This window comes from Thiorhodococcus minor (genome assembly GCF_010820565.1).
GTDB lineage: Bacteria > Pseudomonadota > Gammaproteobacteria > Chromatiales > Chromatiaceae > Thiorhodococcus > Thiorhodococcus minor.
The window spans coordinates 1-57,671 of sequence record NZ_JAAIJQ010000032.1; the positions used below are offsets into that span (position 1 = coordinate 1).

The 57,671-nt window shown below is 65.1% G+C and carries 37 protein-coding genes (1 of these 37 running past the window's edge); 12 read left to right on the plus strand and 25 right to left on the minus strand.

Features of this window, described 5'->3' with window-relative positions:
- Positions 1 to 1,219 (minus strand): helix-turn-helix domain-containing protein (locus G3446_RS12240; RefSeq protein ID WP_164453119.1); only part of this gene is annotated, 1,219 nt, incomplete at its 3' end.
- 76 nt (positions 1,220 to 1,295) lie between these two features.
- Here G3446_RS12240 and G3446_RS28685 point away from each other — a divergent pair.
- Together G3446_RS28685 and G3446_RS12250 are read left to right on the plus strand one after the other, a co-directional pair.
- The gene (locus tag G3446_RS28685; RefSeq protein WP_280818814.1) at positions 1,296 to 1,688 is read left to right on the plus strand and encodes a transposase; all 393 of its coding nucleotides are present in this window, start codon (positions 1,296 to 1,298) and stop codon (positions 1,686 to 1,688) included.
- Positions 1,689 to 1,833: 145 nt separating this feature from the next.
- Complete coding sequence (locus tag G3446_RS12250) at positions 1,834 to 2,106, plus strand: hypothetical protein (protein WP_164453118.1); 273 nt, start codon at positions 1,834 to 1,836, stop codon at positions 2,104 to 2,106.
- A 31-nt stretch (positions 2,107 to 2,137) separates the two neighbouring features.
- Here the strand turns inward: G3446_RS12250 and G3446_RS12255 are convergent, their stop codons facing one another.
- The 13 genes from G3446_RS12255 to G3446_RS12315 form a co-directional block, all read right to left on the minus strand.
- Positions 2,138 to 3,799 carry a methyl-accepting chemotaxis protein gene (locus G3446_RS12255; protein WP_164453120.1) on the minus strand — a complete coding sequence of 554 codons (1,662 nt, stop codon included), beginning with the start codon at positions 3,797 to 3,799 and terminating at the stop codon, positions 2,138 to 2,140.
- Between the two features lie 206 nt (positions 3,800 to 4,005).
- Positions 4,006 to 5,265, minus strand: a complete 1,260-nt coding sequence (locus tag G3446_RS12260) for a hemolysin family protein (RefSeq protein WP_164453121.1) — start codon at positions 5,263 to 5,265, stop codon at positions 4,006 to 4,008.
- Positions 5,265 to 6,692, minus strand: a complete 1,428-nt coding sequence (locus G3446_RS12265; protein ID WP_164453122.1) for a hemolysin family protein — start codon at positions 6,690 to 6,692, stop codon at positions 5,265 to 5,267. Before G3446_RS12265 ends, G3446_RS12260 begins: the two co-directional genes overlap by 1 nt.
- A 232-nt stretch (positions 6,693 to 6,924) precedes the next feature.
- The gene (locus G3446_RS12270) at positions 6,925 to 8,091 is read right to left on the minus strand and encodes a hypothetical protein (RefSeq protein WP_164453123.1); all 1,167 of its coding nucleotides are present in this window, start codon (positions 8,089 to 8,091) and stop codon (positions 6,925 to 6,927) included.
- A gap of 507 nt (positions 8,092 to 8,598) precedes the next feature.
- Complete coding sequence (locus G3446_RS12275; RefSeq protein WP_164453124.1) at positions 8,599 to 9,222, minus strand: serine/threonine protein phosphatase; 624 nt, start codon at positions 9,220 to 9,222, stop codon at positions 8,599 to 8,601.
- Positions 9,223 to 9,472: 250 nt separating this feature from the next.
- Positions 9,473 to 10,738 (minus strand): inorganic phosphate transporter, encoded by a 1,266-nt coding sequence (locus G3446_RS12280; RefSeq protein ID WP_164453125.1) that lies wholly within the window; start codon positions 10,736 to 10,738, stop codon positions 9,473 to 9,475.
- Positions 10,739 to 10,873: 135 nt separating this feature from the next.
- Positions 10,874 to 11,554: a TIGR00153 family protein gene (locus G3446_RS12285; protein ID WP_164453126.1), complete on the minus strand. Its 681-nt coding sequence runs from the start codon at positions 11,552 to 11,554 to the stop codon at positions 10,874 to 10,876.
- A 747-nt stretch (positions 11,555 to 12,301) separates the two neighbouring features.
- The gene (locus G3446_RS12290; RefSeq protein WP_164453127.1) at positions 12,302 to 12,943 is read right to left on the minus strand and encodes a tetratricopeptide repeat protein; all 642 of its coding nucleotides are present in this window, start codon (positions 12,941 to 12,943) and stop codon (positions 12,302 to 12,304) included.
- Between the two features lie 104 nt (positions 12,944 to 13,047).
- Positions 13,048 to 13,338 (minus strand): hypothetical protein, encoded by a 291-nt coding sequence (locus tag G3446_RS12295; RefSeq protein ID WP_164453128.1) that lies wholly within the window; start codon positions 13,336 to 13,338, stop codon positions 13,048 to 13,050.
- A 114-nt stretch (positions 13,339 to 13,452) separates the two neighbouring features.
- Positions 13,453 to 15,183, minus strand: coding sequence for a nickel-dependent hydrogenase large subunit (locus tag G3446_RS12300; RefSeq protein WP_164453129.1), 1,731 nt, complete (start codon positions 15,181 to 15,183; stop codon positions 13,453 to 13,455).
- On the minus strand, positions 15,180 to 16,583 hold the full coding sequence (locus G3446_RS12305) for a (Fe-S)-binding protein (RefSeq protein WP_164453130.1): 1,404 nt from the start codon (positions 16,581 to 16,583) through the stop codon (positions 15,180 to 15,182). The genes G3446_RS12300 and G3446_RS12305 overlap by 4 nt, the downstream gene beginning before the upstream one ends.
- Positions 16,580 to 17,230, minus strand: coding sequence for a respiratory nitrate reductase subunit gamma (locus tag G3446_RS12310; RefSeq protein WP_164453131.1), 651 nt, complete (start codon positions 17,228 to 17,230; stop codon positions 16,580 to 16,582). Before G3446_RS12310 ends, G3446_RS12305 begins: the two co-directional genes overlap by 4 nt.
- Positions 17,231 to 17,290: 60 nt before the next feature.
- Positions 17,291 to 18,352 carry a hydrogenase small subunit gene (locus tag G3446_RS12315; RefSeq protein ID WP_164453132.1) on the minus strand — a complete coding sequence of 354 codons (1,062 nt, stop codon included), beginning with the start codon at positions 18,350 to 18,352 and terminating at the stop codon, positions 17,291 to 17,293.
- Between the two features lie 971 nt (positions 18,353 to 19,323).
- Between G3446_RS12315 and G3446_RS12320 the strand changes: the two genes are divergently transcribed.
- The 5 genes from G3446_RS12320 (at position 19,324) to purB (ending at position 28,258) form a co-directional block, all read left to right on the plus strand.
- On the plus strand, positions 19,324 to 21,276 hold the full coding sequence (locus G3446_RS12320) for a tetratricopeptide repeat protein (RefSeq protein WP_164453133.1): 1,953 nt from the start codon (positions 19,324 to 19,326) through the stop codon (positions 21,274 to 21,276).
- A gap of 490 nt (positions 21,277 to 21,766) precedes the next feature.
- Positions 21,767 to 22,882: a tRNA 2-thiouridine(34) synthase MnmA gene (gene mnmA, locus G3446_RS12325; protein ID WP_164453134.1), complete on the plus strand. Its 1,116-nt coding sequence runs from the start codon at positions 21,767 to 21,769 to the stop codon at positions 22,880 to 22,882.
- A 116-nt stretch (positions 22,883 to 22,998) separates the two neighbouring features.
- Positions 22,999 to 23,625, plus strand: a complete 627-nt coding sequence (gene hflD, locus G3446_RS12330; RefSeq protein WP_164453135.1) for a high frequency lysogenization protein HflD — start codon at positions 22,999 to 23,001, stop codon at positions 23,623 to 23,625.
- A gap of 176 nt (positions 23,626 to 23,801) precedes the next feature.
- Positions 23,802 to 26,465: an aconitate hydratase AcnA gene (acnA, locus tag G3446_RS12335; RefSeq protein ID WP_164453136.1), complete on the plus strand. Its 2,664-nt coding sequence runs from the start codon at positions 23,802 to 23,804 to the stop codon at positions 26,463 to 26,465.
- Between the two features lie 425 nt (positions 26,466 to 26,890).
- The gene (gene purB, locus G3446_RS12340; RefSeq protein WP_164453137.1) at positions 26,891 to 28,258 is read left to right on the plus strand and encodes an adenylosuccinate lyase; all 1,368 of its coding nucleotides are present in this window, start codon (positions 26,891 to 26,893) and stop codon (positions 28,256 to 28,258) included.
- Between the two features lie 522 nt (positions 28,259 to 28,780).
- Here the strand turns inward: purB and G3446_RS12345 are convergent.
- Positions 28,781 to 29,350, minus strand: a complete 570-nt coding sequence (locus G3446_RS12345; RefSeq protein WP_164453138.1) for an OmpA family protein — start codon at positions 29,348 to 29,350, stop codon at positions 28,781 to 28,783.
- A gap of 513 nt (positions 29,351 to 29,863) precedes the next feature.
- Here G3446_RS12345 and G3446_RS12350 point away from each other — a divergent pair.
- Both G3446_RS12350 and G3446_RS12355 read left to right on the plus strand, forming a co-directional pair.
- On the plus strand, positions 29,864 to 30,382 hold the full coding sequence (locus tag G3446_RS12350; RefSeq protein WP_164453139.1) for a DUF7931 domain-containing protein: 519 nt from the start codon (positions 29,864 to 29,866) through the stop codon (positions 30,380 to 30,382).
- A gap of 103 nt (positions 30,383 to 30,485) precedes the next feature.
- A complete protein-coding gene (locus G3446_RS12355) occupies positions 30,486 to 31,583 on the plus strand; it encodes an esterase/lipase family protein (RefSeq protein WP_164453140.1) in 1,098 nt (365 codons plus the stop codon).
- Here G3446_RS12355 and G3446_RS12360 read toward each other — a convergent pair.
- Both G3446_RS12360 and G3446_RS12365 read right to left on the minus strand, forming a co-directional pair.
- Positions 31,569 to 33,098: a bifunctional metallophosphatase/5'-nucleotidase gene (locus G3446_RS12360; protein WP_164453141.1), complete on the minus strand. Its 1,530-nt coding sequence runs from the start codon at positions 33,096 to 33,098 to the stop codon at positions 31,569 to 31,571. The two genes, G3446_RS12355 and G3446_RS12360, sit on opposite strands and share 15 nt — an antisense overlap.
- Before the next feature lie 203 nt (positions 33,099 to 33,301).
- The gene (locus G3446_RS12365) at positions 33,302 to 34,630 is read right to left on the minus strand and encodes a hypothetical protein (RefSeq protein WP_164453142.1); all 1,329 of its coding nucleotides are present in this window, start codon (positions 34,628 to 34,630) and stop codon (positions 33,302 to 33,304) included.
- A gap of 520 nt (positions 34,631 to 35,150) precedes the next feature.
- Here G3446_RS12365 and ppsA point away from each other — a divergent pair.
- A complete protein-coding gene (ppsA, locus tag G3446_RS12370; RefSeq protein ID WP_164453143.1) occupies positions 35,151 to 37,526 on the plus strand; it encodes a phosphoenolpyruvate synthase in 2,376 nt (791 codons plus the stop codon).
- 78 nt (positions 37,527 to 37,604) lie between these two features.
- Here the strand turns inward: ppsA and G3446_RS12375 are convergent, their stop codons facing one another.
- From G3446_RS12375 to G3446_RS12390, 4 genes are all read right to left on the minus strand, one after another.
- Positions 37,605 to 38,819 (minus strand): AI-2E family transporter, encoded by a 1,215-nt coding sequence (locus G3446_RS12375; RefSeq protein ID WP_164453144.1) that lies wholly within the window; start codon positions 38,817 to 38,819, stop codon positions 37,605 to 37,607.
- Positions 38,820 to 39,200: 381 nt separating this feature from the next.
- Positions 39,201 to 40,601: an NAD(P)(+) transhydrogenase (Re/Si-specific) subunit beta gene (locus G3446_RS12380; protein WP_164453145.1), complete on the minus strand. Its 1,401-nt coding sequence runs from the start codon at positions 40,599 to 40,601 to the stop codon at positions 39,201 to 39,203.
- A gap of 12 nt (positions 40,602 to 40,613) precedes the next feature.
- Entirely contained in the window at positions 40,614 to 40,910 is a 297-nt protein-coding gene (locus tag G3446_RS12385; RefSeq protein WP_164453146.1) for a proton-translocating transhydrogenase family protein, read from the minus strand.
- 96 nt (positions 40,911 to 41,006) lie between these two features.
- The gene (locus tag G3446_RS12390) at positions 41,007 to 42,104 is read right to left on the minus strand and encodes a Re/Si-specific NAD(P)(+) transhydrogenase subunit alpha (RefSeq protein ID WP_164453147.1); all 1,098 of its coding nucleotides are present in this window, start codon (positions 42,102 to 42,104) and stop codon (positions 41,007 to 41,009) included.
- Positions 42,105 to 43,153: 1,049 nt separating this feature from the next.
- Here G3446_RS12390 and G3446_RS12395 point away from each other — a divergent pair.
- Both G3446_RS12395 and G3446_RS12400 read left to right on the plus strand, forming a co-directional pair.
- Positions 43,154 to 48,739, plus strand: a complete 5,586-nt coding sequence (locus G3446_RS12395) for a PAS domain S-box protein (protein ID WP_164453148.1) — start codon at positions 43,154 to 43,156, stop codon at positions 48,737 to 48,739.
- A 4-nt stretch (positions 48,740 to 48,743) separates the two neighbouring features.
- Entirely contained in the window at positions 48,744 to 49,946 is a 1,203-nt protein-coding gene (locus tag G3446_RS12400) for a hybrid sensor histidine kinase/response regulator (protein ID WP_164453149.1), read from the plus strand.
- A 276-nt stretch (positions 49,947 to 50,222) separates the two neighbouring features.
- Here G3446_RS12400 and G3446_RS12405 read toward each other — a convergent pair whose 3' ends face one another.
- From G3446_RS12405 to G3446_RS12420, 4 genes are all read right to left on the minus strand, one after another.
- Positions 50,223 to 51,929: a tetratricopeptide repeat protein gene (locus G3446_RS12405; protein WP_164453150.1), complete on the minus strand. Its 1,707-nt coding sequence runs from the start codon at positions 51,927 to 51,929 to the stop codon at positions 50,223 to 50,225.
- Positions 51,930 to 52,253: 324 nt separating this feature from the next.
- Positions 52,254 to 54,104, minus strand: a complete 1,851-nt coding sequence (locus G3446_RS12410; RefSeq protein WP_164453151.1) for a CRTAC1 family protein — start codon at positions 54,102 to 54,104, stop codon at positions 52,254 to 52,256.
- On the minus strand, positions 54,101 to 56,917 hold the full coding sequence (locus G3446_RS12415) for a tetratricopeptide repeat protein (RefSeq protein WP_164453152.1): 2,817 nt from the start codon (positions 56,915 to 56,917) through the stop codon (positions 54,101 to 54,103). The genes G3446_RS12410 and G3446_RS12415 overlap by 4 nt, the downstream gene beginning before the upstream one ends.
- Positions 56,918 to 57,140: 223 nt before the next feature.
- Positions 57,141 to 57,671: the final stretch of an InlB B-repeat-containing protein gene (locus G3446_RS12420; RefSeq protein ID WP_164453153.1), read on the minus strand. The gene runs 9,018 nt beyond the window's last position; the window shows 531 of its 9,549 coding nt (coding positions 9,019–9,549); its start codon lies off the right edge, out of view — the gene reads right to left on this strand; it ends in the stop codon at positions 57,141 to 57,143.

Here is a 57,671-nt window from a genome sequence, read left to right on the forward strand (position 1 = left end):
GGTCGAAGACCAGGGTCAGCCTGCGTTGCGGACCGATCTGCCGGCGTGCTTCGGGGATGACGTCCTGATCGATCAGCGACAGGAGATGCTGGTTGATCGGGCTGGTGACGAAGAACAAGGGCTCGGCCGCGCCGTTGTGGACCCAGGTGTCGGTCGCGGCAGGCTGACACTGTCGGCGTTTTTGCACGAACGTCTTCGGCAGGCGGTGCTTGCGCCCGGTATAGGTGCTCACATGACCGTCGATGTAGAGCAGGCCCAGCTCGTCGGGCTCGCCCTGCGCCCAACGCTCGGTTAACGCCGCGGCCAGCTTCGCCGCCTGTTGCTGCTCCCCGAGCTCGGCGAGCTTGCGGCGCAACGTTTTCACCTCCGGCACGCGATCCAGTCCCAACAGGATGCCCAGCTCGCCGGGCTGATGCGCGCTCAAGCCCTCGATGGTCTTGATCCGCAACAAGGCCATCATGACCAGGCACAGCAAGATCGCGTGCAGGCCATAGAAGCCGGCCTTCAGCGGTTGGTAGACGCGCTCGGCGCTGCTCAGCAGGCCCTCGCCGATGAGCGCCGGCAAGGCCAACAGGACACCCGCGTTCGCCACCCCTTCGACGGGCTCGAAGTGCGGTGCCGCCTCGCTCAGCTCGCCCCGGCAGGCGAGCAGGCGCTCGTCGAGGCGCTTGAGCGCGCTACCGGCGCCGCGCGCCTGTGCAGCGTCGCGTTCGGCCCGCTCCCCGGGCGAGAGCGCTGCGCGGCGTTGGCGCGGCGGCGGGCTGCGGCGCAGACGACCGGTCTTGAGCGCATGGCGAATCGCCGTTTCGCTCACGCCCACCGCACGCGCCGCTGCCGATTGCGAGCCGCCTTGATCCAGACACGCCTGCGCGAGCGCAAGCACGTCGTCGGTGAGCTTATGCGCCCGCCGCGGTGCACCGTGACCGCGCCCGTCGCGGATGGCTTCCAGACCGCCTTCCCGATAAAGCTTTTGATTGCGAAACAGGGTCGAGCGGTGAACGCCCAACACGTCCGCCAGATCCTCGCCCTTGGCGAGACCCTGCGCCATCACGACCGCGCCGATGAAGCGCTTGGCCGCCGCATCGCCGTGCGCGCAGCTCATCAGCGGGCCGGAGGCATTCATGAAGATGAGCGCTTCGGGCGTCTCTACGACCGCCAGCCGCGGACCCAAGGTGATCGCCTCTTCGGGCAGCAGGGGAAGCTCGACGGTGCCTGGCATGGCGGTTTGACAGTCTCGTATTTATTTATCGATTCAAGCCAGGATTATAGCACCATTTCAGCGAGTTAATGGGCGTATGTCAGGAGTTCTGCAGTGGCACCTGGTCATGGACAACCTCAACATCCATTGCTCCGAGGCGGTCGTCCGCCTCATCGCCGACGCCATCGGCTTCGAGGGCGATCTCGGCGTGAAGGGGCACGCAGGCATCCTCAAGTCCATGGCCACGCGCACCGCCTTCCTGAGTGATCCGGGCCATCGCATCGTCTTTCATTTCACGCCCAAGCACGCCTCTTGGCTCAACCAGATCGAGATGTGGTTCTCGATCCTGGCGCGCAAAGTCCTGCGGCGCGGCAACTTCACCTCCGTGGCCAATCTCGAGAAGCGCATCAGCGACTTCATCGACCTCTTCAATCGCACCCTCGCCAAGCCTTTTCGCTGGACCTATCAGGGCAAACCGCTCGCAGCATGAATCAACAAACGGTCTCAGGACTTCCACTCTGTTGCACTAGCCGCCATGTTGGGCTTCGTACCTCAGCCCAACCTACGCAGAATTTCTTCACAGTCTCGAGAGCGAAGTCCACCGAATTCCGCACAATGACCCAGGAGTGGAGATCATGACTCAGTTTCCGGAGAAGCTCCGTCTGCGCGAGATGGCGGAGGAAGACATCTATTTCGCCAAGCGCGACGTCGAGCTGATCGAGGCACTGCACAAGAAGCGGCTCGGCAAGCTGGCGAAGTGCGCGGATGGCGAGAAGAAGGCTGCCAAGGCCTTCGAGCAACGCTTCGAAGACCTCACTCAGAGGCACAAAGACAAGCCGCACAAACTGCTGCGCGCCTATCGCGCTCTGTTGGACGAGATCAAGAAGGCCTGCGAAGAGCGGTCCTGAGGGACCCGCCTCAACCCCTTCGCACCTGGAATCACTGGTCCTCGATCACCTCGAGCAGGGTCCCAATGTCCGTGCCGGCGGCTGCCAAGGTGACACCGTCTTCCGCGCATGCCCGCGACGGGTCCGCCTGGATGCGCTCGCCGATCTCGCGCACGCGCTCGGCATCCCGCTGGATCTTTCCCTTGATGCCATTGAGCTGCTGAAGCTTGGACATGGCCGCGAGACGCAGCTCCTCGGTCGCCTCGTCGCGCTCGTCCTGCGCACTGCTCGCGCTCAGGTCGCGCAGCGCGATGGCCTCTTGCATCGAGCTGCGCCACCAATGGAAAAAGGTCGCCTTGTGGTCGGCCATGGTGTTGAGGGAGATGGCCATGGCGTTGATCTCGTCGCGCCCCTTGGGGTCCGTCTCGATGCGCTCGGTCGGATTCTCATGCGTCAGCCGATCCAGGAGCCCGGCCATTTCCCGCACCGGCCGAACGATCCGTCTGGTGATGAGAAACGCCAGCAAGGCGCCGAGGACCAGCGCGCCGGCCGCCACGCTGAGACTGAGACGCGCCTTCTCCACCGAGGTGGCGTCGATCTGGGCGCTCATCTCCTGCATCTGTGTCCTGGCCTGACGCAGGTTCTCCTGCGCCAAGCGCGTGATGCTTGCGACGGCCTCGTCGATCTGCTGCATGAGCTGCGCGATGCGGGCATCCTGATCCACGAGGGCGTGAAAATCGCGCTCATAGCCGGCAAGCAGCGCATCGAGACGCGCCTTCTCGTCATCCGCAATCCGCGAGGCACGCACCTGATCGCGGATTCCCGCCGCGATGCTGTCCACCATCCCGATGTACTCGGCATCCCGACGCAGCAGGTAGTCTTTCTCGCGCCTGCGCAGCTGCAGGATCTGCACCTTCATGTCCGGGATATAGTGGGCCTCCAGGATCGCCTCGATGCGGTGCGCCGCATCGCGAAAGGGCCCCTTGCCACCGTCGATGTCGCGGTTGTCGAGCACCACGCTAGCGTAGGCATCCAGCTCCTTGCGGTAGGTCGCGATCTCGGCATCGAGCTGGTGCTTGACCGGGCGCGTCAGCTCGGAGGCCGCAACGGCGGACCGCAGCGCTTCGATCAGCTGGTGGACCTGATCCTGATAGGCGGGGTCACGGCGCAGCCCCAGGTCCTTCTCACGACGTCTGATCTGCAGCAGGAGCAGATAGGGCCGATCGACATCATAGTGGCCCGCTAGGTCCTCGAGCTCGTGCACGGCATCGCGGAAGGCGCCTTGAAGTCCGGAGTCCTCGTCCAGTCCCCGGATGCGCCAGGCCTCGACGATGGCGTCGAAGCGACCGAGGAAGCTCTGGGCTTGCGCGCGCAGTGCGTCCGCGGTGCCGCGCACATCCGCGTCCAGCGCCGCGAGCCGATCGATCTCCGCGTCGAGCTGCCCCACCTCTTCGCGGACCTGATCGGCCAGCTCCAGATCCCGGCTCATCAAAAAGCGCTCCTCCGCGCTTCGAGCCCCCAGCAGGCGCCGCTCGATCTCGAACGCATGGAGCTGACGCGCCCCATAGACGCTGTGGAGCTGGCCGTAGTCCTTCAGAACCCGGCTGAGAGTGAGGTCGTAGTGCCAAATAACGCCTAGCAGGATCAGGCCGACCAAGCCGAAGCCCAAGCCGATCTTCTCGCCGATGGTCAGTCGCGTTGCCAGCTTGCTCAAGCCCCCTCCCCCGCGGTTGTGGCCGCGCGTCCTCAGTGAAAAGTCTGCAGAGACCGCATGCTCGACTCGCGCGCTCGAGCGATCTCCAAGAGCGTCGTTACCAAGCCGAACGGGCCGTTGGCCTCCATGCCAACAGATGTCGGCCTGGAGGCCGACCTTCCCAGCACGCGCAGCATGCGCACGCTGGGCCTGGATTCAGCGGCGTCTCAAGTCTGCTCCGCCCGGACCCGCAGCACCGTCTTGTCGCTCGCCCGCTCGACGATGAATCTGTAGCCCTCCTCCTCGATCTCGTCCCCATCTTTGGCGAGCCGCCGCAGGCGCGCCGTCACGAAGCCCCCGATGGTATGCGCCTCGGTCAAGGGCAGCTTGATGTGGAGGACGTCGTTGATCTCGGAGAGCGGCGTGCGACCTGCCGTGCGGAAGGCGGTCGCCCCGGTGCTCTCGATGAAATAGTGCCGCTTGGGACGATACTCATCGAAATCGTAGCCGACATCGATGTCGCCGACGACCTCCTCGAAGACGTCTTCCATGGTGATGATGCCGACGCCCGAGCCGAACTCGTCGACCACGATCGCCATGTGATCCTCACGCTCTTGCAGCAGCGGCAGGATCTGATCGATGGTCTGATTGGGGCTGAGATAGAGCGGCGGATGGATGAAGTCCGTGATGGGTCGCTCATCGATGCCCTCGTCGAGAAGGTCCCAGGTGCTGAGGGTCAGCACGCCCTTGAGATTGGTGATGTTGCCGCGGTACACCGGAAGCCGATTGTAGCCATGCTTCATGACCAGCATGACCGCATCCGCCGTACTGCGCATCTCATTGATGCCAACCACCTCAGGCAAGGGAATCATCGCCTGGCCGACAGTGGTGTCGGCGAAGCGGATGATGCGCCGGATGCTTTGTCGGTCGACGGTGCCGATGCTGCCGGTGGGCTCGCCGTCATCCAAGAGCGCGCGCAGCTCCTCGCGTGTGATGAAGAGGGTTTGGCGGGTCGAGGCGCCACCGACCAGCCGCGTCGCGAAACGCGCGACCCGGCTGAAGATGAAGATCACCGGATAGAAGGCATAGGAGAAGAAGCGCAGCAGACCGCTGACCTTGGGCGCGATGGTATCCGCCTTCTGCTGGAAGACGCTCTTGGGCACCACCTCGCCGAAGATCAGTAGGAAGGGCGTGAGAATGAGCACCGAGATGAGATCGCCCGACTCACCAAACACCTGAATGCAGATCAAGGCGCCCAGGGTCGAGATGATGACGGTCGCGAGGTTGGTTCCCACCAGGGTGGTGCCGAGGACCACGTCCGGCTTGCGGAACATCTTGAGCAGCAGCGCCGCGCGCCGATCGCCTTGCTTGGCATGGTGGCGCAGCTTGAGCTTGTCCGAGTTGACGATGGCGATCTCGGAGCCGGAGAAGAAGCCCTTCAGCAGCAGGAAGAGCAGCATGACAAGCAAGGCGACCGGCCATTCCATCAGGCGTTCTCCCGTTCTGTTGAGGGCTCGGCGGTGGGGCTCGGCTCGGGCCCCGGCTCAGGTGTCTCGATCGCGGCCGCGTCGCTCGCGGCCTCCGCGACCGCTTCCACCTTAGCGTCCAGGCCCGGCTCGACCTCGCTGTCCGTCTCTTTGTTGTCGGAGCGGCTCACCCGCACGCGACTGATGCGCAGACCGTCGATGCCCAGCACCTGGAAACTGTACCCCTCGAAATCGACCGATTCCCCAACCTCCGGCAGCCGCCCGAACAGGCGGAAGACCAGCCCACCAAGCGTTGTCATCACCGGGTCGTCGAGATCGATGTTGGTCACGGTGTAGAAGTCCAGCAGGCGCATCCAGCCGGGCACGATGTGGGCATCGCCGTCCCGCTCGCACTCGTCGCGACCGCGGACATTGGTCGTCAGCTCCCCGAAGATGAATGAGAGCACGTCCTTCATGGTCACGATACCCAGCACCTCGCCGAACTCGCCGAGCACGATGCAAGCGCGGGTCTTGTGCTCCTGAAAGAAGTGGAAGAGCTCGTCGACCTTGACCGTCGGCGGCAGGAAGTGTGCGGGCCTGAGAATGGCCTGCAGCGACAGCTCCTCCAGGTCAGCGCCGCCGCGCACCAGGCGCAGCACGTCCTCGGAGTGCACGAAGCCCACGACGTTGTCCCAATGGCCGGAATAGACAGGGACGCGCGGGTGCTGATAGGCGCGGAAGCGACGGATCAAGTCCGGCAGCGGCTGGTCGGCGTCGAGCAGGCACAGCCGCGGGCCGGGCGTCATGATGTGCAGGATGTCGGTCTCGGCGGCCTCGAGCAGGTTGTCGATCAGGACACGCTCGGTCGCATCGATGATGCCGGTCTCCTCGCCCTCCTCGAGCAGACTCTTGAGCTCGTCGGCACGCAGCAGGTTCTCGCGCGCGACCGCTTCGCCGACCAATAGCGTCGTCACCCGGTCCGCGACCTGGCGGACCGCCTCGCGCAAGGGACTCACCAGAACGATCCAGCGCGGCAGGATGCGCGCGCTCACATGCCGAGCGAACCCGAGCGGATGATTGACCGCAATCGTCTTGGGCGTGACCTCGCCCACCAGCAGCAGCAAGGGCACCATGACCAGGATATTGAGCCAGCCGGCATCCTGGCCGAAGAGGATGAGCAAGATGGCGGTCATGTTGGCGCTGGAGGCAATGTTGACCAGCTCATTGCCGCACAGGATGGAGATGATGAGCCGGCGCGGCTCATCGAGCATGGCGTGGATACCCTCGGAGTGCGGGTCGCGGCGATAGCGCATCTGCTGGAGATCGATGCGGCTCAAGGAGAAGAGCGCCGTCTCGGAGCCGGAAAAGACCGCGGAAGATCCCAAGAGGATCACCTGCAGAATCCCGCGCAGGATCAGCTCGAGGCTCCAGCTCTCCATCTCCGGCATGGTTGCGAATCTCTCTGCTCAAACTGAGGGGGACACGGCGCTTGTCCGAATTGGCTGGGCACTCGCTCAGGGCAGCGGCCGGAGTGCCTGGGGCTCCGCCCGGGCGCCGTCCGGTGCTGCCGGTGCCTGCTGCTGCGTGGATGCTAGACCCGAGCGGCCTGAGCCACAAGCTGCGGTCTTCAGCCAGGCACGACCGGCCGGCCCAGCCGCAGCCGACTAGCCGCGATCAGGGTCATGCGGCGGCTTCGGTGGAGTCGAGCACGTCGATCACTGTCCGCAGCACCAGGGTCGCCGTCTTGTCCTGATCATCGTTGAGCAGGATGGGTGCCCCGAGCCGGTCGGCCTCATCGAGGAGATGGCCTTGCAGATGCCAGATGCGTCGGAAGTTGTCGGGATCCGTGCGTGTGTCGCGCTCAGGAGCGATGCGCTGGCGACCGCGCAAGCGCGCCCGCAGCTGCTCCGGCTTGAGGACGCCGAGCATGATGGAGACCAGGACCGCGTCGCCACGCGCGGCGATCCGCTCAGCCAGCCCAGGATGCACATGCACGCCCTCCAGAATCAGCGAGACACGCTCGCGGATGGCGCGGGTGATCACCGCTTCGCAGGGCACTGCCAGCAGCTCGAGCTGACGCTGATAGCCGGCAACGACGGCGGCGAGCGGGTCCCGCTCCCCGTCGCGCGGCGGCTCGACCAGGTCGCCGGCATCGAACGAAGAGCGATGCAGGATCGGCAGCAGGCGCTCGGGGATCAGCATGCGCATGACCTCGCGCAGCATGTCCGTCGACTGCGTCCGCACGATTCCCAGACGGTGGGCCAGCTCGGTCGCGATGGTGCTCTTGCCGCTGCCTCCGGCCCCACCGATCAGCAGAATGAGCGGCCGCCCGCTCTGGATGAAATCCATCCAAATCCGGTAGCGCTCGGCAGCGCGGCGCCCGAAATGGATATCCAGGCAGTGCTGCGAGCGCGCACGCAGCTCATCGGAGGCGATCTCGCGCTGCTGGCGTGAGCTGATGTCGCTCAGGATCATGCCGCTCGCGTGTGCCGCCTCCTCCTCGGTCAGACCGCAAGCCGCCAGGCAGCGCACATGCTCGGTCCGTGAGAAAGGCAAGAGGTCGCCGTTGGAGTGACGCACCAGCAGGCCGGTGTCGGGCGCGCGCCTGGATGCGTAGTGCTCGGCGATCTCCGCGGACTTGCTGCGCCGCAGGCTGTCGCGCACCAAGACGAAGAGCGCATCATTGGTGACACTGCCGCTGTCATCGACCTGCTGGCGGATCTCGGAGGCGAGCTGGTAGGCCTCATCGAAGCCAAGGCCGGCCTCGGTCAAGGAGCGTGTGAGAATTCCGCGCAGGAAAGGAACCGGATTCTCGCCGGCCGCATCGGTCACGAAGATCTTTGCCATGGGAAGGGCTCGGTTCTGCTGGGGCACTGGACCCAGGATGTGCGAGGAGACCGTGAAGCAACTCCCCGCAGGTTGGGCCGAAGTACGAAGCCCAATACAGCGGCTGACCTAAGGCCCCGGTTGTTGGGCCTCCTAAGTCGGCCCGACCTACGGCAGGGCACCATCTTCATGGTGCGCTCGGAATACTCTCACAGTCTCGAGCGGCCTCTCTCGACGAAGGAGATGAGGCTCGGTTCTGCTGCGCAGCCCTGGGCGCAGGGGTGCGCCAGTCCATCGGTCCGGATCGCGCGTCAAAGTATAGGCCGCCGCGGGACGCGGAATCGATGCGGAAGCCAGCGGGCTTAAGGCGATTGCCGGAAATTCTTATACCAGGTGGCGCCGGATTGAGGTCCGCCTTCAAAGAGCGCCGACAGGAGCATAGCTGGGCTATATGACTGGCGGGGCGACACAGAAGTCGGGCGTCAAGACAAGCCAGATGGTATGGGAATTGACAGAAATCGCCTGAGCTCAGTGCCCCACGAACCCCCAGGGTATCCAATCCTGGGTCTCGCGTCGGATATAGACGCGCAGACCGTTCTGATGGAAGTGCTGGGCCGTGAGCGCGAACAGGCTGAGCTGTTGACGGATCTGGTCTTCGTCGAGCTCTGTGTCGACCGGATGCGTCCCACGGCGCGCGCGCGCGCGCCGCCACTCGAAGATCCGCTCGGCCGTCGGCAAGAGAAACTCGAAGCTATAGCGTGAGCGCCAATCCACGGACCAAAAATACCGTTTGTACGGCGGATAGCGAACGCGGTCCAGGTCGAGACGCTGATGCCGCCAATCGTCGCACCACGCCGGCTCGAAGAGCGTCAGCCCATCGCGATGGCCAACGAACGGCAGACCGAGATGGATCTCGCGCGGACGCAGGGTCAGTGACTGTGCCTTCCACCAGCCCCTGAGCGTCACATCGATGTAGCCTTCCTCCGGCCAGCCGTGCAGGCGATTGATGAGCGTCGTCTTTCCCGAGCCAGGCGGCCCGGTGACCAGCAGGCGCCCGAGCTTGACCCAGGCGGGAAAGCGGACCCCACGATAGGTCTGCAGATCGCGGATCGGCTCGAGCGGCAGGGACAGCGCACCGAAGACCTGGCTCATAGCCGCATCCCCGCGCAGGATTCCGGGCAGGCAGCGTTTGCTTCAAGCCGGATCCTCGCCGGGCGCGCTGAGAGACCGGCCTCACCGCCCCCGCTAGCCCCACCCCAGGCGCCTAGACGCAACGCCGGCAAGAACATCGCCCACGCGCGGCCAGGCCACCTTAGTAGGACGAAATCTCCATCCATCCCCCAGGCCTCTTCAGAGTGCTCGCAAGGCGCCCGAGACCATCGGGCGCCGAGATGGCCTGAAATCAGGTGAACATGCCCTTGAACAAGAAGAAGAAGAGCGCCGCCAGGATGGCGCCAGCCGGGAGCGTGATCACCCAGGAGACCATGATGTTGAGGATCACCCGCATGTCCAGCGCCCCGATACCGCGCGCCAGGCCGACCCCCATGACGGCCCCGACGGCGATCTGGGTCGTCGAGACCGGCAGCCCGGTCTTGGACGCCAGAACGACGGTTGTCGCGGCGGCCAGGGTGGCGCAGTAGCCGCGCGTGGGCGTCAGCTCCGTGATCTTGGTTCCGATGGTCTGCATCACACGGTAGCCCATGGTCGCCAGACCGACGACGATACCCAGGCCGCCCAGCGCCAGAATCCACAGCGGCAGGCCGGCCTTCTGACCGACCTCGCCCGCGCTTTGCACGGCGGATACGACGGCCGCAAGCGGGCCGACGGCATTGGCCACATCATTGGAGCCATGGGCGAAGGCCATGGCGCAGGCGGTGAAGATCATCATGGGCACGAAGACCTTCTCGACGCTCGCATAGTGAAAGCTGCGGTCGGCCTTCTCGTCGATCTTGACGCGGTCGATGAGGATCTTGCCGATGGCGGCAACCACCAGCCCGATCACGGTCGCCGCAATCAGGCTCTGGCCCATGCTGAGATCCAGCTTCAGGTGCTTCAATCCCTTGAACAGCGTCACCAGGCTGACGATCCAGCCGACCAAAAAGACATAGACCGGCCCCCACGCCTTGGCGCGGGCGAAGGGCTGGTCCGTGTTGAGGATGAGCTTGCGGATGCTGAGCATCAGCAGCAGCGCAATGGCTCCACCGATGATGGGCGAGACGAACCAGCTCGCGACGATGGTGCCCACCTTCTCCCAATGCACGGCCTCGATCCCGATCCCGGCGACCGCGAAGCCGATGATGGCACCGACGATGGAATGCGTGGTCGATACCGGCCAGCCCCGGCTGGAGGCGATCATCAGCCAGATGCCGCTGGCCAGCAAGGCCGCCAGCATGCCGAAGACCAGAAGCTCCGGGCTGCCGGCCACGCTGTCGGCGTCGATGATGCCCTTACGGATGGTGCTGGTGACATTGCCGCCGGCGATGAAGGCCCCGGCGAACTCGAAGATCGCCGCGATGATGATGGCCTGCTTGACCGTCACGGCACCGGAGCCGACCGAGGTCCCCATGGCATTGGCCACGTCGTTGGCGCCGATGCCGAAGCTCATGTAGACGCCGAAGATGATCGCCAAGACCAGGAAGACAGTGCCCCATTCGGAGATGATCTCCATCGTGATCCTCCAACTCTGTACTTATTCTTACGGGTTTAGGACGCGCGCGAGATCGTCGGCCGGATGCAGGCAAGGCACCCGGACGCCGGCCGGAACGGCTTGCTGAAGCTCGTGCGGGAAATGAGTCGACAAGGCTCAGCGCGCAATCAGCAGCCTGAGCAGATTGCCAACCTTCTCGGAGTGATCCGCGAGGTCGCCGATCCACTGGATCAGCTGGTACCAAAACACCACCGACACCGGGCTAAGCTTGTCTTCCTGCGCGAACAACGCTTGCGCCAGCGACATACCTAGTTTGTCGGTCTCGTCCTCGATTCGATTGAGCTCGTTGACCATTTGCTCGACGCGGTCGGCATCGCGCCCGCGAAAGCCGGTCTCGAGCAGCTCGTCCAGACCATTGATGACCTCGTTCGCCTTAGCGCAGCTGTCGACACAGCGCTGCACCAGCGCCCGGAGGTTATCGACCATGTCGTCGGGGACGACCATCTTGCGCTCCATGAGCAGACCGGCAATGTCCTGCGCCGTATCCGCGATGGAGTCCTGCACGTCGAGCAGCTCGAGGACATCACGCCGGTCGACCGGCATGAAGAGGCTCTGAGGGAGGCGGATCCGCATCTCGTTCTTGATATCGTCCGCGGCCTGCTCGCGCTCGAAGATGACACCCGACACGCGCTCCAGCTCGGCGCAGTCACCGCCGATCAAGGCCTCGAAGAGCGCCGGCACCTCTCTGACGCACTCGGTCACGACGCCCATGTGCCCCTGAAGCGGCTTGAACGGCGAGCGACCGAACATGGAGGTCAGCGTATTAGCGGCTTTCATTGAAAATCCTCCTCAGGAAGACCTGATTGTTTTTGCAAAGCATAGTCCGGACAGATAGATCGCTGGGTCAGTACGAGCGCGCGGACAGAGAGACGCATCGGCTTTGCCGAGCGAGAGCGCGCCTCGCTCGCCAAAGAGGCTCACCGCCAATCCGTGGCGCGCCCGTCGCATGGCGCGCCCGTCGCCGTCGCGCCCGTCGCGAAGGGCTCGATTCCCGGTCTTGCGACACGGCACATCCCTGGTACCTCGAGTAAACCTGAAAAGAGCTGTTGAACCGCAAAGCGCGCTAAGAGCGCAAAGGATTTCAATGCTTTGCGGAGTGGAGTGGAGCTTACTCACCCAATGGGTGACATGGATGCATTGAGCAACCCTTTGTTTTACTTAGCGTCCTTTGCGCCTTTGCGGTTCGAATTGCCGAATCTAGGGTAAAGGCTCGAGAGGTCCCGAGCGGCTTGGAGTAAGGAGCTTAGCGCGCCGGTGCGAGATAGCAACAGGGAATGTTACGGATTTGTTACCAGCGCGGAGGGACTGACAAGGACGTCAAGGCAAGGCGACCGGCGGGGCACTTTGGCTCAGCCGCAGGAGCGGAGGCAGGGGTCATCCCACCGAAAGCGGCGCTCGTAGAAGATTGGGTCGAAACAAGAGGGCCAGGGCTCAAGGCCCAGAGTAGCCTCCCTCAGCGCTCGGGGTAAACCGACCGCCGGCTCGCAAGCGGCGCAACGACCCGCCGCCTGGAGCTTGGAGGCATCAGCTCACCGCGCTCGCACCGAGATCGAAGGCTTCTTCCGTCTGCACCAGCTCGTAGAGGATGGCCGCTTGGCGGCAGCCACGAACGGCCAGTAGACGCTGCTCCGCATGGTCGCGGGCACGCTCGGGCACATTGATCTCTAGGTAGATCCGCGCCAGATGCAGATGCGGCTCCGAGGCCAGATCTGGATCCGTATCTGGCCGGGCGGCGTCCAGGGCGCAATGGAAGAAGTCGATCGCCGCCAGCACGTCCTTGCGGTGATACCACTTGATGATGCCGAGCCGCGTATAAGGCTCGGTCAGGTCGGCGTCAGACTCCTTGGCAAGCGCCTCAACCAGGTGCTCGAGACAGTTCTCGGCGGCGCCGAAATCGCGCAGCTCGTAGTAGATTCCGCAGAGAAAGCGGCCGAGGAAAGGAGACTTGGGGTGCAGACGGAGTCCGCGTCTGACCACCTGCAGGGCCGCCCTCGCCTTCTGCTGGGCACGCGCGATCTGACCAGCCTCGCGGTAGGCACGGGCCCGGGTCAGCAGATCGTGCGCCTCCTCGGCGACGGCGAGATGAATGTCTCCCCCTTCGAAATCCTGGAGTCTCGGCAGATCGCGGCTGCCGAGACCTTGGGGGCTCAGGCCGAGCATGCCCATGGCAGAATCCTCCGAATTGCAGGCTGGATCTAGGCCCGCGCGCTCAGGCGCGGGCGGTGCCACCGGAGCCGGCTCGCTCACGAGGGAGCCGGCTCATGCTGCCGTCAAGAGATATGCACGTTGCGCCGTCGCGTCGGCGGATCCGTGACATCGCACCGCGGCGCGCGCTCGAAGATCTCGACGAAGGATTCGAGGTCCTGTGCGACGGCGTCGATCAGCCCCATCGGCCCCGCCTGATTCACGGTCGCCTGGCGCCAGGCGCCCTCCTTGACATCGACAGCGCCCAGAAGCCCCCGACGCTGGCCCTGGTAGTCCGGGTCTCTCTCCTTGCACTTCTTCTCCCGCAGCTCATGCTCCTTGATGTGTCGCTCCGCCAATTGCTCGTAGCTGATCATTTCCCTCATCCTCCGACGGTTTGGGTCAGGACTGCGTTTCAATGAGAACGCTGGCCGGGCTCCATCTGCCCCCAGCAGGCTCGGCAGACAGCAACCGAGCATCGACGCAAAGGCTCACCGCACTCGGACTCGCAGCACCTCCTCGCCCTCCGGGTCGACTAGATGCACCGCACAGGCGATGCAGGGATCGAAACTATGCACCGTGCGCAGGATCTCGATCGGCTGCTCGGGATCGGCCAGCGCATGGCCCTGAAGCGCTGCTTCATAGGGGCCGATCTGACCCGCACCGTCGCGGGGACCGGCATTCCAGGTGCTGGGCACCACGGCCTGGTAGTTGGCGATCTTGCCGTCCTCGATCACGATCCAATGACCCAGCGCGCCGCGCGGGGCCTCCATGTAGCCCACGCCCTGCGCGGACTTGGGCCAGGTCTTCGGATCCCAGAGCGCCTCGTTGAAGGTGCGCAGGTCTCCGGCCCGGATGTTGGTCATGAGCTGATTGAGCCAGCCGTCGAGGGCCTCGACCATGTACTGCGTCTCTAGCGTGCGCGCGGCCGTGCGGCCCATGGTCGAGTAGAGCGCCTCCATCGGCAGATCGAGCTGCCGGAGCGCGCTGTCGGTCAGCTCCTGCATGCGTGCGTCGCCGGTGGCATGGAGCATCAAGACGCGCGCGAGCGGCCCCACCTCGACCGGCTTGCCGCGCCAGCGTGGCGACTTGAGCCAGGAATATTGGCTGTCCACGTCCAGTTGCTCGTAAGGCGGCTCTGGTCCCGTGTAGGCAAACTCCGTCTCGCCTTGGTAGGGATGCAGCCCCTCGCCCTTGCCCGCCGCATAGTCGTACCAGGAGCTTGCCACGAACTCTTGAATCTCATCCTCCGCATGCAGGTCGAGCTCCTGGATCTGGGACAGGTCCCGATTCAGGATGACCCCGCCCGGCACCAGATAGGAGCTGCGGTCGCCGAAGCCCTTGGCGGGGAAGTCTCCGTAGCACATGAAATTGCCGACGCCCTCCCCCTGCTTGAACCAGTCCTTGTAGAAACCGGCGATGGCCAGGGTATCCGGGACATAGACCTGCTCGACGAAGTCATGCATCTGGGCCAGGATGTTGCGGACCCGCTCCAGACCGGCGACGTCCACCGCCGTCCCCGCCTGACTGCCGGAGTCGATGCTGATGGCACAGGGCATTCCCCCGACGACCAGGTTGGGATGCGGGTTCTTGCCGCCGAAGATGGCGTGGAGCTGCGCGACGTCGCGCTGCCAGGCCAGTGCCTCCAAGTAATGGGCGACCGCCATGAGGTTCGCCTCCGGCGGCAGCTTGTAGGCCGGATGGCCCCAGTAGCCGTTGGCGAAGATGCCGAGCTGTCCGGCCTCCACGAACCCCTTGAGCTTTTTCTGCACGTCGGAGAAGTAGCCTGGCGAGGACTTGGCGTAGCCGCTGATCGACTGCGCCAGCTCGGAGGTCGCCTTGGGATCCGCGCTCAAGGCGGAGACCACGTCCACCCAGTCGAGCGCATGCAGATGATAGAAGTGCATCACATGGTCATGGACGTACTGAGCGCCGACCATGAGGTTGCGGATCAGCTCGGCATTCTGCGGGATGGGATAGTCCAGCGCGTCCTCCACCGCGCGCACGCCCGCCAGGCCGTGCACCAGGGTGCAGACGCCGCAGATGCGCTGGACGAAGGCCCAGGCGTCGCGCGGATCGCGCCCGCGCACGATGTTCTCGATGCCCCGGACCATGGTGCCGGACGAGTAGGCCTGTTGAATGGCCCCATCCTCCATCTGCGCCTCGATCCTGAGATGCCCCTCGATCCGTGTGATGGGGTCGACGACGACACGGGTGCTCATGCAGCAGCTCCTTGGATCGGCGTCACCGATCCGACACGATCACCCTCGACCAAATGGTCCGCGACCAGCTCCACCAGGCTCTCGACGCGCTTGTCCCAGTGATTCTTGAAACGCCCGGACTCGAAGTTCAGCCGGCAGCTCGCGCAGCTCACCACCACGGCGTCGGCGCCCGTCGCATTGACCTGTTGCATCTTGATCTTGAAGGATTCGTCGCGCAGCCGGGTCGCACTCTCCAGCAGGAAGATGCCGGCGCCGCCGCCACAGCACCAGTTGTATTCCTTGTTGGCCGGCATCTCGACCAGATCGGCGCTCATCGCCTTGAGCAAGGCCCGCGGCTCCTCGAAGGCGCCGCCGCGCCGCCCGGTCTTGCAGGGATCGTGGTAGGTGATGCGGCCCTTGAGCTGTCTCAGGCGCAGCTTGCCTGCCCGCGCCTGGCGGCCCAAGTACTCGGACATGTACATCATCTCGAAGGGCAGCTCGCCGCCCTTGAGCATGGGATTCCAGCGCAGCGCCGGGTAGGCATGGCCGCATTCCGCGATAACCAGCGTCTTGGCGCCGATGCGCTCGGCGGTCTGGACGATGGGATGGACCAGCTTCGCCCACAGCCGCATGTCGCCGGACAGGAGCCCGAAGTTGGCGCTCTCGAAGGCGCTGCTGCACACCGTCCAGTCGACGCCCATGTGATTCATCACCTTGGCGGTCGCGAGCAGGCCATTGCCGTTGCCGACCAGGTCGACGGCGGAGCTCAGCACCATGACCTCGGCCTTCGGCTTGTCCAGCGGGATCTCGATCCCAGCCTTGGCGCGGATGGTGTCGATCATTTTGTGCAGCGCGTCCGCCGAGGCACCGAACACCGTCCCCTGGTGCTTCTGCTCCATGCGCATCACCGCAAGCTCGGCTGGAACCAGCTCCGCGGCGACCAAGGCGCTGCGTTGATGGTGGACCAGCGTCGCGGTATCTATCCCCATCGGGCAGACCATGGCACAGCGCCCGCACTCCGAGCAGGAGTCGTAGACCAGCTCCTGCAGGTCTTCGAGATCCTTGAGCTTCACTGGGCTAGTCACCAGCCGGTACCACCAGCGGAAAGGCCCTAGCTCGCGCTGATAGACCTTGCGATAGAGGCTCATCTTGCGCATGGGCGCGTACTTGGTCTCGCCGGTGGCCTGGAAGTAGTGACAGGCATTGGTGCATTGCCCGCAGCGGATGCAGCTCTCCAGCCACACGGCCTCGTCGGCGTTGGTCTCGGCGATCAAGGTGTCGATGGCGCGCTGCACCCGGACCTCATCGGACAGCCTGGGCTCCGGGGCCATCTCCCGAAGCTGCTTGATCTGCCCCGCAAAGCCTTGGAAGACCTGCTCGAACGCCGGAAAAACGGGGACGTCTGCTGCAACAGTGCTCATATCCGAACTCCCTTGTGTGCGTAGGCGACACCACTCTGTGCCCGCGAGAAAACGAACCAGAAGGCATGCATGAGCTTGCCGAAGGGGAACCACGCGAAGAGCAATGCCGCGCTCAAGATGTGGATGGCCAGCATGGTCTCGTAGCGCGGCCCGAGGTGCGCGAAGGCCATGAGCCCGGTCACCAGGGGGGCGGCGACGACCACCCAAGAGAAGTAATCTCCCCAGCTCGAGCAATAGACCTGTGGTCTGGAGACGCGGCGCATGATGAGCGCGAGCAGCGAGGCCAGGGCGATGACGCCCAAGGCAACACCAGCGGCGTTCGGAAGTCCCGGCCAGGACGCGCCGGTCAGGCCGGTGATGAACTCGATGTGCGGCACGATACCAATCACCACGATCAGGGTGGCGATGTGGAAGACATAGGCCATGGCCGTTTGGTAGCGGGTCGTCGTGGTGAACTCCCCGCTCGGCCAGGAGCGGCTGAACACGGTTCGATAACCTTTGAAGTTACCGAAGGCGTCCCGCGGCCGAGACAGATCGGCCCCGCGGGTCAGGACGAGCACCCCGAGCAGACGCCAGATGGTCCCGACGATCAGGATGATGAGCGACCAGTGAATCGCCGGCCCTCGCGCAAAGTCTAAGAGCGTCATTTGGTTCCGATCCTCCGAGCTTGGTCTCGCTGAGCGGACGGTTGCCCCCGAGAGAGAACCTCAGTCCTCCGGGAGCTCCGCCTCTGTCTTGTGCTTCTTCTTACGGGACAGCACGGCCGCCCCAGCCCCGGCGGCAGCGCCAACACTGGCAGCAACGGCGATCTTGGGTCCCGCCCCAAACTGACCCATGGGCACCGAGTCATAGATGCCGCCCTTGTCCCAGAAATTCGGCTCCGAGCAGCCGATACAGCCGTGGCCGGACTGAATGGGAAAGCTCACGCCCTGATTCCACTTGACGTGGGCACAGGCGTTGTAGGTCTCCGGGGCCTTGCACCCCAGCTTGTAGAGGCACCAGCCCTTGCGCGCGCCCTCGTCGTCGAAGGTCTCCGCAAAGAGCCCGCGGTCGTAGAAGGGTCTGCGGTAGCAGCGGTCGTGGATGTTCTCGCCAAAGAACGACAAAGGCCGACCGAGGTGATCGAGCTCCGGCAAGGCGCCCATCGTCAGGTAGTGCGCAACCACGCCGGTGATGGCCAAGGGCAGCGGCGGGCAGCCGGGGATGTTGACGATCGGCTTGTCCGTGATCAGCTCTTCGACGGAGACGGCCTGGGTGGGGTTGGGCTCCGCCTTGGGCAGCCCACCGTAGGCCGCGCAGGTGCCGACAGCCAGGATGGCGGCGGCGCCGGCCGCCGTTTCCAGCAGCAGATCCAGGTTGCTGATCCCGGCGATGGTCGAGTAGGCCTTGACCGTGGGGATGGAGCCGTCGACCAGCAGTAGATACTCGCCGCTGTGCTCATGCATCGCCTCCTCGCGCGCCCGCTCCGCCGCGTGGCCGGACGCGGCCTGCAAGGTGTGGTGGTAGTCGAGCGAGATGAAATCGAAGATCAAGGCTTCGATCGACGGGGCGTGTGAGCGCAGCAGCGCCTCCGTGCAGCCCGTACACTCTTGAAAGGACATCCAGATCACGGACGGGCGACTCGTCTGCTCCAGCGCCCTGGCCATGGCGGGCGCCATCCCGGCGGGAATCGCCATCATGGACGCGGTCGCCGAGCAGAACTGCAGAAAGGCGCGCCGACTGATGCCCTGGCTGCGCAAGAGCGCTCCCAGGGTTGGTTCCTTAGCCATCACATCCTCCTTCGTCTTTCGATTCGATTCGCGCCGCATCCACGCCAGAGCTTCTAGTGACGGCCTGGTCAGAATGGATCACCGCGCAATGGATCACCGAATTACTGCCACTTTTCTATTCCACCAAGAACTAATGAAACCTACCTTCGCAGGACGAATCAATGCGCATCCCGTATTACGCGAGAGCCATATGGTGCACACAGAGTCTAGACAGCCAACGGCATCTATGTCACTTGATCTGGATCAAGAATCGAGCGATGGGCAGGCGTTTCAACTAAATCGCTTGAAGAAGTAAAAACATTGAAATACCTATAAAAGTATTCGACCAATAAAGCGTATAAGCAAATACAAAAATAAGAAGCTTATAAGATTCTCTTCTTGATGAAGACGCACGAGACGCAGCAAGAATCCGTCATTCCGGCGGAATACTTCACGGAGAGCCGATGACGGAAATGGAACAGCGAAGAGAGATCGCACGCGCTTTCGCAAGTCTTCTCCTTTGCAGCTCATCATCGACAGCCATCGAGCTTCCAACGGATGGGATTCGGCAGGCCGCAGATGGGAAACCAGGCGCCCTTTTGCGGGCAATCAAAGCGCGAGCAGAATGGCAGCGTATTCTTGAGGGGGTAGCGACCTCGGGAGCGCGCCAGCCTCGCACCCAGACGAGCCCTGGGTGCCGACGAGGCGGCGCACCCCCGAAGGCGAGTCGGGCGCTGCCGCCCGAGCCCCTGATCGCACCTCCCCCAAGAGGCACTCAATCTTCACGCATTGTCGATGCGCTCGCCCGGGCAACCACACTTTGCGTGCTCGCCACAGAGAGCGGCTTGACGCGCCCGAGGTGTCCGTTGTAAGTCGACCGGGCAGGGAGGCAAACAGCGGGGACATGACAGCGGCGCTGCCAAGCTGGCAAATTAGGGAGAGCACGACCGATACGGGAGCCACCGGATGACCAGTCAGACCAGTAGGACCAAATGAGCAAGAAGACCAAGAAGCCGAAGACGAGCACCACCAAAGGCCCGGAGTCCGCGCAGCTCCGGGCGATCGACCGTCTGATGGAAAGCGCCAAGCTCGCCCAGGCGGAGGCCAAGCTGAAACCGCTCGTGAAGCAGTTCCCCAAGCATGGCGGACTGCAACAGCGACGGATCGAGGTGAGTGAAAGGCTCCGAGGTCCAGCGGCAGCGGCGCTCTCCGCCTATCACTGGGCGGAAGCCCAACCGAACAGCCTGGGCGCGCAAGAGACACTCTTCTCCTACGCGCTCAAGCAGGGCCATCTGGTGCTAGCCGACAGCGTCGCTCGGCAGATCGTCGCGCTCGGGGGCGCGGTGAAAGGCTTTCCGCTGCCCGCCGATGTGCGCGCGAAGCTGCTCGAGCTCCCGGATGGCACCGAGACGACCGCCGAGCAGATGGCGCGCTTCGACCTCGGCAAGCTCCTCTTGGAAGGTGGCGATTTCGAATCCGCCATAGACTGGCTCGAAGGCGTCGACCTGCTTCCCGCACGCAACAACCTGGCGTTGGCCTTGCACCACTCGGGACAGACCGAAGCGGCCCTGGGGGCCTTTCTGCGCAATTGGGAAGAGGACGGAGACAATCTGTTCGCGCTCGGCTGGGCGGTGCGCTTGCGCCTCTATCGAGGCGACGAAGAAGGCGCGCTCGGACTCTGCCGGCCGCTCGTGGGCGCCGAGAAACCGCGGCGCATCGACGATGCCCTTAGCCAGCTCAACGGCCTGCTCTTGCTGCGGCAGGACGCGGACGCATGGGAGGCGTTCTGCCGCGTGCGGGACGCGGACTGGCTGGACGGCTCGGGTCACAGTGACGCCCTGCTGCTGCATTTCGGGGCCTGTGCCGCCAGCCGCCTCGGGCGGACGAGAGATGCGAAACCGCTTTGGCAGGAGGCGCTCCAGATCCATCCCGACCTGTCCATCGCCGAGGCCAATCTTCGGACCCTAGAGCGGGACTCAGGCGCGCTCGCCTTCCCAATGGTCTTCGACATCGGAGCATCACTGCCGCTAAGCGCCGCCAGCCAACTGAGGGAGCATCCGGAGCAGGCCCTTGCCGAGCTTGGCGCCGCGAGCCTCTACCTCAATGCCATCTATCTGAGCGGTGACGACAGCCTCCGCCAGCTCGCGGGCCTCATCCTCAGACATCGCGCCAAGCAAGGCGATCACGAGGCCGTCAGCACACTCAAGGGCTTTGCCGGTCTGGCGATCGGAGTGCCAGAGGATCGCTTCGCGATCCTCAGATACCTGCGCGAAGAAGGACTCCTTGCGGCGGGCGAGCCGGTACAATTCTGGGATGGCTCAAGGCTTCGAGAGATCAAGATGATCTCGACCCAAGTCACCCGCGAGCCCGAGGAAAGCGACCTTCCCGACCCACTGCAGGAGCGCTTGGAAGATTCCATCGAGCACTTCAACGCCGGCCGCAATGCAGCGGCGGAGGCATTGCTCCACGAGATCCTCGAGCAAGCGCCCGATCATCGCATTGTCATGGGCAATCTGGCTGCGCTGCGCATGCGGCAGGGCAGAGCCGACGAGGCCCAATCACTGCTCGAGCAGGTCGTCGCCAAGCATCCGGACTACCTTATCGCCCGCTGCAACCTCGCGAGCCTGCTGATCGAGCGGGGCGAGCTCGAGGATGCCGAAAGACTGCTCGCCGGTCTCGCGGACCGAGAGCGCATGCACATCCAAGACTACTTCGGGCTCCTGGGGACCATGGCCAAGCTTCATGCCGCGAAAGGCGACATGGACGCGGCGCAGCCCTTCCTCGACAGCCTTCAAGGCATCATCGAGACGGAGGACGACCGCTACCGCTTCGAGCAAATCCAGCGCAGTGTCCGGCGCCACGCAAACGGCGGACTGAGCGACCTGCAGACGCTCTTCTCCAAGCTGAAGCAACGCACGATGAAAGGAGGGAGGTCGTCGGGGTAAAGATAAGGATCTCGCACAGGTCGCCGCCCCGAGCCTCAGAGCGGCGGCGACCCGACATCCCGTCTCGCTAAACGGCGAGCGCGTAGAGCACGAGAAACGGTACCGTCAAGACCAATGCGATGGAAAGGATCTCGCTGAAGGTCAGCTCCCTGAGAATTGCAACATACTTCATGACGACCTGCTCCTGAACGACTGACGACAAAACGGCGAGCGCCGCGACTGGACACATCGAGCAACCACCCGAGCTTCCCGCCACCAAGGCTTGCGCTTTCAAGCATGTTAATCTATTAGATTATTCTTATATTGATGTCAAGGTCCAACACAGGCTCCCGCGCATCGACCCCGAGCCCCAAAGCCTCCATGCTCGCATCGACGCCGATCGCTCGCCCCCTGGGCCACTGCAGTCGATCCGGCACTGACGGCCACCATCGACCTCTTTTAACGGCGCCTGCAATCAAACCTAGAGCCGCCGGCCTTCAAGAACTTCGACATGAATCACGAAAGCCTCTCGAAAAATCCCAAGAGGGTCATGATCGGACTCTCCGGCGGCGTCGACTCTGCTGTCGCCGCCCATCTCCTGCTGGAGCAGGGCCATGAGGTCGAAGCCCTCTTCATGAAGAACTGGGAGGAAGACGATGAGGCAGGCTATTGCGCCGCCGCGGAGGATCTGGCGGACGCCGAGGCGGTCGCGGAGCGGCTCGGGATCCGGCTGCACAGGGTCAACTTCGCGACCGAGTACTGGGATCACGTCTTCGACAGCTTCCTGCGCGAGTACCAGGCCTTGCGGACGCCAAATCCCGACGTGCTCTGCAACAAGGAGATCAAGTTCGCCGCATTCCTGGATCACGCCCTGGGCCTGGGCGCCGAGGCCATCGCCACCGGTCACTATGCGCGCATCCTGAGGGACGACAGCGGCAGCCGCTTGCTCCGTTGCGCGGACGAGGACAAGGATCAGACCTACTTCCTCCATTTGCTCGACCAGGCGCAGCTCTCCCGCGCGCTCTTCCCGCTCCATGGCTTGACCAAGACGGAGGTGCGCGCGCTTGCCAGGCGGCTGGGTTTCGCCAACGCCGCGAAGAAGGACAGTACGGGGATCTGCTTCATCGGCGAGCGGCGCTTTCGCGACTTCCTCGCCCGCTACCTGCCGCGCGAGCCAGGCCCCATCGAGACGCCGGAGGGCAAGCAAATCGGCGAGCACCAAGGGCTGGCCTACTACACCCTGGGGCAGCGCCAGGGGCTGGGTGTCGGCGGCATCGCGGAGGGACGCGAGGCGCCCTGGTATGTCGTCGCCAAGGACGTTGCCGGCAATCGCCTCGTCGTTGCCCAAGACACGCATCATCCCTTGCTGATGTCGAATGGGCTGCAGGGTCTGCGGCCGCATTGGATTCGCGGCGCCCCACCGCCCTCCCTCCCCTTTCGCTGCCGCTGCCGATTGCGCCACCGGCAGCCGCTGCAGGTCTGCGACCTGGTCGCGACGACCGAAGACAGCTGTGAAGTACGCTTCGCCGAGCCGCAACGTGCGGTCACGCCGGGCCAGTCGATCGTCTTCTACCAGGAGGAGGAGTGTCTGGGAGGGGCGGTGATCGAGCGCGGACGCTCGGACTGACCACCTCGGCGAGCGGCGTTTGCGTCGAGGCCGCCGATCGGGGTCAAATGCGCGATCGATCAAGCTGCCGGGCAACCAGGGTAGCCGTTGTTTCGCTCGTTGGAGACTCGCGTCTTATGGCACACGACAATCAGGACCGCATCATCGCGCTCGCCGGCATCTATCAGGCCATCAATTGCGTGGTCCGAATCGCGCACCGCGGCACCGCCGACACAGAGGCGATGGAGCCCTGCATCTACAGCCTCTTTCAGGTGGACGCCGAGAGTGTCGGGGCCGTCTATGGTGAGCCAGGCGCCGTGGTGAACGGCGCGCGGCAGATCGTCGCTCAGCTCTTGGGCCAGCCGGAGCGCAATCTGGAGCTCACCCGATACGTCGTCCAAGTGATGAAGCTGGAGCGCAGCCTCGCGCGACGGCCTGACGTGCTCGCGCGCATCGCCCAGGGCATTGAGGAGGCCGGCACGAAGCAGGAGCATTTCGCGCTGCTGCATCCGAGCCTGATCGCCCACTTCGCCGATCTCTACAGCAACACCTTGAGTCAGCTCTCGCCGCGCATCATCGTCCGCGGCGATCAGCTCCACTTACGCAATCCGGACAACCAAAGCCGCTTGCGCGCCATGCTGCTCGCGGCTGTGCGCTCCGCGATGCTGTGGCGCCAGGTTGGGGGGACCCGACTGCAGCTCCTCTTCAAGAACCGCCAAATCTTGGAAGACGCGCGGCACTATATCGACGCCAACGCCGATTGATCGCCCGAGGCCAAGATGGGCATTCCCCTCTTAAGCCCGCGCCTCCTTCGCGCCTCAATAGGCCTGCTCGCGTCGATCAAACCCATGTATTGCACCGCAGCATATGGCGTAAAGCCGACCTGAACGCTAGAATTTCGCGCTGTCCCGAATTTCGCAGACATGTGCCGGAGCCCTCAATGCCGAATAGCTTCAACGCCAAGACCACGCTGCAGGTTGCAGGTCAAGACTACGAGATCTACAAGCTCGACGCCGTTCCTGGTAGCGGCCGCCTCCCCTACTCGCTCAAGATCCTGCTGGAGAATCTGCTCCGTAACGAAGACGGTGTGACGGTCTCGCGTGAAGATATCGATTACTTCGGCAACTGGGACGCGCAAGCGGATCCGTCCAAGGAGATCCAGTACCGTCCGGCGCGCGTCCTCATGCAGGACTTCACCGGCGTGCCCGCGGTGGTCGACCTGGCCGCCATGCGCGACGCCATGCAGGCGCTCGGCGGCGACCCGCGCAAGATCAACCCGCTGCAGCCGGCCGAGCTGGTCATCGACCACTCGGTGCAGGTGGACCACTTCGGCTCGGACGACGCCTTCGCACTCAACGCGGAGCTCGAGTTCCGGCGCAACCAAGAGCGCTACAAGTTCCTGAAATGGGGGCAGAACGCCCTCGACGGCTTCAAGGTCGTACCGCCGGACACCGGCATCGTCCACCAGGTCAATGTCGAGTATCTGTCGCGCGTCATCTTCCCCAAGCCGCTGGATGGCGTGACCCAGGCCTACTTCGACACCTGCGTCGGCACGGACTCGCACACCACCATGGTCAATGGCATCGGCGTGCTCGGCTGGGGCGTCGGTGGCATCGAGGCCGAGGCCTCCATGCTGGGCCAGCCAATCTCCATGCTCGTCCCGAAGGTGGTGGGCTTCAAGCTCACCGGCCAGCTGAAGGAAGGCGTGACCGCCACCGACTTGGTGCTGACCATCGTCGACCGACTGCGCAAGCACGGCGTGGTCGGCAAGTTCGTCGAGTTCTACGGGCCGGCCATCAGCAGCCTGCCGATGGGCGACCGCTCGACCATCGCCAACATGGGGCCCGAGTACGGCGCAACCTGCGGACTCTTCCCCATCGACCAGATCACGCTCGACTACCTGCGCCTGACCGGACGCGACGAGGCCCAGGTCGCGCTTGTCGAGGCTTACTGCAAGGCGCAGGGCGTCTTCCACACTGCCGACGCGCCCGAGGCGGACTACTCGGAGAAGCTGGAGCTGGACCTGGGCGATGTCGTGCCCTCGCTCGCCGGTCCCAAGCGCCCGCAGGACCGCGTGCCCCTGACCGACATGGCCAGCCACTTCCCGAGCGCACTGGCAGCGCTCAAGAAGGAGCGCAACATCCCGGACAAGGGACCGGCCAAGGCCACCGTCGACGGCCAAGAGGTCGAGATCTCGGACGGCTCCATCGTAGTCGCCGCTATCACCTCCTGCACCAACACCTCGAACCCCAGCGTGATGCTCGCCGCCGGCCTGGTCGCCAAGAAGGCCGCCGAGCGCGGCCTCAAGACGGCACCCTGGGTCAAGACGGCGTTCGGCCCGGGCTCCATGGCCGTGACGCGCTATCTCGACCGCGCCGGCCTGACCGAGCCGCTCAAGGCGCTGGGCTTCCACAATGTCGGCTACGGCTGCACCGTCTGCATCGGCAACACGGGTCCGTTGCCAGAGCCTGTGTCGAAGGCGATCGCGGATAACGATCTCTGCGCCGTCTCCATCCTGTCGGGCAACCGCAACTTCGAAGGCCGGGTCCACGCCGAGGTGCGGATGAACTACCTGGCGAGTCCGCCGCTGGTCGTCGCCTACGCCATCGCGGGACGCATCGATATCGACCCCTACAAGGATGCCTTGACCACGGACGCCTCGGGCAATCCGGTCTATCTGAAGGACATCTGGCCGAGCCAGGCCGAGGTGAATCAGGCGATCGCCGAGAACGTGACGACCGAAGAGTTCAACGCCGCCTACGCGGACGTCTTCACGGGCGACGCACGTTGGCAATCCCTGGAAGCCGCCGAGACCCAGACCTACGACTGGCCGGCCGACTCGACCTACATCCAGAATCCGCCTTACTTCAAGGGCATGGGACTGGATGTCGCGCCGGTCGCCGACATCAGCGGTGCGCGCTGCCTGGCATTGCTCGGCGACTCCATCACCACCGACCACATCTCCCCGGCCGGCGCCATCAAGCCGGATTCGCCGGCGGGCAAGTATCTGATCGAGAAGGGCGTGGATCCCAAGGACTTCAACAGCCTGGGCTCGCGTCGCGGCAACCACGAGGTCATGATGCGCGGCACCTTCGCCAACATCCGCCTGCGCAACCTCATGGCGCCGGGGACCGAAGGCGGCGTTACCCTGCACCAGCCGAGCGGCGAGCAGATGTCGATCTATGATGCGGCCATGAAATACGAGGCCGAGGGCACCGCGGCCATCGTGATCGCAGGCAAAGAGTACGGCTCAGGCTCCTCGCGCGACTGGGCAGCCAAGGGTCCGCGCCTGCTTGGCGTGCGCGCCGTCATCGCAGAGAGCTACGAGCGCATCCACCGCTCCAATCTGGTCGGTATGGGCATCCTGCCCCTGGAATTCGTGAATGGCGAGAATGCCCAGTCACTGGGCCTGACGGGGACCGAGACCTTCGACATCATCGGGCTCCAGAACGGCGAGGCCAAGCAGGTCGACGTCAAGGCGACCGCCGCCGACGGCTCGGTCAAGACCTTTAAGGCCAAGGTCCGTATCGACACGCCGAACGAGGTCGACTACTACCGCAACGGCGGCATCCTGGCCTATGTGCTGAGGAAGCTCGCGGCCTGACGGAATCAGGTGCGCAGCCATGCTGCGCACCTGCCTTGGCTCGACAGACACTTCAACCTAGATCCGGCAGTTGACCGCTTCGCGCTTCATGCAAGGCCTTGATCGCTTTCAAGATCGGGGTTTCCTGCTGGCTCACCCGCCGGGTGGAGGCCGCCCAACCGCCGGATCTAGGTTCAACAGACTCGCCCCTCAAGCAGGCCGATCATTCTGGCTCAGTGGCCATGGATTCAGCGTGCTGGCCGAGTGGTCAAGCCAATGGCTCCGCTCGCCCCTCGCCTCGATACGCGCAAAATCCTGTTAATCCTGCCGATTTTTGTGCAGACTTCATGGCCTGCCCCAGAGAGTGCCCGCAGTCGCCTAACGCTGCTCGTTCGAGCACGCCCTATTCTCGAATAACCCTTTCCACGCCGGAGCCAATCATGCCGATGGAGCTTTCCACCCTCACCGCTGTCTCGCCGGTGGACGGCCGCTATGGAGCCAAGACCGCAGACCTGCGCGCCATCTTCAGCGAGTACGGTCTCATTCGCAGACGTGTGGAGGTCGAGGTCCGCTGGCTGCAAGCGCTAGCAGGCCAACCGGAGATCACCGAGGTCCCTGCATTCTCCGCTGAAGCCAATCGAGCGCTCGACGACATCGTCGCGGCCTTTGGCGTCGCCGACGCGGAGCGCGTCAAGGAGATCGAGCGAACGACCAACCACGACGTCAAGGCGGTCGAGTATTTCCTGAAGGAGCGCATCGCGGAAAGCGCGGAGCTGAGCGCTGTCAGCGAGTTCCTGCACTTCGCCTGCACCTCGGAGGACATCAACAATCTGTCCCACGGCCTAATGCTGCGCGCCGGCCGCGACGATGTCCTCTTGCCGCTCGCCGACCAGGTCATCGACGCCATTCGCGATCTGGCGCATCGCTATGCCGACCTCCCCATGCTGTCCCGAACCCATGGTCAGCCCGCCTCCCCGACAACACTCGGCAAGGAGATGGCAAACGTGGTCCGACGGCTGAGCACCCAGCGCACCCGGATCGCCGAGGTCGCCCTGCTCGGCAAGATCAACGGCGCGGTCGGCAACTACAACGCCCACCTGTCGGCCTACCCCGAGGTCGATTGGGCCAGACTCGCGGAGCGCTTCGTCGCCTCGCTCGGCCTGACCTGGAACCCCTACACCACCCAGATCGAGCCGCATGACTACATGGCGGAGCTCTTCGACGCGGTCGCGCGCTTCGACAACATCCTGATCGACTTCTGCCGCGACGTCTGGGCCTATATTTCGGTCGGCTACTTCAAGCAGCGCGCCGTCGCCGGCGAGGTCGGCTCCTCGACCATGCCGCACAAGGTCAACCCCATCGACTTCGAGAACGCCGAGGGCAATCTCGGCATCGCGAATGCGATCTTGGAGCATCTGGCAGGCAAGCTGCCGATCTCGCGCTGGCAGCGCGACCTGACCGACTCGACCGTGCTGCGCAACCTCGGCGTCGGCATTGCCCATGTCGTCATCGCCCTGCAATCGGTCCAAAAGGGCATCAGCAAGCTGGAAGCGGACCCCAATCGACTGGCCGCCGATCTCGATGCGAACTGGGAAGTCTTGGCGGAGCCGATCCAGACCGTGATGCGCCGCTATGGGGTCGAAAAGCCCTACGAAAAGCTCAAGGAGCTGACCCGAGGTCGCCGTATCGATGCCCAAGGACTCGCGGCCTTCGTGGAAACCCTCGACATCCCGCAAGCGGCCAAGGCCGACCTCAAGGCGATGACACCCGCGAGCTACCTCGGTCGAGCAGCCGAGCTGGCCCGCCAAGTCTGATCCCGGCCATAGGGCGAGGAGAGCAGCCCTGCTCAGGGCGCGCTTCCTCGCCCTAACGCGCGAATCCTGAAAGAAGCTGTCAGCTCGCAGCCTCCAACAGCCAGCTTTTCGCAATCAGTCAGTTGACCATCGCCTGAAGCGCTGCTGGACTCACCCCCGCGCGTGAAGGTGTCAGGAATCGAAAAGCCCTGCGGAACAGCTGCGGGTCCCTGGCGGCCGAGCGCACCTTCTAGGCACATAGGTCCGGAGCCCGGGAGCCCCCTTTAGACAATTAAAAAAGGCCGGTCACGCGTAGGCGTGATCGGCCTTACCATGAGCCCCAGTCGGGGGGCGAGGCTCATTGGACTCGGTACGACCGGCAAAGAAGCCGATCGGGCTTTCTCAAACCCTTGTTCGTTATCGAGAATTGTGGGGGTCAAACATCCTGACTTGGGATGGGACACCCGGCCTAGCAGACCGCTCGGAGTGCTTGCGATGCGCTCCAGGCAGCCCGCTAGGCACGGCCCGCGGGCCAGCGTGGTCTTATTGCGCGAGGATCTTTACGCGACGCTGCTCGACAGAGTAGATATCCACTCCAGGCAGCATGTCGAGCTCTCCACGGCTCTCGACGGAGACGATATCCCCGGCAGGAATACCGCGGCTGATCATGTAGTCTTGAACCGCCTGGGCGCGACGCAGACCGAGCTGATAATTGTAGGCCTCGGAGCCCTTCGCGTCGGTGTGACCGCTCAGCGAGATCTGCTCGCGTGCCTGGGTCGCATTGACATTGGCGATGTAGTCGTCGAGACGGGCCAGCTCGCCATCGTTGACGACGTTCTCCATGCGGTACTTGTCGAACTCAAAGTTCAGGCGGACAGTGAACTCCGCAGGAACGACCGGCTGAACGCAGGGCTCGAGGTCGTTCGGGCCGTGCAGGCTCTGCCAGCACTCGCCATAGTTGGTGACCCAGGCGGTGCCCTCGGGCTTAGCGGACCAGAAGTGCTCCATCATATAGTCGCTCGCAGTCGCGGCCAGAGGCGCAGAGAGGAGCGTGGCGACCGCGAACGTGGCCGCCACCGAAGCGAGGCTTTTCATTTTCAGTTGTTTGCGCATCTTTTCGTTTCCTGTTCAGGTGGGTGGAGATGATCGAATCGGAGACTTTGGGTTAAGCTGAAGTAGACGTCGGTAAAAAGCAACACGTCGTGATCATTTCTGCTAACGCCGCGGTTCCGCCTCGCGAATCTCACTGGCGAAATTATCGGAGCACTGACGGCGTAACCAGGGCCGCTCGTTTGACACAGACATTTTAGCCTACAAGAACAGCAAAAGTGCAACTTTTTTCGGTCTCCGCAACATATTTACAACGCCATTGACAAAGTCACGGCTTTTTTCAGTGCTACAGGCTAGTTAGCCCCGAATGACAAGCATCGTCCCCGCCTTTGCCGTTACAAAAAAACCACAAAAAGCGGCCTGAGCCGCCGTGACAGGCTGCGACCAACTCTGTAGAGCGTCTGAGGAGAGATCCGGCGCGAGCACAATCGGCGAGGCTGATCGATACACCCACTGGGCTCGGTACATCCACCCGACTCGATACATCCACTCGACTTAACGCCTCCACCCAAGCCAATGCATCCACCCGACGACGAAGACCTTCAGCTCGGCGTGTCCAAGGGTCCCATCGCGCTCGACCGGATTGCCGCGATCCGCGACTTCAGTACCCTCATGGCGAGCCAGGCGAGACGAGAGCTCCTGATCTTCGGACGCACCCTCGAGTCCAGGCTCTACGATCAGCAGCCCTTCATCGAGGCCGTGCGACGGCTGGCGCTTGCCCGCCCCGCCCTGTCGACGCGCATCCTTCTCTTCGATCCGCGCGAGGCGGCCGAGTCCGGTCATCGGCTGGTCGATCTGGCGCGCCACCTCACCTCGCGAATCGCGATCCGCCGCGTCGATGACGACGATCGAGATCGGCTGGATGCGTTCCTCGTCGCGGACGAGCGTGGCTATGTGAGGCGTCGGCTGGCAGACACCATGGAGGCAGTGGCTGATTTCAGCAACCCTTTGGAAGCGCGCCAGCTCAGGGTCGCCTTCAACGAGCTGTGGGAGCGCGGCACCCCCGACGCCGAGCTCAGGCGCCTCTTCATATGAGTAAGCCGGACAAGACGCGTGCGCTCCGCACTGCCGCGCATCCAGGATCGAGCGCGAATGACACCCTGACCCCAAAGCCGCCAGCCGGCGCAGGACCGCGCCAATGAGCCCGACAGCGCCAGATCACGGAAAAAAGAAAAGGCGGCGCTGGCTGAGGCCCGCCGCCCTCTTGCTGATTCTGGTCGTCGGCAGCGTGTCCGGCTGGACCTGGTGGGCCGAGGACCATCCGCGCGAGGAGCGCGCCTTGAGAACGCTGGTACAGGACCAGCTCGAGACATGGCTGCCAGACGCGATGTCCCCCACCAGCGATGGCTGGTATGGGCTCAAGCACCCATCGAGCGGCCAGCCACCGACGCAATGGCGCATTCTGCTGATTCATGGCCTGGACGAGCCTGGCACCATTTGGGATGCGCTCATCCCCGCGTTAGGGGCCAAGCACGCTGATGTCTGGGAGCTGCGTTATCCCAACGATCAGGGAATCGATCGCAGCACCGCCTACCTCGCGGAGCTATGGGGGCAGCTACCGGACGACTCCCCGATCATTCTCATCGGGCATAGCATGGGCGGCCTGGTCATTCGCGACTTCGTCACCGGCTGGCGACATCCGGTCGCTGCCGCGCCGCGCGTCGCTGGCGCGAAGGTTGGTGGCGTCATTCTCGTCGGCACGCCCAATCACGGATCGGAATGGGCTCGCCTCCGGATCTGGCTGGAGCTGCGCGAGCATCTCGCCCGCAGCGAGGACCGACGCTTCTCGCTCCTGGCAGCCTTGCGCGACGGTACGGGCGCAGCCAAGATCGACCTCAGGCCGGAGAGCGATTTCCTGCGCCGCTTGAATGCCCGCGCCTGGCCGGAGGACATCCCGATCCGCCTCATCGGAGGCATGCTCGTGGAGCCGACTCAGGACATGACTGCCAGCCTTGCAGCCATCTCTCAGTACACGGGCTCCGACGCACTCGAAGAGACAGTCTCGGATTGGTGGGGGACCCTGGGCGACGATCTCGGCGATGGTGTCGTCAGGGTCGCCTCGCTCGAGCTGCCCGATGCCCCGCCACCGACACTGGTTCGCGCCTCGCACCGTGGCATGCTGACCCGCCTGCTTTCCTCGGATCCGGAGCCGCCCGCGGTGCCCGTGATCCTGGATATCCTGGGCGACTGGCAGAGCAATCGGCCATCCGCAAGGCCAAGCTCATCGTCCGACTGACGCCGCGGTACGGCGCAGAATCCTCCCGTCGGGATGATCCGGGATCTCGGAGCCCGCGCGAATTGCCGCGACGACCACATCGGCGAGCCGCCTGCCGGTCGAGACACGCCCCTCTTGCGACATCAGCATCGCGTATCCGTCGCCGCCCGACGCGAGAAAGTCAGGCATGACGACACGGTAGCGCTCGCTCGGATCCAATGCCCCGGTCGACAGGGTCACCGCGTCCAGCCGATTTCCAGCGATGACATAGCTCAGGCCAGAGACCTGGAGGAAGCCGCCTGGGTTGTCTTGAGGCTCAAGCGCCGCGCTCCGTGCGAGCGCCTCTCGAATCTGCTGCCCGGAAAGCTCGGCCACCACCAGCTCATTACCGAATGGCAAGGCCTCGTACACCTGTTTGAGGGTCACCCCTCCCTTGGGAATGCTGGCCCTGAAGCTGCCGGCATTGACCAGAGCGACGTCCGCGTCAGTGATGGTAAGTGCTAGATCGGCAACGAAATCTCCAAAGACGGCCTCTCCTCGTCGAATCAGCCCGCGATCGGCACTCAAGTCCACAGCGATGTCGCCGATGACTTCATCCATGCCCCTATCCGCTTCGGCCACGACACGAGCGACCTCGGCGGCGATCTCCGGGGCCTCTGCAACCTCGGCGGACACAGGGATCAGCCGGTAGTCCTTCGGCTTCAAGCGCCCGGCGGCGCACTCGATCTCCAGCCGCCCCAGCCATTGCCCCCGCGAGCCGCCCTGGACGATCAGGGTGCCGGACTCGATCACGGGCGGTTGGAGCACATGGTGATCATGCCCGCCAACGATCACATCGATGCCTTCGACCGCGCCGGCGAGACGCCGGTCCGCGGCGAGGCCAAGGTGAGAGAGGACGACGACCAGATCGGCGCGGGCGCGCAGCTGCGGCACCAAGGCACGCGCGACCTCGATAGGATCCGCGACCTGGATGCCCTTGGTGTTTCGAGGGTGCGTCGTCGTCAACAGCTCAGATGTCGTCAGCCCCAGGATGGCGATCGTCGGCCCGCCCGATCCGCGGATGACGAGACTCGGCCGAACCGGCAGAGGCTCCGGCTGGGCCTGAAGATTCGCGCTCAGGAACGGAAAGCGCGACGCTTGCGCCAAGGCGCGAAAGTTCTCCTGACCGAAGTCGAATTCGTGATTGCCGACCACGGCGGCATCGACGCCAATGCGCTCGAGTAGAACGAGGTCGGGATGCCCCATGAAGAGGCTCGAGCTCAGCGAGCCCTGCAGGAGATCGCCCGCGAAGAGCAGCAGAGTCCGCTGCCCAGGCACCTCCGAGCGCGCCTCGGAGACCAGGGTCGCCAACCGGGCGAGACCACCCGGAGGATCCTCGCCCGGGCTGGAAAGCGGTGCGAGCTGACCATGCAGGTCATTGAAGTGAAGCAGCCTGACCTTGTCGTCGACGTCGCAAACGGCCTGTGCGGCTGCTTCGCACCCGAGGACGAGGAGCAGCCCTAGCAGCCAGCTGCGGATCGGCATTGAGCGAGCCATGGAGAGTCTCCTAAGCAGCTCGACGGCTGCGAGCGGAGGAAGCCACTCGCCAGTGGATATCGAAGGCGGTGACGAGGCATCCTTGCCCCGGCGGGGACACGCTCCCCCTTGCGACGGGCATCGGGGGAGCGTTTCCCGGAGGGAGAGAGCGCTTGGGCGCGGAGCCGAGTCGATCGGCTCCACGCCACCCGCGAGGCACGCCCTTAGCGCGGCCCCATGTGAAGCATCCACGCCGGCATCGGAGGCTTGACGGGTGCAGGAGCCTCTTCCGCCGGAGCCTCGGCCTCCATCGGAGCTGCTGCCTCTTCGGCCGGAGCCTCGGCCTCCACCGGAGCTGCTGCCTCTTCAGCCGGAGCCTCGGCCTCCACCGGAGCTGCTGCCTCTTCAGCCGGAGCCTCGGCCTCCACCGGAGCTGCTGCCTCTTCAGCCGGAGCCTCGGCCTCCACCGGAGCTGCTGCCTCTTCAGCCGGAGCCTCGGCCTCCACCGGAGCTGCTGCCTCTTCAGCCGGAGCCTCGGCCTCCACCGGAGCTGCTGCCTCTTCAGCCGCGGCCGCTGGCGCCTCAGGCTCTGCAGCCGCCTCCTCGGAAGCAGGAGCGGCCTCGGCTTCCGTCGACTCCGCTGTGTCGGTGGCTTCCTCAGCCGGGGCAGCGGCTTCGGCTTCGACAGGCGCGGCTTCTTCCGCTGGCACTGCTTCTTCCGCAGCTGCCTCTTCAGCCTGCGCAGCCGGCTCTGCGGCAGCCTCGGCTTCAGCGGCAGGCGCTTCCTCCGAAGCCACCTCGGCTGCAGCCTCCTCGCTCGACGCGGCCTCAGCGGCTTCCGCCGGTGCAGCTTCCACTGGAGCTGCTTCCTCCGAGGCCGTCTCCTCGGCAGGCGCGCTCGCCTCGACTGGCTCTGCTGCGGCCTCGGCTTCGGCAGCAGGCGTCTCCTCGGCCGGGGCTTCGGCGGCGACCTCTTCAGCCGGAGCCGCTTCGGCTGGTGCCTCGGCGGGAGCCGCCGGCTCAGCCGCAGCAGTGTCCGCCGCAGGGGCTTCCGCGGGCGCCTCGGCCTCCGCAGTACCGGAGCGGCCGGTCGAGGGCAGGGGCGCGAAGTGCTCGAGGCCAGGCTGGTTGATGACCATCGGCTTGGCGCTCGAAGCCTTGGCTGGCGCGGCAGCCGTCTCTTCCGGCTTGGCCTCGGCACTCGCGGCGGCCTCCGTAGCCGCCTCGGACGCGGCCGCTGGGGCTTCCGCGCCAGTCTCCGCAGTGGCAGCCTCCGCACCAGTGTCAGCGGCCGGCGCCTCGGTCTTTGCCGTCGCCGGCTCGGCCGGAGGCGCAGGCGGCTTCGCAAGGGCGACCTCGCCGATCGGTGCAGTATTGGCCGCCACCTTGCTCGGAGCGAGCGGTTTCGGATTGGCGAACAATGCCTCATGCGTGGTGATGTAGATGGCCCCCGCGACCACCAAAGCGCCCACGCCACCAACGATCAGCTTGCTTGAATCGCCGGACTCCAGCGTCGCCCGCAGGCTTGCGAGACCGGGCACGAGCTCATTCATTAGGTAAATCCTCTTAAGTTCGAAAATTCTACTCGTCGTTCGAAGAACTTTTTTGTCGGCAAAGCCCATCTAGGCTGCCTGAGAAGGCGCATAGGTTCAAGTTTCGTAGGGGATATGGCAGATCGCAGGGCTGCGGATCGCCCCAGGGACCCGCCGAGACGGTGGTGATCTCGGAGCGGTTGACGCACCACCATCGAAATGTCCCGAGCTGACTCCTGACCAGCCCGCCCATCAGCGACGACGTTGGTCACCAGCGAGCCACCTGAAGCAAATCTCCCTACGCCATCACGGGCTACTTAATCCTGAACATTGATTCCCTCTCGGGACGCTAAGGTTGCGAGTAGGTTATATTTTCGCGATTGTTCTGCGGCTTTCGCAACTGAAGATCTCACTCGCAAGCCGCCCAACGAAAGATCCCGCGCCGAGCCTCTGCCGAATCGCCCCCGCGAAGCATCCTCTTCCCGGCATCCGGTCGAGTGCCGCCAAAGCTCGTATATCTAAAGATTGGAGAACGCATACGATGACCGACTACGTCCGCTGGCTCAGCGACCTCGGTATGGACGACGTGCCCGTTGTTGGCGGCAAGAACGCCTCCTTGGGCGAGATGATCCAGAACCTCACCCACCTCGGGGTCCGCGTTCCCGGCGGTTTCGCCACCACTGCCGACGCCTACCGCGAGTTCCTGGCCCGCGACGGGCTGGACGAGCGCATCCAGACCGTCCTCGACGAGCTGGATGTGGACGACGTCGCCGCATTGGCAGAGGCGGGTCCCCGTATTCGTGGCTGGGTCATGGAGCAGCCCTTCCCGCCCGCGCTCGAAGCGGCGATCGACACCGCCTATGCCCGCCTGACCGACGAGGCCGGCACGGACGACGTCTCCTGGGCGGTGCGCTCCTCCGCCACCGCGGAGGACCTGCCGGATGCCTCCTTCGCCGGGCAGCAGGAGACCTTCCTCAACGTCCACGGGCTCGACAGCATCAAGCACCGTATCAAGGAAGTCTTCGCGTCGCTCTTCAACGACCGCGCCATCTCCTATCGCGTCCATCAGGGCTTCGAGCACCGCAACGTCGCCCTGTCCGCCGGCATTCAGCGCATGGTGCGCTCCGACCTCGCCGCCTCGGGCGTCATGTTCACCCTGGACACAGAGTCCGGCTTCCGCGATGCCGTCTTCGTCACCGCGAGCTACGGCCTCGGCGAGATGGTCGTCCAGGGCGCGGTCAATCCGGACGAGTTCTACGTCCACAAGCCGACGCTCGCCGCCGGCCGCCCCGCCGTCCTGCGCCGCACCGTCGGCGACAAGGCCATCCGCATGGTCTACAGCGATCCGGAGCACGACGCGCACGTCCGCACCGAGCCTGTCCCCGAGGAGATGCGCCCGCGCTTCAGCATCACCGACGACGAGGTCGAGGCGCTCGCCAAGCAGGCATTGCTGATCGAGAAGCACTATGGCCGCCCCATGGACATCGAATGGGCCAAAGACGGCATGGACGGCAAGCTCTACGTCGTGCAGGCGCGCCCGGAGACCGTCCAGAGTCGCTCGGGCAGCGTCATCGAGCGCTACGCCCTGCGCGAGAAGGGGCCAATCCTGACCACCGGACGCAGCATCGGCGGCCGCATCGGCGCTGGGACGGCCAAAATCGTCTCGAGCATCGCCGACATGCACCGCGTCGAGCCGGGGGACGTTCTCATCACCGACATGACGGACCCCGACTGGGAGCCGGTGATGAAGCGCGCCGCCGCCATCGTGACCAATCGTGGCGGACGCACCTGTCACGCCGCCATCATCGCCCGCGAGCTGGGCGTGCCGGCCGTGGTTGGCTGTAACAACGCCACCGACGTGGTCAAGGATGGTCAAGAGGTCACCGTCAGCTGCGCTGAGGGCGACACCGGCTTCATCTACGACGGCAAGCTGGCGTTCGATCACAAGACGGTCGAGCTCGCGGCCATGCCCGAGATCCCGGTCAAGATCATGATGAACGTCGGCAACCCAGACCGCGCCTTCGCCTTCGCGGCCACGCCGAACGGCGGCATCGGGCTGGCGCGCCTGGAGTTCATCATCAACAACATGATCGGCATCCACCCCAAAGCGCTGCTCGAATTCGACCAGCTCCCGCAGGACCTCAAGGATCAGATCAGGCCGCGCATCGCCGCCTACGAAAGCCCACGCGAGTTCTACGTCGCCAAGCTGGCCGAGGGCATCTCGACCCTAGCTGCCGCCTTCGCGCCCAATCCGGTCATCGTGCGCATGTCGGACTTCAAGTCCAACGAGTACGCCAACCTCGTCGGCGGTCCGCGCTACGAGCCCGAGGAAGAGAACCCCATGATCGGCTTCCGCGGCGCCGGCCGCTATGTCGCCGAGAGCTTCAAGGACTGCTTCGAGCTGGAGTGCGAGGCCCTGAAGCGGGTGCGCAACGACATGGGCCTGACCAATGTCGAGATCATGATTCCCTTCGTCCGCACCCTCGGCCAGGCGAAAGCCGTCAGCGAGGCACTCGCCGAGCAGGGGCTGGAGCGCGGCAAGGACGGCCTGCGACTCATCATGATGTGCGAGCTGCCCTCCAACGCCGTGCTGGCCGAAGAGTTCCTGGAGTACTTCGATGGCTTCTCCATCGGCTCCAACGACATGACCCAGCTCACGCTCGGCCTGGACCGCGACTCCAGCCTGGTCGCCGAGTACTTCGACGAGCGCGACCCGGCGGTCAAGAAGATGCTCTCCATGGCCATCTCGGCCTGCCGTGCTCAGGACAAATACGTCGGCATCTGCGGCCAGGGCCCCTCGGACCACAAGGACCTGGCCGACTGGCTGCTCAAGCAGGGCATCAGCAGCATCTCGCTAAACCCCGACACCGTCATCGACACCTGGCTCTATCTGGCCGAGCAGGCGAAGACGCTCTAAGGGAGCTACCAGCTTCCGGCTTTCAGCCGCCAGCGGTGCAAGCCGCTGGCGGCTGGCTGGGCTTGCTAGCGCCGAGGATCAAGCGTGCCCTTCGGGCGAACGCCCCGCCTTCTCAACCTCCTCCTCGGAGGGTTTCACGCCCTCGTCAGCCGATTCAGGCTCCTCTTTCTCTGACGCCTCAGCCGTCTCGCAGACGTCTGCCAGATGGTGCTCCTCGCCAAAGTCTTCGAGCATGGAGTCCACCTCGGGCAGCACATCCGCGAACTCGACCCCATAGATCTCCCAGATGGAGATCAGCAGCGAGGCGATCAGCGGACCGATGAAGAGTCCCGCCAGACCGAACATGAAGATGCCGCCCAGGGTGCTGAAGAAGATCATCAGCTCGTGCATCTTAGTGTCCTTACCCACCAGGATCGGGCGCAGGACATTGTCCAGACTGCCCACCACCAGACCGCAGAACGCCCCTAGCGCGACTCCGGTAAAGACATTGCCTTGGGCGATGAGGATGATGACCGCCGGAATCCAGACCAGCGCCGCACCGACGTTGGGGATCACCGACAGAACGGCCATCACCGTGCCCCAGAACACCGAGTTGTCGATCCCGGCGACCGCGAAGGCGATCCCCGCCAAGGTGCCCTGGAGAAGCCCGATGAGCAGCGAGCCCTTGAGGGTCGCCCGCGTCACCGAAGTGAACTTCTCGAGCATCAGGCGCTCGTCGCTCGTCTTCAGCGGCAGGTAGTAGAGGATGCGCTCGATCAGCTGAGGACCGTCCATCTGCAGGAAGTACATGCTGTAGAGCAGCACGAACGCCATGAAGATGAAATTGAAGGTCCCGAGTGTCGCCGACGAGACCCAGTCCACGATGACCTTACTCAGCAAGCTGGCCGCATCTCCCGCCTGCTGCAAGATGAGGTCGCGATGCTCGAGCACCTGGTCGTAGAACGGCAGATGCTGCAGATGGGCCATGAGGCTGGCGGGGTCCTGCAGCGCCCCCTTGAGCCAAACAGAGAGCAGCTCGCTGACATCGAGCGCCTGCCCGATGAGCACCGCGATGAGCATGGCGGTCGGGAGAAGCACGACGAAGGCCATGATCAAGAGGGTCAGCAGTGAGGCCAGATGCTTGTTGCAGCCCAGCGCGCGCCGCAGCCGGACGAAGAGCGGCCGCGCCAAGGCGCTGAAGAGTCCGGCAAGAAAGAGCGCCATGAGGAACTGCTGGATCATGGCGAGAAAGAGCGCCGAGATCCCGAGCGTCATCACCAGGACGACGACCTTGTTCACGGTGTCTTGGCTCATGTTCGACATAGAGATCCACACTCCTCGACCGACTCAGCACGATGACCGGGAGTGTATCTCAAAGCGGGGAGGCTGCCGCCAGCGGACAGCAGGTGCACCTAGATTCGGCGATTAGAACCGCAAAGGCACGAAGGACACGAAGGACACGAAGGACACGAAGAAAAACAGAGGCTTGGATTGCCACGTCGCTTCACCCTCTGGGTGAGCATGGCTTCGCAGACAAGGTGTTGAAATCCTTTGCGCTCTTTGTGCTCTTTGTGCCCTTTGTGGTTCAACTGGTCTTTTCGGGGTGAGGGATGGCTTGCCGGCGCGAGCCCTCGGCAAGCCGCAGCACCGCAGGAGCGGTGCTGCGAGGGCGTATCCTCTTATGGACGCCCCGAATCAGTGCCCACCACCCTTGAGCGCGGTGTTCATGCCCTCGATGGTGTCCTTGGCGTCACCGAACACCAGGTAGGTGTTGTCTTGGTAGAAGAGCAGGTTGTCCACGCCAGAGTAGCCAGGCCGCATCGAGCGCTTGAGGAAGTAGACCTGGCGGGCCTTGCCCGCTTCTAGGATGGGCATGCCGTAGATCGGACTGGTCGGATCTTCCTTCGCGGCTGGATTGACCACGTCGTTCGCGCCGACGACCAAGACCACGTCGGTGCCTGGGAACTCCGAATTGATCTCGTCCATCTCCAGCACCTGATCATAGGGAATATCCGCCTCGGCGAGCAGCACGTTCATGTGGCCAGGCATGCGCCCAGCGACGGGGTGGATGGCGAACTTGACCTCCACGCCGCGCGCGTTGAGCAGCTCCATCATCTCCTTGAGGGCATGCTGCGCCTGGGCGACGGCCATGCCGTAGCCGGGCACGATGATGACCTTGCCGGCGTCCTCCATCCAGTAGACGGCATCTTCGACAGCCGCCGACTTGACGCCCTTCTCCGCCGCCTGAGCGCCCGCGCTGTCCGCCGAGCCGCCGTCCGATCCGAAGCCGCCGAAGACCACGTTGATGATGGAGCGGTTCATCGCCTTGCACATGATGAAGGAGAGGATGGCGCCCGAGCAGCCGACCAGCGCACCCACGATGATGAGCAGGTTGTTGTGCAGGGTGAACCCCGTCGCCGCCGCCGCCCAGCCCGAGTAGCTGTTGAGCATGGAGATGATGACGGGCATGTCCGCACCGCCGATCGGGATGATCAGGGTCACGCCGATGACCAGCGCCAGGATGGTCATGAGGAAGAGCGACCACAGGCTGCCCGTCATGGCGAAATGCACGGCCAGCGCGATGGTCGCCAGGCCAATGAGGGCGTTCAGCAGGTGCTGGCCGGTGAACTTGACCGGCGCGCCGCTCAGCAGCCCCTGCAGCTTGCCGAAGGCGATCACTGAGCCCGTGAAGGTGATGGCGCCGATGACCACGCCGGCCGAGATCTCGCCCATGAGCACGGGATTGAGCAGTCCGGCGGACGCTTTGTGGAAAAAGGTACCGATGCCGACCAGCACGGCCGCGAGACCCACGAAGCTGTGCAAGGCCGCGACCAGCTGCGGCATGGCGGTCATCTGAATCCGCATTGCCACGATGCTGCCGATCACAGCGCCGCCGGCGAGTCCCGCAATGATGAAGCCGTAGGACTGCACCTCGCGGCCCAGCAAGGTCGCAACCACTGCAATCAGCATGCCGAGCATGCCGTAGAGGTTGCCGCGCCGCGCCGTCGCGGGATGGGTCAGTCCCTTGAGACCGAGAATGAAGAGGACGGCGGAGGCCAGATAGGCCAGCGCCTGTTGATTGACTGAGAAATCCATCGCGAGCCGTCCTTACTTCTTTTTCTTGAACATCGAGAGCATTCGGTGCGTCACCAGGAAGCCACCGAAGACATTGATGGAGGCCAGCAGCACGGCCAGGAAGCCGATGAGCTGAACCAAGACCCCGGCCTCGGGATCGCCCGCGACCAGCATGGCGCCGACCAGCACGATGCCGGAAATGGCATTGGTCAGAGCGACCAAGGGGGTGTGCAGCGAAGGCGTGACCCCCCAAATCACCCAGTAGCCGATGAAACAGGCGAGGACGAAGACGTATAAGGCGACGAGCGAGGGATCGAGTGCCTCGGGCATGTGCTTAGCTCCTGAATGCGTAGCTTGTGCGCGCCGCGTGCCTTGCCTTGACGGCCGATCGCGGGCGCTGCTTGTGTCTTGTAACGAAGGAGGCGATCAGCCCGCGGGACGCATGAGCATGGCCGCGGTGATCTCGTCCGCCTCCAAATCCTTGAGCTCGGGACCAGACTCGCCGGAAGCGATCATGATCTCGATGAGGTTGAGCAGATTGCGGGCATAGAAGGCGCTCGCGTCCGCCGGGACCAGCGCCGGATAGTTGGTCAGCCCGACGATGGTCACGCCGTGGCGCTCGACGATCTCGTCCGCGACGGTGAGCGGGCAGTTGCCGCCGCTGGCCGCGGCCAGATCGACGATCACGGAGCCCGGCCGCATCCGCTGAACGACCGCCTCGGTCACCAGCACGGGTGCCGGCCGGCATGGGATGAGCGCCGTGGTGACGATGACATGCGCCTTGGCAAGCTCATCGCCGAGCGCTGCCTGCTGGCGCGCCTTGGCCTCCTCCGAGAGCTCCTTGGCATAGCCGCCCTCCCCCGCGCCGCTCTCGCCCAGGTCGAGATCGATGGGCTTGGCGCCAAGCGACAGGATCTGCTCGCGCGTCTCCGGCCGGACGTCATAGGCGTAAACGTCGGCGCCCAGACGACGCGCCGTGGCAATGGCCTGCAGACCAGCCACGCCAGCGCCCAGTACGACGACACGGGCCGGCTTCGCCGAGCCGGCCGAGGTCATCATCATGGGAAAGAATCTACCGTAGCGGGCCGCCGCCTCCAGCGTCGCCCGATAGCCGCCGATGTTGCTCTGGGAGGACAGCACATCCATCGACTGCGCGCGCGAGGTCCGCGGCATGCGCTCCAGCGCGAGCACGCGCATCCCCTTCGCGAGCATGGACGGCACCAGATCGTCATCCCCGCAGGACTCGAGCAAGCCCAGGTAGATGCCGTCTGGACGCATGGCCTCGACATCCGCGGAATCCGGCCGGCGGACCTTCAGCAGCAGGTCGACATCATAGGCGCCGGCGCGATCCGTCAGCTGGGCACCGGCCTGCTCATAGTCGCCGTCCGGATAGCCGGCGCGGGCGCCGGCCCCGGATTCGACGAGGACCTCGAGCCCCTTGCCGGCCAGCTTCTTGACGACGTCCGGCGTCGAAGCGACGCGCGTCTCGCCTGGGCGCGTCTCCAAAGGAATTCCGATCTTCATACTGAGCTTCGCCCCGTGCTTGGATGCTCCCGCCCCTAGGCGGCAAAATCCGCGCATTATCATTGGCTGCCTTGATGATGGCAACCTGCTAGGCAAATACTCCTTGGGTGATTTCCGGGAAACAGATTCCCCGTAGGATGGGCAAAGCGCAGCGTGCCCATCGTCCAGGCGCCTGAGCGACCTGGGTGGGCACGCCCCACAAACGTCTTCCCCATGCGCGCCGGCCTGCCAGGGGCTTTGCCCATCCTACTGGAGGCGCTGCTCTGGGTAGGATCATTTCAGGAAATCACCTTAGGGACCTGGAGCCAAGGGAGTCGCTCCGCCTAGCCTGATTGTGACGCCCGCTCGCAGCGGCGCCCGGCCCGATCCGCGGGCTGCGCGACGGCGGTGCAGCACCGCTTGCCCTTGGATTCATGCCATCTGGAGGTTGCGGTCGGCTCCAGGCTGAGGGTGCCAGAGTACTCGCGGACGAAAAGACCGATATCGGGCCCACTCAGCCGGCCATCGCCCGAGATCGGTTCTAATCTGTCTTGGTGCCACGGGTCTGTATGGATGCCACAGGCGCCGAAGACGCTTTGCGGTTTTCGGAAACCGCCCAGCAATGATTTCCCGAGTCCGATGGTACTGGCTCGAAAACCGCGCCGCCGCCCATGATACAAAGGGAAGTCAATGACGTACCGTCACGCAGGACGTGCCTATGACGCCTTTGGCCTCTGCAACTTCGATCGGCATGAGCAGTATGAAGAGACGCCCCCTGGATCGACATCTCCGGAGCCCAGGAGACTCGGGCTGCAAGCAGGCTTTGGACGCCCTGGCATCGGCTGTCATCGCCGAGGGTGTCCGCGTCAGGACCAAGGCCGCCGACCCAGCCGGCATGCGTCGATGTTGCTGATAGAGACTTGGATATCGCCCTCTGCCGGCTGCGCCTTAGATAGGGCTCCTTGGGGCGGCCGCCGTCCCTGGCGCCTGTGCCGCACGAGACAGCTCGGGAGCAAACGGACGTGAGACATCGCGGGCGATCGCTCCGGCCTGACGCGACCGACCGGCGCTTGCGATGGCGTCCCCGCAGCGCGCGCCCCGAGCTGATGGTGCTGACCATCGGTCTGATCCTGAGCATCGGGCTGTCCTGGCTCGCCTGGCGCTGGGAGCTTCGGGCATGGGAGACGGAGGTCCAGGACCGGGTCGAGGTGTACGCGGAAACCCTCAGATCCGGCTTGCAGCATCTGGTCGAAGATGCGGCGGTGCTGGCCCACTTCTACGCGGCCTCGGATGAGATCGCTGCCGAGACGTTTTCCCGCTTCGTCCGCCCCTTTCTGTCGCGCCATCCCATGCTGCAAGCGATGGAATGGGCGCCACGCGTGAGCGACCGAGAGCGGGCGAGGTTCGAAGCCATGGCGCGCGCCGAAGGCCTGGCCGATTTCGCCATTCGCGAGCAGCGCGACGGCCGCCTACAGCCAGCGAGGCCGCGCCAGGCCTACTTTCCGGTCCTCCGCGTCGAGCCACTCCTTGGCAACGAGCCCGCCATCGGCTTCGATCTCGCGTCCGAGCCGAGCCGCCGGGCCGCACTCCAGGCCGCCTGCGCGAGTGGTCAGCCGACAGCGACCGCCCCACTGACCTTGGTACAGGAGACGGGCAGGCAGCGCGGCGTCGTGCTCTTTGCGCCGCATTACAGCCGCGCGCTCCAAGAGATCCCCGCAGCCGAGCGGTGTCGGCACCTGCTCGGCTTCGCGGTCGTTGTGCTGCGGCTGGGAGACGTCGTCGAGACCCTGCTCGCCCAGATGCCGGATCGCGGTCTCGATCTGCTGCTCTATGACGCCATGCCCCCAGGCGACGCCGGGCTCCTCTACGCGGCGGACTCCGATCTCCCCGCAGTCCAGCAACCGACCACTCCGCCGACCTCGGCGCCTGCCTCGCAGGCGACCCACGTGGTCGCGTTCGACCTTGCTGGTCGCAGGCTCTTGCTCCAAGGCACATCGGCGCGCGCCTTCCCGGCCACCGTGGTCAACCCACCCGCCGTGCTCCTGCTGTGCCTCCTCATCACGGCCGCCTCCTCCGCGCTCGTACGCGCTCGACGCCAGGCCGCGCAGACGCGGCGAAGCAGCGAAGAGCGCATGCGCCTGGCGACGGATGCCGCCGAGCTCGGGCTCTGGGACTGGGATCTCACCACCGGGCGGGTCGTCTGGTCCGGCCATCACGAGCGGCTGTGGGGCTTCGAGCAGGGCCAGTTCGATGGCTCGGTCGCTGGCTTCGCAAGCCGCCTCCACCCAGACGACCGGCCAAGGGTCAAGGATGCGCTGGCACGCTCCCAGGCGCAGGGACTGCGCTTTTCCGAGGAATTTCGTGTCATCTGGCCCGACGGCAGCGTGCGCTGGATACTCGGACGTGGCGAGACCTTCCGGGACACGGCAGGCCGGGGTGTCCGCATGGCAGGCACGGCCATGGAGATTACGGCGCGCAAACAGGCCGAGGCCTCACTGCAAGAGCGCAAAGAGCGGCTGCGACTCCTGATCGAGCATGCCCCGGCCGCCCTCGCCATGCTCGACCGCGACATGCGCTATCTCGCCTGCAGCCGGCGCTGGCGGACGGATTACGGCCTGACGCAGGCCGAGCTCATCGGGCACTCTCACTATGAGGACCTCCCGGAGATCCCAGAGGCGTGGAAGAAGATTCACCAGCGCGGCCTCGCGGGAGAGACGATCCGCTCGGACGGCGAGCCCTTCACGCGCGCCGACGGCCGGGTCCAATGGATACGCTGGGAGGTCTGCCCGTGGCACGACGCCAGTGGTGCCGTCGCCGGAATCGGCCTATTCACCGAAGACATCACCGCGCTGAAGGAGGCCGAGCTGCATCTGCGCCGCTACCAGCAGATCGTCGAAAACTCCAATGAGAACCTCGCCTTCTTGGACCGGGGGCTGCGCTTTCAGGTCGCCAATCCCGCCTATGCCGCGCTGAGCCAGAGCGCGCCCGAGGAGCTGCGCGGCCGCCACCTAAGCGATGTCGTCGGCGAGGAGCTCTTCGCGCGGATCGCGCCGGAGCTGGAGGCCGCGCTGGCCGGAGAGCATCGGCACTTCTCCTTCGAGACCCTCGCCCCTGAGGGCCGGCGCCACTCTTTCGAAGTCGACTACGAGCCTTTTTGGCTCGATGGCGAAGTCGCCGGTTTGGTGGTCAGCCTGCACGATGTCACCGAGGCCCGGGAAGCCCAGCACGCCCTCGAGGTCGAGCGCGCGCAGCTCGAAGAGCGCGTGGCGGCAGGCACCGCCGAGCTGCGTCGCTCCGAGGCCAAGCTGCGCACCATCTTCGACCTGCTGCCGATCGGCATTTCCATCACGGACCCGAACGGCCAGCTCGTCGACTGCAATCAAGCGGCGGAGCGCCTGCTCGGTCTGACCCGCGATGAGCACGTCCAGCGGACCTATGACCCACCCGAGTGGGAGCTGGTGCGCCCGGACGGGAGCCCCATGCCCGCGGAGGAATATGCCAGTGCGCTTGCGCTGCACCAGGGCCGCCGGGTCCGCGATGTCGAAATGGGCATCGTCCATCCACAGGGCGTCGTCTGGCTCTCGGTCAGCGCCATGCCGACCCGGCACCCCGAGTACGGGGTCGTCATCGCCTTTGTGGACATCACCGAGCGCAAGCGGGCCGAGACTCAGCTGCGTGCGCTCACCGAGCGTCTGCAGCTCGCTACCGAGGCCGGCGGCGTCGGCGTTTGGGAATGGGAGACGGGCTCAGATCGACTGATCTGGGATGAGCGCATGTACGCGCTCTACGGGCTAAGGGAAACGGAATTCCAGGGTGCCTATTCGGCCTGGACCCAGGGGCTGCACCCGGAGGATGCCGCCAAGGCCCAGGCCGACCTGGAGCAGGCGCTCACCGACGACACGCCTTTCAGCTCGGAGTTTCGGGTGCGCTGGCCAGACGGCACAGTGCGCTGGATCGCGGCCTTCGGCAAGGTGCTTCGCGACGCCGGCGGTCGGCCCGAGCGCGTCATCGGGGTCAATTGGGACATCACCGCCCACAAGGACGCAGAGGCCGCACAGAAGGCGATCGAGCGCACACTGGACAGGGAGCGGCAGCGGCTGCAGAACGTGATCGACGGCACCCGCGTCGGCACCTGGGAGTGGAATGTCCAAACCGGAGCACTGACGCTCAACGCGCGCTGGGCGGAGATCGTCGGCTACCGGCTCGGCGAGCTCGAGCCCATCTCGATCAAGACCTGGCTCGAGCTCGCCCATCCAGACGACCTTGTGGTTTCCGACCAGAGGCTCAAGGCGCACTTCTCCAAGCAGACCCCCTTCTACGAGAGCGAGGCGCGCATGCGCCACAAGGACGGGCACTGGGTGTGGGTGGCCGGTCGTGGCACCGTCACGACTTGGACGGCCGATGGGCAGCCCCGACTCATGTCCGGCACCCATCAGGACATCACCGAGCGCAAGGCGACCGAAGCCGCCCTGCTTGCGAGCGAGGCCCGCGCCCGCGCTATCATCGACGCCTCGCCGATCCCCTTCGCCATCAACGAGGCGTCGGAGCGGATCACCTACCTGAATCCGGCCTTCACCCGAACCTTCGGCTACACCCTGGATGACATCCCCACCCGAGAGCAATGGTGGCCTCTCGCCTATCCGGATCCGAATTATCGCCGCTGGGTCATGGCCGCCTGGCTGGGACGTCTCGAGCAAAGCGCGCTCACCGGCGAGCCCTTCGTCCCGCTCGAGGTCAAGATCCACACCAAGAACGGCCACAGGCTGACAGTCCTGACCAGTGCCACCGAGCTCGGCGACTCCTTCGAAGACCTCCATTTGGTCAGTCTCTACGACGTCACCGAGCTACAGGAGGCGCGTGAGCAGGCGGAGCTGGCGGCGAAGGCCAAGACGACCTTCCTGGCCCACATGAGCCACGAGATTCGCACACCGATGAACGGCATCTTGGGCCTTGCCGAGATCGCGCTGCACAGAAGGCTGGCTCCCGAGGTGCGCGAGGACCTGAGCCAGATCCGCCACTCCGCCAACTCGCTGCTGGGGATCCTCAACGATATCCTCGACCAAGCCAAGATCGACGCAGGCCAGCTGCGCCTGGAAGTCACGCTGTTCGATCTCGAGGCCCTGATGGAGACCCTGCGCGCCCTATTCGAGGAAAGCGCAGCGGCCAAGGGACTGACGCTCAGGATCGCCGCCGAGCCAGGGGTCCCGCGCATTCTCCACGGTGACGCCCTGCGCCTGCAGCAGGTGCTCTCGAACCTGCTCAGCAATGCCATCAAGTTCACCGAGCGAGGCAGCGTCGAGCTCCACGTCGGCCTGCTCGACGCCGAAGATTCCTGGGTCGTGCTGCGCTGGAGCGTTCAGGACACCGGGATCGGAATCGACGCACCAACCATGGCACGCCTCTTCCAGCCCTTCAGCCAGGGTGACGACTCCATTGCACGCCGCTTCGGCGGCACCGGCCTGGGGCTGAGCATCAGCCGCGACCTCATCGGGCTGATGGGAGGACGACTGGAGCCCGCGAGTCGCCCCGGACAGGGCAGCGAATTCGCCTTCGAGCTGAGGCTGCAGCGCGGCCCGGACATCCCCATCGCCGAAAAGGCACCGCCCGCCCCAGGTCAGAGCTACCGAGGCGCACGGATCCTGGTCGCCGAGGATCAGGCCATCAACCGGCGAGTCATCGGGGACATGCTGCGCATCATCGGCGCCGAGCACAGCCTGGCGCGCGATGGCGCGGAAGCCCTGGAGATGCTGGCCGAGGGCGGCTACGACGCCGTGCTGATGGACATCCAGATGCCCCGCATGGATGGTCTGACCGCGACACGCAAGTTGCGCGAGAATAGGACCTGGACTGGGCTGCCGGTCATCGCCTTGACCGCCGGGGTCACCGAGGCCGAGCGCGAGCAGATCGCGGCCGCCGGGCTCAACGACCTGCTGCCCAAGCCGGTGACCCTGGAGGCCCTCAGGACCATGCTCGGACGCTGGCTGCTTGAAAGGTCAGTTGCCGAGGGCCAGACTGCGGCAGCCGCTTCGACAGCGACTGACAGCGAGGCGCCGCCGGCGGGCGATTCCAGGCTCGCCGGCTTCGATCTCGCGCCGCTGGCGCAGATCGCCGGCGGCGCACGCCAGGTGACGGAGCGGCTGCGCCAGTTCGCCGACACCGTCCGCGATGACAGTGAGATCATCGGCGGGGCCTTGGCCGACGGCGAGAAGGAGAAGGCGGCACAAATGCTGCATCGGCTCAAAGGGCTCGCCGGGACCGTCGGCGCGACCCATCTCTTCGCGGCCACAGCGGCGCTCGAAACGGCCCTCCAGCAGGAGCTGGATCCGCAAACGGCCCTGGCGCGCTTCCGCGCGGCGCATGCGGCGGCGCTGGATCGGATCGCCGCACTGCCGCCGCCTTGCGAGCCCGCCGCGAGCACGCCAGAGCTGGGATCGCCGCAGGCAGTGGCGCCCCTGGCCGAAGAGATCCATGATCGGCTGACCGATGGCCTCTTCGTGCCGGCCGACCTGCTGGCCGCCCTCGAGGCGGCCCTACCGAGCGACAACCGCCCCTTGTCGCTCGCTATCAAGCGTCGCTTGCAGCACTTCGACTACCATGCTGCAGAGCAGCTCCTGAAGCCGCTCCGGCGCCCTGGACAACAAGACTCGGAGGCCTAGTGCAATGCCGAACGATCGCGCGGTCGTCTTGATCGTCGATGACCAGCCGCTCAACCTCCAGCAGCTCGCCGAAGTGCTTGATCCCGACTATCGGGTCAAGGTCGCCACCAATGGCCAGCAGGCCTTGGAGCTGGCAGGCCGGGTCCCTTATCCAGAGGTCATCCTGCTCGACGTCATGATGCCCGAGATGGATGGCTATGCCGTCTGCAAGGCCCTCAAGGCCGCCCCCCTGACCGCCGACACCCCGGTCATCTTCATCACCGCCAAGACAGATGCCGCGAGCGAGAGCGCCGCGCTCGAGGCCGGCGCGGTGGATTTCATCCACAAGCCGATCAACCCCGAGGTGGTCCGCGCGCGCGTGCGCGTTCAGCATGAGCTGGCCCAATACCGTCATCACCTCGAAGAGCTGGTGCACGCCCGCACCCAGGAGCTGGCTCAGGCAAGCGATGCCGCGGAGAGCGCCAATCGCGCCAAGACGGCCTTCCTGCACAATGCCAGTCATGAGATGCGCACGCCGCTCCACCACATCATGGGCATGACGCATGTGCTGCACACGGCGCTTCCCGAGGCCAGCGATCAGACGCGACTCGAGACGATCAGCCAGGCCGCGCAAATCCTCCTCCGCCTGGTGACCAACCTGCTCGAATACACGCGCCTCGAGGCGGGCGAGCTGGTGCTCCAGAATCAGACCTTCGACGTCAGAACCCTGCTCGCGGAGGTCGTCATGGAGCGACAGGAGTCCGCGGCGGAAAAGGGGCTGCGGCTATTGATCTCGGTCGATTCCAGTATCCCGAGCACCCTGATCGGCGACTCCGGGCAACTGCATCAGGTCCTCCTGCATCTGCTCGACAATGCCTTGAAGTTCTCCGATCAAGGCGTCGTCCAGACGCGGGCCTATACCGGAGAGCGAAGCGGCCAGCGCCTAAAGCTGCATTTCGAGGTGAACGATCAAGGGAGCGGGATCGAGCCAGCCATCGCGCAGCGGCTCTTCCAGCCCTTCGAGCCTGGCGACGAGTCCATCACGCGGCAGCGCCCCGGACTCGGTCTGGGACTTGCGCTCTGCCAGCGCCTGGTCGATCTCATGTCGGGCGAGATCAATGTCGAGAGCCGCTCCGCACGCGGAACCAGCGTCGCCTTCTGGGTCCCGGTCAAGATCGCGGCGGAGCCCCCAGAGGAGCGCAGGGAGGAGCCCTCGGAGGAGAGCTGACCGCTCGCGCAGGAGCCGGCTTGCGGGCAAAGCGCTCGGCACCGGGCGCGCCATGGGCGACGGCACCTCAGAGATGTCGCCCGTGATCCAGGCGGGAAGTGAGCGATGGGTGATCACTCAGGCGATTTCGGTCGATTCTCATACCATCTGGCTTGTCTTGACGCCCGCATTCTGGATCGCGCAAACAGTCGCATCGCTCGGCGATGGTCCTGCCGGCGCTCCTTGAAGGCAGACCTCGATCCGGCGCCACCTGGTATACGAGCTTCCGGCAATCGCCTAATAGGGATTCACGGCCGGGTAGTCACGAATCACGGCGGTCGGATCGACCGGCGGCGGCGAGAGCATGGGATCGGCCAAGGGCCAGGGATCCGGCAGCGCCTCGCGCTCGAGTGCGGCCAGATCCTCCTCGATCAGGTCGATGATGGCTGGCGGCGCTCCCCAGAGCGCCGCGGACAGCATCTCACGCAGCTGGGCGAGCGCCTCGTCGTAACGCCCGGCGCCGGCCAGCGCCAGGGCGCGCACACGCTGCCACTGTGGGCCTGGCCGGGTCCGCATGCCCTCCTCCGCGACCCGCAGAGCCCTGTCCGGGTCGCGTTGACCCGGATCTGGTCCGGCCGCCAGCAGACAGCCCAAGGCGTAGGCGGCCTGGGGACCCTGGGGTGCGCTCCCATAGAGGGCGCTCAAGTCGTCGAGGGCAGCCGCGACCGCCTCCGCGCTCGCCCCCGCGGCCCGGAATCTGGCGATCAGCCGCAGCCAGCCCGCTGGGGCCAGCTCAGGCTCGATCGCGAGGGCGGCCTCGTAGCGCTCGGCCGCGCTTGCCCACTGCTCGGCGTCGAAATCGAGCCCCGCCAGATAATAGAGTGCGCCCGCCTGCCGTGGGTCAGTCTTCAGCGCCTGGCGGAGCAGGCTGCGCGCGGCGTCCCTGTCTGCTCGGCTCAGCGCGAGGACACCCAGCAGCAAATGCCCTAGTGGCTCATCCGGGTCCAGCTCCACCGCAAGCTTCAGCTCGGGCTCGGCCGCCTCCGGCTCGCCGCTGAGATAGAGGGCGCGGGCAAAACTGATCCGCGCGGCGGCGTTGTTCGGCGCCACCTTGAGTCCCTCGGCGAAGAGCCGGGCCGCCTCTGCATAATCGCCCTGGCGCACTTCCTCCAGGCCCCGCTCGAACGCCGGGATCGAGCGGCGCGCGACGCGCTTCATTTCAGCAATCCGAGGATCCTGGGGCGCCGGGATGATCATTTCGAATTGCGCGAGGTGGCTGCGTGCCAGGGCGTCTTCACCAAGGGCGCGATAGGCCTGCGCGAGCGGGTAGTGCGTCCCGAGCGCCTTGGGATCCAGCGCCAAGGCGCGGGTCAGTCGCGCGACAGCATCCGTGTAGCGCCGCTCGAGCAGCGCGATCTGTCCCAGATAGTAGTCGGCGGCCGCCGCCAGGCCCGGGATCTCGGCGACGGGCTCCAGGAGCGCGCGCGCCTCGCCCAGCTCGCTGAGATCCAGGAGCACGCGGCCCAAATAGACGTCCAACGGCCGATAGTCGGGATCGAGCGCCTGGGCGCGTCGCAGATCCTGGAGGGCAAGGTCGGTGTTGCCAGACAGCATGGCCATGTAGCCGGAATAGTAGGGCCAGTGAAAGGCCTCGGGCTGGAGCTGCGCCGCATTGCGCAGCGCCGCATCGGCTGGGTTTTCGACCTCCAGCAGCAGAAGCAAAACGCCGAGCCGCCCGTAGGCGTCCGCCAGCGCCTTGGCGTCCGCGCCCTCCGGCCCCTGTGCCAGCAGTGCGGCAACCTCATCGCGCGCCTGTCGAATGGCCTTCTGCATCAGCGGCTCGGCACCGCTGATGTCACCCTCCACCACGGGCCGGAGCTGATCTTGCCAGACGGCGGCCAGCGCGCTGAGCGCATCGGCCTGGGCGGGACCCGAGGCGAGCATCAGCAAGCAACCGAAGATGACCGACCTGTAAAGCGCGATTCGACCTAAGGGATTACCCATCAATCACTTTCCCCCTGTATCACGGGCGGGGTCGCTGAGAGGCTCTCTGACGATTGCCATCACCCGTGCTGTAGGGGCGAATTCATTCGCCCTCTCGCCAGCGCCAAGGGCGACTAGAGTCGCCCCTTGAGGTTTCTCAAACGGCCTCTGAGGTGTCTTCGCAGCATGCGTCGCCCGCAAGCGGGCTCCTACACGAGCCTCGCCGCCTTAGGAGCCCGCTCGGGGGCGACGCAGCCGTTTTCGATCCGGCACCGCCGACATCGGGAAACCATCGCTGGGCGGCTTCTGAGGCGAAAGGCTCCTGCGACAAGACCGCGGCCCAGGTCACGAGCCCTCTCCGGATTGGTCTGGCATAGCGACCTGGGGCTGCTCGACGGTCACTAGGGTATCGACCCGAGGCGACATCAGCTCCTGCACCTGACCCTCCGGCCAGGTGATTCTGAGACGCTCGACATGGTCGGCCGCACCAAGGCCGAAGGTGACGACGGGCTCGACGGCCGACAGATAGCCGCGCGCGGAGACCAGATCGCGAATCCGCGTCACGCCGTCAACCGTCAGCTCCAGGCGCGCGCCCAGCGCATCCGTATTGGGCGCGCGCCCGACGAGCTTCACGCGCAGCCAGTGGTGCCCGCTGCGCTGGTCGTTGCGGAGCAAGGCGGGCCGCCGGCCATTCTGGGTGATGAGCAGATCCAGGTCGCCGTCGCCATCGATGTCGGCGTAGCTGACCCCGCGCCCGACCATGGGCGCCATGAGGTCGCCCGCATCCGTCACGGCCAGGAAGCGCCCGGGACAGGCATGGCCGCAGTTCCAGAACAGCAAGGGCGGCTGGGCGTAGTGCTGGCTCTGCTGGACCTTGTTGATCTCATGCTCCAAGTGGCCGTTGGCCAGGAGAAGGTCCAGCCGGCCGTCCAGGTCGTAGTCGAGGAAGACGACACCAAAGGTCAGCGGGATGCGCGAGGCAGGCCCCATGCCTTCGAGAACGGCCTCGTCTACGAGCGGAGTCCGCCCATCAGCGGTCACGAAGAGCGAGGCCATCTCATTGGCGAAATTGCCGATGGCGATGCCGACATCCTGGTCGTCCCGGAAATGGGCGGCGTCCACACCCATGGCCGAGGTCGCCTTGCCGTTGCGGTCGTAGGCGATCCCCTCGAAGACGCCGACCTCCTCGAAACTCCCATTCCCGAGGTTGCGAAAGAGGAAATTGCGGACCGTGTCGTTGACCACGACCAGATCCAGCCAGCCGTCCTGATCGTAATCCACGGGCACCACGCCCAAGCCCTTGCCCACGGGGTTGCTGGAGACCGGATCGGTCACCCGGATACCTGAGGTCTCGGTGACATCCGTGAAGCGTCCGTTGCCCTCGTTGCGGTAGAGCCTGTTGTCGGTGCCGACGAAGTTGACCGGCGCGCCATAGGCTCGACCGAGGCCGGTGAGGCGGAAGTCGATGGCGAGGTCGGTCTCGCGCGACCACTTGACGTAGTTGACGACGAAGAGATCCAGATCGCCGTCCTTGTCATAGTCCAGGAAGGCGGCGCTGCTACTCCAGGTGTCGGCCCCGCCGACAGCGGCCTGCCCGGTCACGTCCTCGAAATGGCCCTGGTCGTTGCGAAGCAGATGATTGGTCTCCAGGGTGGTCAGATAGACGTCCTCCCAGCCATCGTCATCATAGTCGCCGATGGCCACGCCCATCCCGTAGGCAACGAGCGCGAGACCGGCCTGCTCGGTCACGTCCGCGAAGTGTCCAGTGCCATCGTTGGCGTAAAGTGCTTGCGTGGGCTGCGGCTTGCCCTCCAAGTGGCCAGCCCAGCGGCGCGAATTCACCAGGAGCAGATCCTGGTCGCCGTCGCGGTCGTAGTCGAAGAAGGCCGCGCCGCTGCCGATGGTCTCAGGCATCAGGCGCTCGCCATAGGCCCCGCTGACATGCACGAAGTCGATACCTGCGGCCGCCGTGATGTCGGTGAAGCGCACATCTGGTGGCTCGCTCGGCGCGGGGGCTGGGATCGGCGTCTCGATCCGCGCCTCTTCGACCGGCTCCCTCTCCGGGGCGCGGCTGAGCAGGAGATAGGCCGCACCGGCAAGGAGGGCGGCGCTAGCAATGACCGCTGACGAGAGGATGAAGGCGCGGCGGATGCGTGCCTCGCCGCGACTGATCGAAGACTTCGAGCTCGGCGTCATGGCGTCCTCCACGGCTGGGACGAATCGCGATTCTTGGTGCCTGCCACGCGGCCGGGCTGGGGGTCCGCGGCGACGGCCGACTCCTGCTGGCGCTGCAAGTCGTAGATGGCAACCGCCTCGGCCGCGTGGTCGGCGGCAGGCACGCGGCTCCGATGGAGGCTGACGGCGCGCTCCACGGCGTTGTCGTCGATGCGGTAGACATCGTGCAAACGGCGATGCTCAGCCGCCGACGCGGACTCACCCAGCTCCGTAAGAACCAGACTCAGATTGTGGTGGGTCGCGGCGTTCTCCGGGTCCTCACGCAAGGCCCGCTCGAGCCAATGACGGGCGCGCTGCAGAAATGCCATCCGCGTCTGCCGGCGCTGGGGGCCGCGCTCCTGGCGGGCGCGCTCGTAGAGGGTGCGGCCGAGCTCGGTCAGCATGCGGTAGTCGCGCGCGAAGTCGAAGCCACGCTCCCGAGCCGCGTTGAAGCGCGTCTCCGCGAGCGCCTCCAAGGTTGCGATGGCGGCATCCAGCTGACCCAGGTCGCGGTCGATCAGTGCGGTGAGCCAGGCCAGCACCCAAGGCGGAGCCGGCGGCTCGAAAGCCGCTGCCCGCCCCAGCGCCGCGCCCGCCTCCTCCAGACGCCCTTCCTGATAGAGGACACGGGCCAGGTTCAGCGCTCCGTCGGGGCGACCCAGCGCCTCGACCTGGGCGAAGGCCTCGGCGGCCTGGCGGCTTTCGCCACGCTTGCCCTCCCTCAGCAAACCGATGCCATAGTCGTTCCAGCGCTCCCAGGCGGGGATGGGGCTTTGCTGTCGAGCGACCTGGTGAGAGCCGTCGATCGGCAGCGTCAGTCGGTCCTCGGCCATGGTCACGATGGGGAGCCGATTGCCTGCGAAGGCATCGCCTTCGACGAAGCGCAGGAAGCGGGAGTCGAACTTGCGGTAGCGCAGCGCCGCCTCGATGCTGATCGGACCCTGGGCATCCGGCGGCACAATTAAGGCGTAATGCACGACCGCCGCGGCACCCGGCGGGATCTGATGGTCGTAGAGGGCAACGAAGATATCCTGGGCGTTGCGGCGCTCGATTCGATTGCCGTCCCGGTCCAACAGATAGGCGTTCACGAAATAGGCCCAATCGTCCACGGCGCCTTGGTGGCCGAGCGCCCCGGAGCGACCGATGACGCGCTCGCCGCTGCTGACCCTGACATCCAGCCACAGCTCGTTGGAGTCCACTGTACCTTGGGTCAGGTGGTGACCCACTCCGATGGTCCGGATGACCACTTCCAGGAGATAGCGCTTGCCTGGCTCGAGGTCAGGCAGATCGGGACGCAGAGGCGCGTGCAGCCGGCCCTCAATGCTGCCGCCCTCCTTGATGCCGAAGAGGTCCACCCTGGCCGCTCGGCGCAGCATCTCGACCCGCGCGGGGTTGCCCTCCTCCGCCGCGCCCAGCATTTCCGGCACTGCCGTATTGGCTGCGGCGAAGCGATGACCGTGCACCACCCGCTTCCCATCGCCAGCAAGGTCGCGGGCCGCGGGATCGGAGGACGGCTGCAGCGGCATATGACAGTCACTGCAAGCGCGAACGGCCTGGGCCGGATAGTAGAAGCTGTCGACCCGATGCCCGGAGACACCGCTCATGAGGAAGCTGTCGTAGTGATTCTGCCCGCGCAGCCAGCGATAGCGATTCAAGGCGAAGGGCAGATGCACCTTATGGCAGCTCGAGCAAAACTCCGCGCTCCGATGCACGGGCTTGAGCATGGTCTCCTTGTGGAAGGCAGGCTTGGCCTTGATCAGCTGGCGATTGACGGCCCGGAGCAAGGGCGAGTCGCTGAGCGCGAAGGGATACCGTTGCGGGTCCTCGAAACGGTAGGCGCCATTGCCCAGCGGGGAATCGACCGCCGTGATGGCATGACAGCCGAGACAGGTGATCCCGGCGGCGCCCGTCGGATCTGTGTCCGGAGCGAAATCCGCCCGGTCGAAGCGTCCCGAGAAGAGCGGCACCTGGTCGTGGCAGGTCGCACAGAGGCGCGCGGCCTGCGTATGCCCGTCGCGCTCGATCAGCGAGGCGCGCAGCTCGTCGATGCTGGCGCGATAGGCCGGATTGTTGAACGAGCTCATCGCATGCATGCCCTGCGCGTGATCGGCCGCGATAGCGCCGTGACACTCGGCGCAGACCGCGTCCTGCATCAGATGCTCGGGCGGAATCGGCTCCAGCTGCGAAAGCTCGGTCAAGGCGGGTAAGTAAGCGCGCAAGCGCTCCGGCTCCTGTGCCCCGGCTGTGAGGTGCAAGGCGAGTGCGCCCCCTGCAATCCCGCAGGCCGCCACCGCCCAAGCGGCGCCGGGTCGCCAATCGAGACGTGGACCAGCCAGCCGATGCAGGACGAAGAGCCAGACGGCAGCCAGCGGCATAAGCACATGGATCCAATAGGCCCAGCGCCGCACCAGCGGATCATTGACCTCGAAAAAGCCGAAACGGGTCAGCAGAATGCCAGACGCAAAGACGGCCACCAGACTCAGCAGCAGAGCCAGCCCGGCCCGCACGGCATAGCGGTTCGGCCGGCGCCAAGCCCGCCTCAGGTGGAGGCCGGCAAAGGCAAGCACCGGAAGCAGGGTGATGAGCCCGAGCGCCAGATGCCCCAGGAACATCAAGAGATAGAGCCGGTTCTGCAGGATACGGCCGGTCGCAAGCTCGCTCAGGGTCACGGCGACCAAATAGAGCGAGCTGATCAGGAGCAGCCCCAGCAGCAGGCCGACAAGCCAAAGCAGCTTGCGGAGTGCGGGCGTAACGACGGGCTGGAGGAGAATCTCGGGCGCGCGGGAAGAGCTCATCAACCGACCCTCAACGACCTAGAAACCGCACGCCGATCAATGAAACCAGCGTGCTCAGCCATCGAGTGTAGCCCGGCTTAGCAGAATGCCAACTGAGAGCGGCAAAGCCAGCCTCATGGGGCTTAGCCCACTCGGCACCCAGGCCCGGTCGGGTGAATCGGCTCGACTACCTCATCCGGGCCGGACGCATCACAGGTGATGACGTTTCCGGCCCGGACGAGACTCAAGGCGTAAAGCGCCCCACGGCTGCGGGGATGCGCGCTATGGCGTCCTCATAGCTCGTGCAGCTGCCATCGAGATCCTTGAGGATATCCACCGCCTCGATGAAGAACTGATCCTGCAGATCGGCAGGCAGTTGCGTGTACAGGATCTGGACGCGCTCCTGCTCGGCGATGAAGGCCAGGGAGACCCGCACCCGGTCGGCCAGCAGGCGCTGCTCGACGAGGGATTCGGGATTCGCCCAGGCACCGTTGATAAGGGCGACGACCAACTCCTCACGCTGCAAGCGCCCTGCGGCCAGGTCTTCCAGCCAGTAGCTCAGTCCCTCAGCGTCGGGGGCGCGGTCGAACAGATTCCAGTAGAGCGCCTCGAGCAGGCCCTCGTTGTCGAGCAGGGCGGGGAAACGCTCCTGTACCGTCGGCTGGTCGAAGAAACTGCGCGCCACGCTGGTAATATTCCAGTCGGCTCGGGTCTCAACGGCCTCAGTCCAGTAGTCGACGCCTTCGATATCGGGCGCCTCGCCGAAGTTGGCCAC

Bases quoted from the DNA above. Each gene is read 5' to 3' on its own strand.
- G3446_RS12260 (WP_164453121.1), bottom strand. From the start codon at position 5,265: ATGGAATGGCCGGTCGCCTTGCTTGTCATGCTGCTCTTCCTGCTGCTG.
- G3446_RS12415 (WP_164453152.1), bottom strand. From the start codon at position 56,917: ATGAGCTCTTCCCGCGCGCCCGAGATTCTCCTCCAGCCCGTCGTTACG.
- G3446_RS12365 (WP_164453142.1), bottom strand. From the start codon at position 34,630: ATGAATGAGCTCGTGCCCGGTCTCGCAAGCCTGCGGGCGACGCTGGAG.
- G3446_RS12360 (WP_164453141.1), bottom strand. From the start codon at position 33,098: ATGGCTCGCTCAATGCCGATCCGCAGCTGGCTGCTAGGGCTGCTCCTC.
- G3446_RS12380 (WP_164453145.1), bottom strand. From the start codon at position 40,601: ATGGATTTCTCAGTCAATCAACAGGCGCTGGCCTATCTGGCCTCCGCC.
- G3446_RS12345 (WP_164453138.1), bottom strand. From the start codon at position 29,350: ATGCGCAAACAACTGAAAATGAAAAGCCTCGCTTCGGTGGCGGCCACG.
- G3446_RS12400 (WP_164453149.1), top strand. From the start codon at position 48,744: ATGCCGAACGATCGCGCGGTCGTCTTGATCGTCGATGACCAGCCGCTC.
- ppsA (WP_164453143.1), top strand. From the start codon at position 35,151: ATGACCGACTACGTCCGCTGGCTCAGCGACCTCGGTATGGACGACGTG.
- G3446_RS12295 (WP_164453128.1), bottom strand. From the start codon at position 13,338: ATGATCAGCTACGAGCAATTGGCGGAGCGACACATCAAGGAGCATGAG.
- G3446_RS12290 (WP_164453127.1), bottom strand. From the start codon at position 12,943: ATGGGCATGCTCGGCCTGAGCCCCCAAGGTCTCGGCAGCCGCGATCTG.
- G3446_RS12375 (WP_164453144.1), bottom strand. From the start codon at position 38,819: ATGAGCCAAGACACCGTGAACAAGGTCGTCGTCCTGGTGATGACGCTC.
- G3446_RS12300 (WP_164453129.1), bottom strand. From the start codon at position 15,183: ATGAGCACCCGTGTCGTCGTCGACCCCATCACACGGATCGAGGGGCAT.
- hflD (WP_164453135.1), top strand. From the start codon at position 22,999: ATGGCACACGACAATCAGGACCGCATCATCGCGCTCGCCGGCATCTAT.
- G3446_RS12275 (WP_164453124.1), bottom strand. From the start codon at position 9,222: ATGAGCCAGGTCTTCGGTGCGCTGTCCCTGCCGCTCGAGCCGATCCGC.
- G3446_RS12355 (WP_164453140.1), top strand. From the start codon at position 30,486: ATGAGCCCGACAGCGCCAGATCACGGAAAAAAGAAAAGGCGGCGCTGG.
- G3446_RS12280 (WP_164453125.1), bottom strand. From the start codon at position 10,738: ATGGAGATCATCTCCGAATGGGGCACTGTCTTCCTGGTCTTGGCGATC.
- G3446_RS12405 (WP_164453150.1), bottom strand. From the start codon at position 51,929: ATGGGTAATCCCTTAGGTCGAATCGCGCTTTACAGGTCGGTCATCTTC.
- mnmA (WP_164453134.1), top strand. From the start codon at position 21,767: ATGAATCACGAAAGCCTCTCGAAAAATCCCAAGAGGGTCATGATCGGA.
- G3446_RS12315 (WP_164453132.1), bottom strand. From the start codon at position 18,352: ATGGCTAAGGAACCAACCCTGGGAGCGCTCTTGCGCAGCCAGGGCATC.
- G3446_RS12310 (WP_164453131.1), bottom strand. From the start codon at position 17,230: ATGACGCTCTTAGACTTTGCGCGAGGGCCGGCGATTCACTGGTCGCTC.
- G3446_RS12410 (WP_164453151.1), bottom strand. From the start codon at position 54,104: ATGACGCCGAGCTCGAAGTCTTCGATCAGTCGCGGCGAGGCACGCATC.
- G3446_RS28685 (WP_280818814.1), top strand. From the start codon at position 1,296: ATGTCAGGAGTTCTGCAGTGGCACCTGGTCATGGACAACCTCAACATC.
- G3446_RS12385 (WP_164453146.1), bottom strand. From the start codon at position 40,910: ATGCCCGAGGCACTCGATCCCTCGCTCGTCGCCTTATACGTCTTCGTC.
- purB (WP_164453137.1), top strand. From the start codon at position 26,891: ATGGAGCTTTCCACCCTCACCGCTGTCTCGCCGGTGGACGGCCGCTAT.
- G3446_RS12320 (WP_164453133.1), top strand. From the start codon at position 19,324: ATGAGCAAGAAGACCAAGAAGCCGAAGACGAGCACCACCAAAGGCCCG.
- G3446_RS12270 (WP_164453123.1), bottom strand. From the start codon at position 8,091: ATGGCAAAGATCTTCGTGACCGATGCGGCCGGCGAGAATCCGGTTCCT.
- G3446_RS12250 (WP_164453118.1), top strand. From the start codon at position 1,834: ATGACTCAGTTTCCGGAGAAGCTCCGTCTGCGCGAGATGGCGGAGGAA.
- G3446_RS12265 (WP_164453122.1), bottom strand. From the start codon at position 6,692: ATGCCGGAGATGGAGAGCTGGAGCCTCGAGCTGATCCTGCGCGGGATT.
- G3446_RS12305 (WP_164453130.1), bottom strand. From the start codon at position 16,583: ATGAGCACTGTTGCAGCAGACGTCCCCGTTTTTCCGGCGTTCGAGCAG.
- G3446_RS12285 (WP_164453126.1), bottom strand. From the start codon at position 11,554: ATGAAAGCCGCTAATACGCTGACCTCCATGTTCGGTCGCTCGCCGTTC.
- acnA (WP_164453136.1), top strand. From the start codon at position 23,802: ATGCCGAATAGCTTCAACGCCAAGACCACGCTGCAGGTTGCAGGTCAA.
- G3446_RS12390 (WP_164453147.1), bottom strand. From the start codon at position 42,104: ATGAAGATCGGAATTCCTTTGGAGACGCGCCCAGGCGAGACGCGCGTC.
- G3446_RS12350 (WP_164453139.1), top strand. From the start codon at position 29,864: ATGCATCCACCCGACGACGAAGACCTTCAGCTCGGCGTGTCCAAGGGT.